The sequence below is a fragment of the Vibrio porteresiae DSM 19223 genome, from assembly GCF_024347055.1.
GTDB lineage: Bacteria > Pseudomonadota > Gammaproteobacteria > Enterobacterales > Vibrionaceae > Vibrio > Vibrio porteresiae.
The window spans coordinates 922,743-980,413 of sequence record NZ_AP024895.1; the positions used below are offsets into that span (position 1 = coordinate 922,743).

General features: G+C 46.3%; 56 protein-coding genes and 1 pseudogene (2 of these 57 cut by a window edge). 45 read left to right on the plus strand and 12 right to left on the minus strand.

Going from position 1 to position 57,671, the window contains the following annotated elements; all coding sequences use genetic code 11:
• Nucleotides 1-1,197: the 3' portion of a phosphoglucomutase (alpha-D-glucose-1,6-bisphosphate-dependent) gene (gene pgm, locus OCV11_RS04405; RefSeq protein WP_261895216.1), read on the plus strand. 450 nt of this gene lie to the left of the window's left edge; 1,197 of the gene's 1,647 nt are visible here — the last part of the coding sequence; its start codon lies beyond the left edge, outside the window; it ends in the stop codon at nucleotides 1,195-1,197.
• A gap of 87 nt (nucleotides 1,198-1,284) precedes the next feature.
• Here pgm and OCV11_RS04410 read toward each other — a convergent pair whose 3' ends face one another.
• Entirely contained in the window at nucleotides 1,285-2,040 is a 756-nt protein-coding gene (locus OCV11_RS04410; RefSeq protein ID WP_261895217.1) for a DUF1853 family protein, read from the minus strand.
• 82 nt (nucleotides 2,041-2,122) lie between these two features.
• Between OCV11_RS04410 and OCV11_RS04415 the strand changes: the two genes are divergently transcribed.
• Nucleotides 2,123-2,881, plus strand: a complete 759-nt coding sequence (locus OCV11_RS04415) for a Nif3-like dinuclear metal center hexameric protein (protein WP_261895218.1) — start codon at nucleotides 2,123-2,125, stop codon at nucleotides 2,879-2,881.
• An 86-nt stretch (nucleotides 2,882-2,967) separates the two neighbouring features.
• On the opposite strand, the gene OCV11_RS04420 is transcribed toward OCV11_RS04415, so the two are convergent.
• Nucleotides 2,968-4,254: a citrate synthase gene (locus OCV11_RS04420; RefSeq protein ID WP_261895220.1), complete on the minus strand. Its 1,287-nt coding sequence runs from the start codon at nucleotides 4,252-4,254 to the stop codon at nucleotides 2,968-2,970.
• Between the two features lie 400 nt (nucleotides 4,255-4,654).
• Between OCV11_RS04420 and sdhC the strand changes: the two genes are divergently transcribed.
• From sdhC to sucD, 8 genes are all read left to right on the plus strand, one after another.
• Nucleotides 4,655-5,047, plus strand: coding sequence for a succinate dehydrogenase cytochrome b556 subunit (gene sdhC / locus OCV11_RS04425; protein WP_261895222.1), 393 nt, complete (start codon nucleotides 4,655-4,657; stop codon nucleotides 5,045-5,047).
• A complete protein-coding gene (gene sdhD, locus OCV11_RS04430) occupies nucleotides 5,041-5,385 on the plus strand; it encodes a succinate dehydrogenase, hydrophobic membrane anchor protein (RefSeq protein ID WP_261895223.1) in 345 nt (114 codons plus the stop codon). Before sdhC ends, sdhD begins: the two co-directional genes overlap by 7 nt.
• On the plus strand, nucleotides 5,386-7,152 hold the full coding sequence (gene sdhA / locus OCV11_RS04435; protein ID WP_261895224.1) for a succinate dehydrogenase flavoprotein subunit: 1,767 nt from the start codon (nucleotides 5,386-5,388) through the stop codon (nucleotides 7,150-7,152).
• Between the two features lie 14 nt (nucleotides 7,153-7,166).
• The gene (locus OCV11_RS04440) at nucleotides 7,167-7,880 is read left to right on the plus strand and encodes a succinate dehydrogenase iron-sulfur subunit (protein ID WP_261895226.1); all 714 of its coding nucleotides are present in this window, start codon (nucleotides 7,167-7,169) and stop codon (nucleotides 7,878-7,880) included.
• A gap of 86 nt (nucleotides 7,881-7,966) precedes the next feature.
• Nucleotides 7,967-10,777 (plus strand): 2-oxoglutarate dehydrogenase E1 component, encoded by a 2,811-nt coding sequence (gene sucA / locus OCV11_RS04445; protein ID WP_261896226.1) that lies wholly within the window; start codon nucleotides 7,967-7,969, stop codon nucleotides 10,775-10,777.
• 28 nt (nucleotides 10,778-10,805) lie between these two features.
• The gene (odhB, locus tag OCV11_RS04450; RefSeq protein WP_261895227.1) at nucleotides 10,806-12,020 is read left to right on the plus strand and encodes a 2-oxoglutarate dehydrogenase complex dihydrolipoyllysine-residue succinyltransferase; all 1,215 of its coding nucleotides are present in this window, start codon (nucleotides 10,806-10,808) and stop codon (nucleotides 12,018-12,020) included.
• A 164-nt stretch (nucleotides 12,021-12,184) separates the two neighbouring features.
• Entirely contained in the window at nucleotides 12,185-13,351 is a 1,167-nt protein-coding gene (gene sucC, locus OCV11_RS04455) for an ADP-forming succinate--CoA ligase subunit beta (protein WP_261895229.1), read from the plus strand.
• Nucleotides 13,351-14,223, plus strand: a complete 873-nt coding sequence (sucD, locus tag OCV11_RS04460) for a succinate--CoA ligase subunit alpha (protein WP_261895231.1) — start codon at nucleotides 13,351-13,353, stop codon at nucleotides 14,221-14,223. The genes sucC and sucD overlap by 1 nt, the downstream gene beginning before the upstream one ends.
• Before the next feature lie 104 nt (nucleotides 14,224-14,327).
• Here sucD and znuB read toward each other — a convergent pair whose 3' ends face one another.
• Entirely contained in the window at nucleotides 14,328-15,110 is a 783-nt protein-coding gene (znuB, locus tag OCV11_RS04465; RefSeq protein WP_261896227.1) for a zinc ABC transporter permease subunit ZnuB, read from the minus strand.
• Nucleotides 15,103-15,891 (minus strand): zinc ABC transporter ATP-binding protein ZnuC, encoded by a 789-nt coding sequence (znuC, locus tag OCV11_RS04470; protein WP_261895233.1) that lies wholly within the window; start codon nucleotides 15,889-15,891, stop codon nucleotides 15,103-15,105. The genes znuB and znuC overlap by 8 nt, the downstream gene beginning before the upstream one ends.
• An 80-nt stretch (nucleotides 15,892-15,971) precedes the next feature.
• On the opposite strand from znuC, the gene znuA reads away from it, so the two are divergent.
• The 4 genes from znuA (at nucleotide 15,972) to OCV11_RS04490 (ending at nucleotide 19,864) form a co-directional block, all read left to right on the plus strand.
• On the plus strand, nucleotides 15,972-16,856 hold the full coding sequence (znuA, locus tag OCV11_RS04475; protein ID WP_261895235.1) for a zinc ABC transporter substrate-binding protein ZnuA: 885 nt from the start codon (nucleotides 15,972-15,974) through the stop codon (nucleotides 16,854-16,856).
• A 280-nt stretch (nucleotides 16,857-17,136) separates the two neighbouring features.
• Nucleotides 17,137-17,364, plus strand: coding sequence for a FeoA family protein (locus OCV11_RS04480; protein ID WP_261895236.1), 228 nt, complete (start codon nucleotides 17,137-17,139; stop codon nucleotides 17,362-17,364).
• Nucleotides 17,364-19,637: a Fe(2+) transporter permease subunit FeoB gene (gene feoB, locus OCV11_RS04485; RefSeq protein ID WP_261895237.1), complete on the plus strand. Its 2,274-nt coding sequence runs from the start codon at nucleotides 17,364-17,366 to the stop codon at nucleotides 19,635-19,637. Before OCV11_RS04480 ends, feoB begins: the two co-directional genes overlap by 1 nt.
• Nucleotides 19,634-19,864 (plus strand): FeoC-like transcriptional regulator, encoded by a 231-nt coding sequence (locus OCV11_RS04490; protein WP_261895239.1) that lies wholly within the window; start codon nucleotides 19,634-19,636, stop codon nucleotides 19,862-19,864. The genes feoB and OCV11_RS04490 overlap by 4 nt, the downstream gene beginning before the upstream one ends.
• A 106-nt stretch (nucleotides 19,865-19,970) precedes the next feature.
• Here the strand turns inward: OCV11_RS04490 and OCV11_RS04495 are convergent, their stop codons facing one another.
• On the minus strand, nucleotides 19,971-20,396 hold the full coding sequence (locus OCV11_RS04495; protein ID WP_261895240.1) for an HIT family protein: 426 nt from the start codon (nucleotides 20,394-20,396) through the stop codon (nucleotides 19,971-19,973).
• Between the two features lie 86 nt (nucleotides 20,397-20,482).
• Nucleotides 20,483-22,213, minus strand: a complete 1,731-nt coding sequence (gene argS / locus OCV11_RS04500; RefSeq protein ID WP_261895242.1) for an arginine--tRNA ligase — start codon at nucleotides 22,211-22,213, stop codon at nucleotides 20,483-20,485.
• A gap of 208 nt (nucleotides 22,214-22,421) precedes the next feature.
• On the opposite strand from argS, the gene OCV11_RS04505 reads away from it, so the two are divergent.
• Nucleotides 22,422-23,015: a VOC family protein gene (locus OCV11_RS04505; RefSeq protein WP_261895244.1), complete on the plus strand. Its 594-nt coding sequence runs from the start codon at nucleotides 22,422-22,424 to the stop codon at nucleotides 23,013-23,015.
• On the opposite strand, the gene OCV11_RS04510 is transcribed toward OCV11_RS04505, so the two are convergent.
• Nucleotides 23,012-25,801, minus strand: coding sequence for an insulinase family protein (locus tag OCV11_RS04510; protein WP_261895246.1), 2,790 nt, complete (start codon nucleotides 25,799-25,801; stop codon nucleotides 23,012-23,014). The two genes, OCV11_RS04505 and OCV11_RS04510, sit on opposite strands and share 4 nt — an antisense overlap.
• A gap of 404 nt (nucleotides 25,802-26,205) precedes the next feature.
• Between OCV11_RS04510 and sixA the strand changes: the two genes are divergently transcribed.
• The 24 genes and pseudogenes from sixA to OCV11_RS04625 all read left to right on the plus strand — a co-directional run bounded on the left by sixA (nucleotide 26,206) and on the right by OCV11_RS04625 (nucleotide 47,974).
• On the plus strand, nucleotides 26,206-26,673 hold the full coding sequence (gene sixA, locus OCV11_RS04515; protein ID WP_261895247.1) for a phosphohistidine phosphatase SixA: 468 nt from the start codon (nucleotides 26,206-26,208) through the stop codon (nucleotides 26,671-26,673).
• Between the two features lie 206 nt (nucleotides 26,674-26,879).
• A complete protein-coding gene (gene flhA / locus OCV11_RS04520; protein WP_261895249.1) occupies nucleotides 26,880-28,976 on the plus strand; it encodes a flagellar biosynthesis protein FlhA in 2,097 nt (698 codons plus the stop codon).
• 31 nt (nucleotides 28,977-29,007) lie between these two features.
• Nucleotides 29,008-29,449 (plus strand): annotated as a pseudogene (locus tag OCV11_RS25045) (flagellar biosynthesis protein FlhF); the annotation flags it as partial.
• Complete coding sequence (gene flhF, locus OCV11_RS04525) at nucleotides 29,422-30,519, plus strand: flagellar biosynthesis protein FlhF (RefSeq protein ID WP_373332818.1); 1,098 nt, start codon at nucleotides 29,422-29,424, stop codon at nucleotides 30,517-30,519. The pseudogene OCV11_RS25045 and the gene flhF, both read left to right, overlap by 28 nt.
• 12 nt (nucleotides 30,520-30,531) lie before the next feature.
• Nucleotides 30,532-31,419, plus strand: a complete 888-nt coding sequence (locus tag OCV11_RS04530; protein ID WP_261895253.1) for a MinD/ParA family protein — start codon at nucleotides 30,532-30,534, stop codon at nucleotides 31,417-31,419.
• Nucleotides 31,412-32,146: an RNA polymerase sigma factor FliA gene (locus OCV11_RS04535; protein WP_261895254.1), complete on the plus strand. Its 735-nt coding sequence runs from the start codon at nucleotides 31,412-31,414 to the stop codon at nucleotides 32,144-32,146. The genes OCV11_RS04530 and OCV11_RS04535 overlap by 8 nt, the downstream gene beginning before the upstream one ends.
• A gap of 45 nt (nucleotides 32,147-32,191) precedes the next feature.
• Nucleotides 32,192-32,560: a chemotaxis response regulator CheY gene (cheY, locus tag OCV11_RS04540; RefSeq protein WP_000697869.1), complete on the plus strand. Its 369-nt coding sequence runs from the start codon at nucleotides 32,192-32,194 to the stop codon at nucleotides 32,558-32,560.
• Between the two features lie 58 nt (nucleotides 32,561-32,618).
• A complete protein-coding gene (locus OCV11_RS04545) occupies nucleotides 32,619-33,368 on the plus strand; it encodes a protein phosphatase CheZ (RefSeq protein ID WP_261895255.1) in 750 nt (249 codons plus the stop codon).
• 9 nt (nucleotides 33,369-33,377) lie between these two features.
• On the plus strand, nucleotides 33,378-35,756 hold the full coding sequence (locus tag OCV11_RS04550) for a chemotaxis protein CheA (RefSeq protein ID WP_261895257.1): 2,379 nt from the start codon (nucleotides 33,378-33,380) through the stop codon (nucleotides 35,754-35,756).
• A 28-nt stretch (nucleotides 35,757-35,784) separates the two neighbouring features.
• Nucleotides 35,785-36,921: a protein-glutamate methylesterase/protein-glutamine glutaminase gene (locus tag OCV11_RS04555; RefSeq protein ID WP_261895258.1), complete on the plus strand. Its 1,137-nt coding sequence runs from the start codon at nucleotides 35,785-35,787 to the stop codon at nucleotides 36,919-36,921.
• Between the two features lie 9 nt (nucleotides 36,922-36,930).
• Entirely contained in the window at nucleotides 36,931-37,707 is a 777-nt protein-coding gene (locus tag OCV11_RS04560; protein WP_261895260.1) for a ParA family protein, read from the plus strand.
• Entirely contained in the window at nucleotides 37,700-38,791 is a 1,092-nt protein-coding gene (locus tag OCV11_RS04565) for a chemotaxis protein CheW (RefSeq protein ID WP_261895261.1), read from the plus strand. Before OCV11_RS04560 ends, OCV11_RS04565 begins: the two co-directional genes overlap by 8 nt.
• A gap of 36 nt (nucleotides 38,792-38,827) precedes the next feature.
• Nucleotides 38,828-39,316, plus strand: a complete 489-nt coding sequence (locus OCV11_RS04570; protein ID WP_261895263.1) for a chemotaxis protein CheW — start codon at nucleotides 38,828-38,830, stop codon at nucleotides 39,314-39,316.
• Complete coding sequence (locus OCV11_RS04575) at nucleotides 39,316-39,819, plus strand: DUF2802 domain-containing protein (protein ID WP_261895264.1); 504 nt, start codon at nucleotides 39,316-39,318, stop codon at nucleotides 39,817-39,819. The genes OCV11_RS04570 and OCV11_RS04575 overlap by 1 nt, the downstream gene beginning before the upstream one ends.
• A 225-nt stretch (nucleotides 39,820-40,044) precedes the next feature.
• Complete coding sequence (ccmA, locus tag OCV11_RS04580; protein WP_261895266.1) at nucleotides 40,045-40,668, plus strand: cytochrome c biogenesis heme-transporting ATPase CcmA; 624 nt, start codon at nucleotides 40,045-40,047, stop codon at nucleotides 40,666-40,668.
• The gene (gene ccmB / locus OCV11_RS04585) at nucleotides 40,665-41,333 is read left to right on the plus strand and encodes a heme exporter protein CcmB (protein ID WP_261895268.1); all 669 of its coding nucleotides are present in this window, start codon (nucleotides 40,665-40,667) and stop codon (nucleotides 41,331-41,333) included. The genes ccmA and ccmB overlap by 4 nt, the downstream gene beginning before the upstream one ends.
• Before the next feature lie 189 nt (nucleotides 41,334-41,522).
• Nucleotides 41,523-42,278 carry a heme ABC transporter permease gene (locus OCV11_RS04590; protein ID WP_261895269.1) on the plus strand — a complete coding sequence of 252 codons (756 nt, stop codon included), beginning with the start codon at nucleotides 41,523-41,525 and terminating at the stop codon, nucleotides 42,276-42,278.
• A 1-nt stretch (nucleotide 42,279) separates the two neighbouring features.
• Nucleotides 42,280-42,486 carry a heme exporter protein CcmD gene (gene ccmD / locus OCV11_RS04595; protein WP_261895271.1) on the plus strand — a complete coding sequence of 69 codons (207 nt, stop codon included), beginning with the start codon at nucleotides 42,280-42,282 and terminating at the stop codon, nucleotides 42,484-42,486.
• Nucleotides 42,483-42,971, plus strand: a complete 489-nt coding sequence (gene ccmE, locus OCV11_RS04600) for a cytochrome c maturation protein CcmE (protein ID WP_261895272.1) — start codon at nucleotides 42,483-42,485, stop codon at nucleotides 42,969-42,971. Before ccmD ends, ccmE begins: the two co-directional genes overlap by 4 nt.
• Nucleotides 42,968-44,923 carry a heme lyase CcmF/NrfE family subunit gene (locus OCV11_RS04605; RefSeq protein WP_261895274.1) on the plus strand — a complete coding sequence of 652 codons (1,956 nt, stop codon included), beginning with the start codon at nucleotides 42,968-42,970 and terminating at the stop codon, nucleotides 44,921-44,923. Before ccmE ends, OCV11_RS04605 begins: the two co-directional genes overlap by 4 nt.
• Nucleotides 44,920-45,474 carry a DsbE family thiol:disulfide interchange protein gene (locus tag OCV11_RS04610; protein ID WP_261895276.1) on the plus strand — a complete coding sequence of 185 codons (555 nt, stop codon included), beginning with the start codon at nucleotides 44,920-44,922 and terminating at the stop codon, nucleotides 45,472-45,474. Before OCV11_RS04605 ends, OCV11_RS04610 begins: the two co-directional genes overlap by 4 nt.
• Nucleotides 45,471-45,953, plus strand: a complete 483-nt coding sequence (locus tag OCV11_RS04615) for a cytochrome c-type biogenesis protein (protein WP_261895277.1) — start codon at nucleotides 45,471-45,473, stop codon at nucleotides 45,951-45,953. The genes OCV11_RS04610 and OCV11_RS04615 overlap by 4 nt, the downstream gene beginning before the upstream one ends.
• Nucleotides 45,950-47,161, plus strand: coding sequence for a c-type cytochrome biogenesis protein CcmI (gene ccmI / locus OCV11_RS04620; RefSeq protein WP_261895279.1), 1,212 nt, complete (start codon nucleotides 45,950-45,952; stop codon nucleotides 47,159-47,161). The genes OCV11_RS04615 and ccmI overlap by 4 nt, the downstream gene beginning before the upstream one ends.
• A 60-nt stretch (nucleotides 47,162-47,221) precedes the next feature.
• Nucleotides 47,222-47,974, plus strand: coding sequence for an MlaA family lipoprotein (locus OCV11_RS04625; protein WP_261895280.1), 753 nt, complete (start codon nucleotides 47,222-47,224; stop codon nucleotides 47,972-47,974).
• Here the strand turns inward: OCV11_RS04625 and OCV11_RS04630 are convergent, their stop codons facing one another.
• The 3 genes from OCV11_RS04630 to OCV11_RS04640 all read right to left on the minus strand — a co-directional run bounded on the left by OCV11_RS04630 (nucleotide 47,975) and on the right by OCV11_RS04640 (nucleotide 50,496).
• On the minus strand, nucleotides 47,975-48,640 hold the full coding sequence (locus OCV11_RS04630) for an SDR family oxidoreductase (RefSeq protein ID WP_261895282.1): 666 nt from the start codon (nucleotides 48,638-48,640) through the stop codon (nucleotides 47,975-47,977).
• A 176-nt stretch (nucleotides 48,641-48,816) separates the two neighbouring features.
• Nucleotides 48,817-49,320, minus strand: a complete 504-nt coding sequence (locus OCV11_RS04635; RefSeq protein WP_261895283.1) for a VC2046/SO_2500 family protein — start codon at nucleotides 49,318-49,320, stop codon at nucleotides 48,817-48,819.
• A 177-nt stretch (nucleotides 49,321-49,497) separates the two neighbouring features.
• Nucleotides 49,498-50,496, minus strand: a complete 999-nt coding sequence (locus OCV11_RS04640; protein WP_261895284.1) for a branched-chain amino acid aminotransferase — start codon at nucleotides 50,494-50,496, stop codon at nucleotides 49,498-49,500.
• Between the two features lie 505 nt (nucleotides 50,497-51,001).
• Here OCV11_RS04640 and OCV11_RS04645 point away from each other — a divergent pair.
• The 3 genes from OCV11_RS04645 to OCV11_RS04655 all read left to right on the plus strand — a co-directional run bounded on the left by OCV11_RS04645 (nucleotide 51,002) and on the right by OCV11_RS04655 (nucleotide 53,052).
• Nucleotides 51,002-51,418, plus strand: a complete 417-nt coding sequence (locus tag OCV11_RS04645) for a VOC family protein (protein ID WP_261895285.1) — start codon at nucleotides 51,002-51,004, stop codon at nucleotides 51,416-51,418.
• A 357-nt stretch (nucleotides 51,419-51,775) separates the two neighbouring features.
• A complete protein-coding gene (locus OCV11_RS04650) occupies nucleotides 51,776-52,393 on the plus strand; it encodes a YagU family protein (protein ID WP_261895287.1) in 618 nt (205 codons plus the stop codon).
• Between the two features lie 188 nt (nucleotides 52,394-52,581).
• Complete coding sequence (locus OCV11_RS04655; protein ID WP_261895288.1) at nucleotides 52,582-53,052, plus strand: GNAT family N-acetyltransferase; 471 nt, start codon at nucleotides 52,582-52,584, stop codon at nucleotides 53,050-53,052.
• 57 nt (nucleotides 53,053-53,109) lie between these two features.
• Here OCV11_RS04655 and sodB read toward each other — a convergent pair whose 3' ends face one another.
• Nucleotides 53,110-53,691, minus strand: coding sequence for a superoxide dismutase [Fe] (sodB, locus tag OCV11_RS04660; RefSeq protein ID WP_261895290.1), 582 nt, complete (start codon nucleotides 53,689-53,691; stop codon nucleotides 53,110-53,112).
• Between the two features lie 365 nt (nucleotides 53,692-54,056).
• Between sodB and OCV11_RS04665 the strand changes: the two genes are divergently transcribed.
• Together OCV11_RS04665 and OCV11_RS04670 are read left to right on the plus strand one after the other, a co-directional pair.
• Nucleotides 54,057-54,392, plus strand: a complete 336-nt coding sequence (locus OCV11_RS04665; protein ID WP_261895292.1) for a Grx4 family monothiol glutaredoxin — start codon at nucleotides 54,057-54,059, stop codon at nucleotides 54,390-54,392.
• Nucleotides 54,393-54,474: 82 nt separating this feature from the next.
• A complete protein-coding gene (locus OCV11_RS04670; RefSeq protein WP_261895293.1) occupies nucleotides 54,475-56,436 on the plus strand; it encodes a DNA topoisomerase III in 1,962 nt (653 codons plus the stop codon).
• 128 nt (nucleotides 56,437-56,564) lie between these two features.
• Here OCV11_RS04670 and OCV11_RS04675 read toward each other — a convergent pair whose 3' ends face one another.
• The gene (locus tag OCV11_RS04675; RefSeq protein ID WP_261895294.1) at nucleotides 56,565-57,251 is read right to left on the minus strand and encodes an SDR family oxidoreductase; all 687 of its coding nucleotides are present in this window, start codon (nucleotides 57,249-57,251) and stop codon (nucleotides 56,565-56,567) included.
• A gap of 175 nt (nucleotides 57,252-57,426) precedes the next feature.
• Here OCV11_RS04675 and OCV11_RS04680 point away from each other — a divergent pair, with 175 nt between their 5' ends.
• Nucleotides 57,427-57,671, plus strand: partial view of a histone deacetylase family protein gene (locus OCV11_RS04680; RefSeq protein ID WP_261895295.1) — the 5' end (the start) only. 682 nt of this gene lie beyond the right edge of the window; 245 of the gene's 927 nt are visible here — the first part of the coding sequence; it begins with the start codon at nucleotides 57,427-57,429; its stop codon lies beyond the right edge, outside the window.

Here is a 57,671-nt window from a genome sequence, read left to right on the forward strand (position 1 = left end):
CAAGATGGCGGCATCAAATATAACCCAGTGCATGGCGGTCCAGCAGAAGCTGAACTGACTCAAGCTGTTCAAGACCGCGCCAATCAATATATCGCGAACCAATTGGAAGGCGTGAAACGCATTTCGATCGTGGAAGCAAAACAGTCACCACTGTTTCGCGAAGTGGATCTTGTCCAACCTTATATCGACGATCTCGTCAATGTCGTGGATATGGAAGCGATCCAAAAAGCGGATTTGAAATTGGGTGTAGATCCACTCGGTGGTAGTGGTATCGATTACTGGCGTCGTATCGGTAAACAATACCAATTGAATTTAACTTTGGTCAGCGAAGCGATTGATCCAAGTTTCCAATTTATGTCACTAGATAAAGATGGCGTGATCCGTATGGACTGTTCATCACCTTATGCGATGGCCGGCTTACTGTCGCTAAAAGATGAATATGATCTAGCGTTTGGCAATGACCCAGATTACGACCGCCACGGTATCGTGACACCAAAAGGTTTGATGAATCCAAACCACTTCCTAGCAGTATGTATCGACTACCTATACCGTCACCGTGAGGGTTGGGCAAAAGATGTGGCTGTAGGTAAAACACTGGTTTCCAGTGCCATGATTGACAAAGTAGTCGCTGACCTTGGTCGTGAGCTGTGTGAAGTGCCTGTTGGCTTCAAATGGTTTGTTGATGGTCTTTATACTGGTCGTTTTGGTTTCGGTGGTGAAGAGAGTGCTGGGGCTTCTTTCTTACGTAAAGATGGTACACCTTGGTCGACCGACAAAGATGGCATTATCTTGTGTCTACTTGCAGCTGAAATTACTGCGGTAACCGGTAAGAATCCTCAACAATATTACGATGAGCTGGCAGCAAAACATGGTGAGTCTCACTATGCTCGTTTGCAAGCAGTTGCTAATGGCCCACAGAAAGATGTGCTGAAAAAGCTCTCCCCAGAGATGGTGTCTGCACAAACTCTAGCGGGTGATCCTATTGTGGCTCGTCTTACTCATGCACCAGGTAACGGCGCAGCAATCGGCGGCTTGAAAGTTGTGACCGATTACGGTTGGTTTGCTGCTCGTCCATCTGGTACCGAAGACATCTATAAAATTTACTGCGAAAGTTTCAAAGGTGAAGAGCACCTGAAACTGATCGAAGCGGAAGCTCAAGCTATTGTAAACCAAGTATTTAAAGACGCTGGTTTATAATATTTGACGTTTTGCTAAGCGAAGCGCAGTAAAGCAAAGTAACGAAAGGGAGACAAATGATTGGTCTCCCTTTTTTATTGTGGAAAATTAGGCCGAGGTATTGTTTGGCCAAGTGTCAGGCACAATAAACCAAAACACGCCAGAGGCGCTTTGGCAGTGGACAAACCCCGCTTCATTACCTTGATATATTGGACTTGCTGCAGATTTCCCAGTGATCCACTGCGGCTTGTCTAATAGATACAGTATTTCACCTATCAAGGCTTGTTGATGTTGGAAACACCAATGGCCGACGATGCGATCAGGATTTAAAGTGATTGCCGAACAATGGGTAGGAACCGGCTCTGGTTCAAACGGGTTGGTATAAAGTCGCCCTTGCATGAGTAAATGTTGGCTAGGGGTGCCAAATTGAGGATAGGCATCAGTAAATTCGACTGTCTGAGAAAAGGGCAGTTGCCGCTCAAGCATGTGTTTTATTTTAATATCTAGCCTGTCTTTGGCATTGGGACCATACCAGTAGCCTTGATACAAGAGATAAAACTTGATCGCCACTTCCCAGTGTTGCCATTCACCCTCCTGTGTTTCCACCACAAAATCGACCGCGCCTAAGGTTTTGCCTTGATGGTTTATCTGTAGCTCTTCTTCTATCGCGACGTAGCGATCACAGTGACGAAATAGCACCGAACAGAGATATTGATAGAGAAAACCAAGGCGTTGGTTACCGGTATACGCCGGTAAATCCTGTGGGCTTGGTTGAGAAAATGGAGAAAAAACTTCAATTGGAACTGAACCGAGCAGAAGTGACGGCGTAGTAATGATCCAATCGGATAATAAACGAAGATTCATGCTGGTTAACCTAAGGGTGTTTCGACAATCGTCCATTAAATTGTTATAACCTCACCATCAACTGGATGCAATGGAACAAACCATGAAAACATTAGAACTTGAGAGCTTGCTCAATGACACTTTGTCCCCTCATCTCATTAAAGATTACTGTCCTAATGGTCTTCAAGTAGAAGGCAAAAATGACATTCAAAAAATTGTTACTGGTGTGACGGCCTCTGCGGCATTAATTGAAAAAGCGATTGAACTGAACGCTGATGCAATCTTAGTTCATCATGGCTACTTTTGGAAAAGTGAGCCTCAAGCGATTCGTGGTATGAAAGGGCGTCGAATTCGCCAATTAATTAAACATGATATCAACTTATTGGCTTACCATTTGCCGCTCGACATTCACCCAAGCCTTGGTAATAACGCTCAATTGGCTCAGCGACTGGGCATTACCTTAGAAGGTGGGTTAGAAGGGCATCCTCAATCGGTAGCTATGTATGGGCGATTGGAAAAGCCGGTGGCAGGCGCTGAGTTTGCAGCGCGTATCGCCAGTGCTCTTAACCGCGAACCAATGCACATCGCCCCTGAAAATGAAGCCAAATTGATTGAAACCGTGGGTCTATGCACCGGTGGTGGACAAGATTTTATTGAACTGGCGGTAGAAAAAGGGCTTGATGCGTTTATATCAGGTGAGATTTCTGAGCGCACCACCTATTCAGCACGTGAGCAAGATATTCATTACTTTGCTGCAGGTCACCACGCTACGGAGCGTTACGGTGTGAAAGCACTTGGTGAGTGGCTTGCGCAAGAGCATGGTTTTGATGTCACCTTTATCGACATCAATAACCCAGTGTGATGAGCTTGCCAAGTGAGCAATAGATGAAATAGAAGAGCGAGACAATGCCTCGCTCTTTTCTTACATCGATGTAACTAAAAACAGCATTAACGTTTTTGCAGTGGTACGAAGTCACGCATGGTTTTACCCGTGTACAGCTGACGAGGACGACCGATACGGTTTCCTGGGTCACTGTGCATTTCGTTCCAGTGCGCAATCCAACCGATAGTGCGAGACATTGCAAAGATCACGGTAAACATTGAGACTGGAATACCAATCGCTTTCAAAATGATGCCTGAGTAGAAATCGACGTTTGGATAAAGTTTCTTGTCGATAAAGTAAGTGTCAGACAGAGCAATACGTTCCAATTCCATTGCCACATCCAACAGTGGATCTTTGATATCCAACTCTTGAAGTACATCGTGACAAGCTTTACGCATGACGGTAGCGCGAGGGTCATAGTTTTTGTAAACACGGTGACCAAAGCCCATCAAACGGAATGGGTCATCTTTATCTTTTGCACGAGCAACATATTCTGGAATTTTTTCAACAGAACCAATCTCTTCCAACATACGCAGACAAGCTTCGTTGGCACCACCATGCGCAGGACCCCAAAGGGAAGCGATCCCTGCGGCGATACAAGCAAATGGGTTTGCACCTGAAGAACCGGCTAAACGTACTGTTGAAGTGGAGGCGTTTTGTTCATGGTCTGCGTGCAGAGTAAAGATTTTATCCATAGCACGAGCCACAATTGGGTTGACTTCGTATTCTTCACAAGGGGTTGCAAACATCATGTGAAGGAAGTTTTCTGCGTAAGTCAGATCGTTACGAGGATAGATAAACGGTTGACCTACTGAGTATTTGTAACACATTGCTGCCAGTGTTGGCATTTTAGACAGTAGACGATACGCCGCAATTTCACGGTGTGAGTCGTTATTGATATCAAGAGAATCATGGTAGAAAGCAGCCAGAGCGCCAACCACACCACACATAATGGCCATTGGGTGAGCGTCACGACGGAAACCATGATAAAAGCTAGCGATCTGTTCGTGAACCATAGTATGACGAGCAACAGTGTATTTGAACTCTTCATATTGTTCGCGAGTAGGGGCTTCGCCGTAAAGCAAGATGAAACAGACTTCGAGGTAATCAGCGTTATTTGCTAACTGATCAATGGGATATCCACGGTGCAGCAGAACACCTTTATCGCCATCGATATAAGTGATTTGAGACTCACAAGATGCAGTGGCAAGAAAACCCGGGTCAAACGTGAAATAGCCGTTTGCACCCAATCCTCGAACATCGATTACTTGGGGACCAATGCTCCCATCCATAATCGGCAGCTCGATTGGCGCTTTTCCTTCGATATGAAGGGTCGCTTTCTTATCTGCCATAACAATCTCCTTTGTTTTTTAAATTATGTAGTCCGTCCAGGATGTTTGTGCCTGAACTATTTACGACCGATCCTAAGTAAAGTCAATTTTTCTAAACTGATGTGTGCACTCACTTTGATTTTTCATAAATAAAACGTTAAAAATCTGTTCCATGTAGCAAAAATTGTTACACCAATTGTATTAAAATGTAGCGAGCCCTATATTGGCTAAGTGAATGCGGGCAAAAGCCTTGTTCTTTCTAGCTTTAAAACGTTTCTCTCTACAATTTTTAGTTAGAAAGATGACCTTTATTGAGCGCTTTAACCAGTTAAATTTTGGGTGAAATGTTTAATAATTGTTAAAAAATATCTGCTTTGTGCCTGAATTTTCTTCAATAACTATAAATGCTCAATGGAGCTGAGTGAGCAAGCCCGTGAAAGAAAGAAAGTTAAGACCTGTAAATCTAGATCTACAGACCATACGCTTTCCTATTACTGCCATTGCATCGATTCTTCACCGTGTAACCGGGGTGATCATGTTTGTGGCGGTGGGAATCCTGTTATGGTTACTCTCCTTGTCCTTATCCTCTCCAATGGGGTTTATGGACGCCAGTGACATCGTCAACAGTTTCATCGTTAAACTCATTTTATGGGGCATTTTGACTGCTCTAGCCTATCACATCGTTGGCGGATTGCGTCATCTAATGATGGATATGGGTTACTTTGAAGAGCTCGATACTGGTGCTATGAGTGCCAAAGTTGCCTTTGGTATTACGATTGTCCTCGCTGTTCTGGCAGGAGTCCTAGTATGGTAAAAAATGTTGCTTCCCTAGGCCGTAATGGCGTGCACGATTTTCTGTTAGTTCGTGGTACCGCCATTGTTATGACCTTGTATGTCATTTACATGGTTTGTTTCTGTGCGTTTACCGACATCACCTATGTGTCATGGACTGGTTTCTTCGCTGGTACGTTCACCAAAGTGTTCACCATGCTAGCGCTCGTCTGTGTCCTGATTCACGGTTGGATCGGTTTATGGCAGGTGCTAACTGACTATGTGAAATGCGCAAAACTGCGCGGATTACTACAGCTAGTGGTGATCGCTGTGTTACTTGGCTATTTCTTCTCCGGCCTATTCGTTTTGTGGGGTGTATAAGTGTCTATTCCAGTACGTCAATTCGACGCCGTTGTGATCGGTGCCGGCGGTGCAGGTATGCGTGCCGCGTTGCAAATTTCAGAACAGGGCCTAACTTGCGCACTGTTATCAAAAGTTTTTCCTACTCGTTCCCACACTGTATCAGCACAGGGTGGTATTACCGTTGCACTCGGTAACTCCCACAAAGATAACTGGGAATGGCACATGTATGACACCGTAAAAGGGTCAGACTACATTGGCGACCAAAACGCCATTGAATACATGTGTAAAAATGGTCCTCAATCGGTGATTGAACTAGAAAAAATGGGTCTGCCATTTTCCCGTTTTGATGATGGTTCAATTTATCAACGTCCATTTGGTGGCCAATCTAAAGAGTTCGGTGGTGAACAGGCTGCTCGCACTGCTGCTGCTGCCGACCGTACTGGTCACGCTCTGCTACACACTCTCTACCAACAGAACATCAAGCACAAAACCACCATTTTCTCTGAATGGTATGCCCTTGATTTGGTGAAAAACCAAGATGGCGCCATTTTGGGGTGTACCGCTCTGTGCATGGAAACTGGTGAAATCTGTTACTTCAAAGCAAAAGCGACTGTACTAGCAACGGGCGGTGCAGGCCGTATTTATCAGTCTACCACGAACGCGCACATCAATACCGGTGACGGTGTAGGTATGGCGCTGCGTGCTGGCGTACCAATGCAAGACATGGAAATGTGGCAATTCCACCCAACCGGTATCGCTGGTGCTGGGGTATTGGTAACAGAAGGTTGTCGTGGTGAAGGTGGCTATCTTCTTAATAAAGATGGCGAACGTTTCATGGAACGTTATGCGCCTAACGCAAAAGACCTTGCTGGTCGTGACGTGGTTGCGCGTTCGATGATGATCGAAATTCGTGAAGGTCGTGGTTGTGATGGCCCATGGGGTCCACACATCAAGCTGAAATTGGATCACCTTGGCCGCGATGTGCTTGAGTCTCGTTTGCCTGGTATTTGTGAACTATCACGTACCTTCGCTCACGTTGACCCTGTTAAAGAACCGATTCCGGTTATTCCAACCTGTCACTACATGATGGGTGGCGTGCCAACCCAAGTCTCTGGTCAAGCGCTAAAACAGAATGCATCAGGCAAAGACGTTGAAATTCAAGGTCTGTTTGCTTGTGGTGAGATTGCCTCAGTGTCCGTGCATGGTGCTAACCGCTTGGGTGGTAACTCTCTGCTAGACTTAGTGGTGTTTGGTCGTGCAACCGGGTTACACCTTGGCGAAACATTGGCTGCACAAGCCGAAGCTCGCCCAGCAACAGAATCGGATATTGAAGCGTCACTAGCGCGTACCATGCGCTGGGAAAATAGCACTGGTGGTGAAGACCCTGTGCAAATTCGTAAAGATTTGCAGCAATGTATGCAGCATAGCTTCTCAGTATTCCGTGAAGGTGCGGCAATGGCTGAAGGTTTAAGCGAACTTAAAGAGATTCGTGAACGTTTGCAAAGTGCTCACTTGGCAGACAAATCAAAAGAGTTCAACACACAACGTGTGGAATGTCTTGAACTGGACAACTTGATGGAAACAGCGTTCTCAACGGCAGTTGCGGCAAACTACCGTACCGAAAGTCGTGGTGCTCACGCACGTTACGATTTCCCAGATCGCGATGACGAAAATTGGCTATGCCACTCCATTTACAACCCTGAAACAGAACAGATGAGTAAACGCGATGTGAACATGCACCCAATTTATCGTGACCCGTTCCCACCAAAAGTACGTACATACTAGGGGAGGACTGAACTATGAAACTTAACTTCTCTTTGTACAGATACAATCCAGATATAGACAACAAGCCGTATATGAAAGACTATACTCTTGATGTGGGTGAAGGTTCAGATATGATGGTACTGGATGCACTGATTCTTCTTAAAGAACAGGATCCTAGTATCGCGTTCCGACGTTCATGCCGCGAAGGAGTTTGTGGTTCAGACGGTCTGAACATGAACGGAAAAAACGGATTGGCGTGTATTACTCCTCTTTCTGCTTTGGCAGGCAGCAAGAAGATTGTAATTCGTCCCCTTCCTGGACTTCCTGTTATCCGCGATTTGATCGTGGATATGACGCAGTTCTACGATAACTACGCCAAAGTGAAACCCTTCTTGATTTCGGATGGTAATTTGCCACCGTCTCGAGAAAATCTTCAGGCTCCAGAAGATCGAGCACATTTAGATGGTTTGTACGAGTGCATTATGTGTGCATGTTGTTCAACCTCTTGCCCTTCTTTCTGGTGGAATCCAGACAAGTTTATCGGCCCTGCAGGCTTGTTAGCGGCTTATCGTTGGCTCATTGACAGTCGCGACACTGCAACTGATGAACGTTTGTCGGCACTTGATGATGCGTTCAGCGTATTCCGTTGTCACGGAATCATGAACTGTGTCAACGTTTGTCCGAAAGGGTTAAATCCGACCAAAGCGATTGGTCATATCAAGTCGATGCTGATTAATCGCTCGGTGTAAAGTGACAAAGCAGGCTTTCGGGCCTGCTCTTTGATAGCTCGGCGTAGACCGAAGTGACTGTAAAAACTACTGGTAAAGGGAAAATAATGCACAACGGCGTGATGAAGGCATGGCTCGAGTCTTCACACTTGGCTGGCGCCAATGCAACTTATGTAGAGGAACTCTACGAATCGTATCTAAGTGATCCCGACCTGGTAAGTGAGGAGTGGAAACGTGTTTTTGATGGTTTGCCTGCGCAACCAGAAACTGTGGTAGAACAACCACATTCACGTATTCGCGACTACTTCCGGCGACTCGCTCAAGAGACTAAGCATTACAGTGTCCAAGTTAGTGATCCTGAAGTCGATGCAAAACAGGTAAAAGTATTGCAGCTCATTAACGCGTACCGTTTCCGCGGTCACGAAGCTGCTCAATTGGACCCTCTCAGTTTATGGAAACGCCCACCTGTGGCGGAATTGGACCCATCATTCCATAACCTGACCGACGATGATATGGAAGAAACTTTTAACGTTGGTTCGTTCGCGATCGGCAGCGACACCATGAAGTTAAAAGATATCTATCAGGCCCTTAACAACATCTATACCGGTCCAGTGGGTGCTGAATACATGCACATCACTGATACTGAACAGAAACGTTGGATTCAACAGCACATTGAACCCGTCAATGGTCGTCCTCAATTTACCAAAGCTGAGAAAGTTACTTTCTTGGAAGAGTTGACGGCTGCAGAAGGTTTGGAACGCTATCTAGGCGCGAAATTCCCTGGTGCTAAACGTTTCTCATTGGAAGGCGGCGATGCATTAATTCCAATGACCAAAGAGCTGATCCGTTATGCGGGTTCACAAGGTATGCGTGAAGTCGTTATCGGTATGGCACACCGTGGTCGTTTGAATATGTTGGTTAACGTCTTGGGTAAAAAACCTCAAGGCCTATTCGACGAATTCGCAGGTAAGCATGACGAAACATGGGGTACTGGTGACGTTAAGTATCACCAAGGTTTCTCTGCGGACTTTGCAACCCAAGGCGGCGATGTGCATTTAGCACTGGCGTTTAACCCATCGCATCTTGAAATTGTTAACCCAGTGGTTATGGGCTCAGTTCGAGCTCGCCAAGACCGTCTTGAAGATAAAGACGGCAGTAAAGTTCTCCCTATTACTATTCATGGTGACTCTGCGATTGCAGGGCAAGGTGTTGTGGCTGAAACCTTTAACATGTCTCTGGCTCGAGGCTTCTGTGTTGGTGGTACGGTACGTATCGTTATCAACAACCAGGTTGGTTTTACCACCTCTAACCCACGCGATACGCGTTCTACCATGTACTGTACCGACATAGCCAAGATGGTACAGGCGCCGATTTTCCATGTGAATGCGGATAATCCTGAAGCAGTTGCGTTTGTCACTCGCGTTGCTTTGGACTATCGCAACACATTCAAACGCGACGTTGTGATTGATTTGGTGTGTTATCGCCGTCATGGCCATAACGAAGCGGACGAGCCAAACGCGACTCAACCATTGATGTATCAAAAGATCAAAAAGCATCCAACACCACGTAAGTTGTATGCGGATGTATTGATGGAGCGCGGTGAAGCCGATATTGAAACGGCTACTCAATTAGTCAATGAATATCGCGATGCGTTAGACCACGGTGAAGTGGTGGTGAAAGAGTGGCGTCCGATGACGATGCACTCTGTTGACTGGTCTCCATACCTAAACCATGAATGGAATATGGAATGGAAGAACCAATACGATATTGATCGCCTGCGTGAACTTGGTCATCGTATCTGCCAACACCCAGAAAGCCATAAGCTGCAAAGTCGTGTGGAAAAAATCTACGCTGATCGTGTCTCTATGATTGCGGGTGAAAAACCGCTCGACTGGGGTATGGCTGAGCTCTTAGCTTATGCAACCTTGGTAGATTACGGCAAACGCATTCGTATCTCTGGTCAGGACTCAGGTCGTGGTACATTCTTCCACCGCCATTCAGTGCTGCACAACCAAGCTGATGCCAGCGTTTATATTCCACTTAAACATATTCACGATAAACAAGGTCCATTCCAAGTGATTGACTCTGTGTTATCTGAAGAAGCAGTGTTGGCTTTTGAGTACGGTTATGCCACGGCAGAACCAGGTGGTTTAACCATTTGGGAAGCACAGTTTGGCGACTTTGCTAACGGCGCTCAAGTAGTGATCGACCAGTTCATCTCCTCTGGTGAGCAGAAGTGGGGGCGTTTATGTGGCCTGACTATGCTGTTACCTCATGGCTATGAAGGTCAAGGTCCAGAGCACTCATCAGCTCGTTTGGAACGTTATCTGCAGCTTTGTGCAGAGCAAAACATCCAAGTGATTGTGCCATCAACACCAGCACAGGTTTATCACATGCTGCGTCGTCAAGTGGTACGCCCAATGCGTCGTCCTTTGATTGTGATGTCACCTAAGTCTTTGTTACGTCACCCATTGTGTATTTCTTCGATGGAAGAGTTAGCACACGGTACGTTCCAAGCCGCCATTGGTGAAGTGGATCCACTGGATCCTGTGAAGGTAAAACGTGTCGTATTCTGTTCAGGTAAGGTCTATTACGATCTGCTAGAACAGCGTCGTGCCAATGAGCAAGACGATGTGGCGATTGTTCGTATCGAGCAGTTATACCCATTCCCAATTGATGAACTTCAAGCAATCATCGCGCCGTACACTAACGCGGTGGATTATGTTTGGTGTCAGGAAGAGCCGCAAAACCAAGGTGCTTGGTATTCAAGTCAGCACAATTTCCGGGCAGCGATTCCTGCCGGTGCCGATCTGAAATACGCCGGTCGTCCTGCATCAGCATCTCCAGCTGTGGGTTATATGTCCGTTCATTTGAAACAGCAGAAAGCGTTAGTCGAAGACGCACTGACTATTAAGTAAGAACTAGAAGTAAAAGGAAGACACAGATATGACAATTGAAATTCTGGTTCCAGATTTACCTGAGTCCGTTGCGGATGCGACGGTTGCAACTTGGCATAAGAAAGCGGGTGATTCGGTTGCTCGTGACGAAGTTATCGTTGAAATTGAAACTGACAAAGTGGTGTTGGAAGTTCCAGCTCCAGAAGAGGGCGTTCTTGAAGCCATTCTGGAAGAAGAAGGTGCGACCGTGTTATCTAAACAGCTATTAGCACGCATCAAACCGGGTGCAGTAGCGGGTGAACCAACCACAGATAAAGCGGAATCGACTGAGCCTTCTCCTGATCGTCGTCATAAAGCAACGCTGTCTGAAGAAACCAATGATTGGTTAAGTCCAGCAGTACGCCGTTTACTGGGCGAACACGGTCTTGAGCCAAGTGATGTGAAAGGCACTGGTGTGGGTGGTCGTATCACTCGCGAAGATGTTGAAGCGCATTTGGCTAGTGCGAAATCTGCTCCAGCAAAAGCTGCTCCAGCCCCAGCTGCAGTTGCGCCAGTGAACCCTGGTCGCAGTGAAAAACGCGTTCCTATGACTCGTCTGCGTAAACGTATCGCAGAACGTCTACTCGAAGCGAAAAACAGCACAGCGATGCTGACCACGTTTAACGAAGTGAACATGAAACCGATTATGGATCTGCGTAAGCAGTATCAAGATCTGTTTGAGAAAAAGCATGATATCCGTTTAGGTTTCATGTCGTTCTATGTTAAGGCGGTCACAGAAGCTTTGAAGCGTTATCCAGAAGTGAATGCCTCACTTGACGGTGATGACATTGTGTACCACAACTTCTTTGATATCAGTATTGCGGTTTCAACTCCTCGTGGGTTGGTCACTCCAGTACTGAAAGATACTGATACGCTCAGTCTGGCTCAAATCGAGAAAGGCATTAAGGATCTTGCTCTAAAAGGTCGTGATGGCAAACTTACCGTTGATGAACTCACCGGTGGTAACTTCACTATCACTAACGGTGGTGTGTTTGGGTCATTAATGTCGACACCAATCATTAACCCACCGCAAGCAGCTATTCTAGGTATGCACAAAATCCAAGACCGCGCGATGGTCGTTGACGGTAAGATTGAAATTCTGCCAATGATGTATCTCGCTCTCTCTTACGACCACCGTATTATCGATGGCCGTGAGTCAGTTGGGTTCTTAGTTACTGTGAAAGAGTTGCTAGAGGATCCTGCACGTTTAATTCTCGACGTGTAAGGTTTATATGTCTAGATTTCTAGACGTCTAAATCAAAACGGGCTAGACTAGCTCAACGTCTAGCCCGGTTAAGTCATTGAAAAGTGACGCTCATCTGAGTCTCCCTACAAGACGTAAAGCCCAGTTTGGGCTTATGGATAAAAACAAACAGACGGAACAACACAATGAATTTGCATGAATACCAAGCCAAACAGCTGTTTGCAGAGTTCGGACTGCCCGTACCCGAAGGTTATGCGTGTGACACGCCACAAGAAGCGGCGGAAGCAGCAGGTAAGATTGGCGGCACGAAATGGGTTGTGAAATGTCAGGTACACGCTGGTGGCCGCGGTAAAGCGGGCGGTGTGGAACTGCACGATACAAAAGAAGGCATCAAGGATTTTGCGCAAAAATGGTTGGGCAAGAATTTAGTCACTTATCAAACAGACGCCAATGGTCAACCTGTGACAAAAATTCTCGTCGAGGCAGCATCTAATATTGCCAACGAACTTTATCTAGGCGCAGTGGTAGACCGTTCAAGTCGTCGCGTTGTTTTTATGGCCTCTACTGAAGGCGGCGTCGAAATTGAAAAAGTCGCGCATGAGACTCCTGAGCTGATCCACAAAGCGGCTATTGATCCGCTCGTCGGTCCTCAACCTTATCAAGGCCGTGAATTAGCATTCAAACTGGGTCTTGAAGGCGAGCAAATTAAACAATTTACTAAGATTTTCCTCGGCCTTGGTAACATGTTTACCAAGTACGATTTAGCGCTGCTTGAGATTAACCCGCTAGTGATTACTGGTGAAGGTAATCTTCTTTGTCTTGACGGCAAAATCAACATCGACTCTAACGCGATGTACCGTCAACCTAAGCTGCGTGAAATGCACGATCCATCTCAAGAAGATGCCCGCGAAGCCAATGCAGCGAAATGGGAACTCAACTACGTTGCTCTGGATGGCAATATTGGCTGCATGGTCAATGGTGCAGGTCTAGCCATGGGCACTATGGATATCGTTAACCTTCATGGTGGTCACCCAGCCAACTTCCTTGATGTGGGCGGCGGTGCAACCAAAGAGCGTGTAACAGAAGCGTTTAAAATTATTCTCTCCGACAAAAATGTCAAAGCGGTACTGGTGAACATTTTCGGTGGTATTGTCCGTTGTGACCTTATTGCTGACGGTATTATTGGCGCTGTGGAAGAGGTGGGTGTAACAGTACCTGTTGTGGTTCGCTTGGAAGGTAACAACGCGGAACTGGGTGCGAAGAAACTTGCCGACAGTGGTCTCAATATTATCGCCGCGACTTCATTGACAGAAGCTGCGGAAAAAGTGGTTGCAGCAGCGGAGGGTAAATAATGTCTATTCTGATCAACAAAGACACCAAGGTTATCTGTCAAGGTTTCACTGGTGGTCAAGGTACATTCCACTCTCAGCAAGCGCTTGATTACGGCACTCAATTGGTTGGTGGTGTTTCTCCTGGCAAAGGTGGCACTAAGCACCTTGGTTTACCTGTGTTTAATACCGTGCGTGATGCGGTTGAAGCAACAGGTGCAACGGCTTCCGTTATTTATGTTCCAGCGCCGTTCTGTAAAGACGCGATTCTCGAAGCGATTGATGCCGGTATCAAGCTGATCGTCACCATCACTGAAGGTATTCCAACCCTAGATATGCTTGAAGTAAAGGTGCGTTTGGATGCCTCTGGTGTGCGCATGATTGGTCCTAACTGCCCTGGGGTAATTACTCCTGATGAATGTAAGATTGGCATCATGCCTGGTCACATTCATAAAAAAGGTAAAGTGGGTATCGTCTCTCGCTCAGGCACATTGACTTATGAAGCGGTTAAACAAACCACTGACGAAGGTTTTGGTCAATCCACATGTGTGGGTATCGGTGGTGACCCAATTCCGGGTTCTAACTTCATTGATATCTTAGCCCTGTTTGAAAAAGACCCTGAAACTGAAGCGATTGTGATGATCGGTGAAATCGGTGGTACTGCGGAAGAAGAAGCAGCAGCGTACATCAAAGCGAATGTGACCAAACCTGTGGTTTCTTACATCGCGGGTGTAACGGCTCCTCCGGGTAAACGTATGGGCCACGCTGGTGCCATCATTTCTGGAGGTAAAGGTACGGCGGATGAGAAATTCGCAGCGCTTGAATCTGCAGGCGTGAAAACCGTGAAAAGCTTGGCTCAAATCGGTAAAGCGCTACGAGAAGTCACTGGCTGGTAATTAATATCGCCAATGTACAAGCAGCAAATAGCAAAAACCCTAAGCTCATGGCTTAGGGTTTTTTGTCATTTTAATTAACTTGGTGGTATTTGGGGGGATAGAGCTTAGCGACATTTCACAATGTGGCTAAGTAGAAACAGCATGGAAGCGCTAATCACCACTGATGGCCCTGCAGGCGTATCGAAATGCCAAGACAGGGTAATTCCACACAATACGCTGATACAGCCAATTGCAGAGGCGATAAACGCCATCTGTTCAGGTGTGCGCGATAAACGACGAGCGGTAGCTGCAGGGATAATCAGCAGCGAGGTCATGATCAGTGCCCCGACAAATTTCATCCCAACCGCGATTACAGCACCCATTAACAGCATCAAAATGAGGCGCATAAAATCGACGTTAATGCCTTCAACACTGGCCAACTCTTCATTAATACTGCTCGACAGTAGTGGTTGCCAAAAATAGTAAACTAGAGCACCTACCACGATGACGCCTGACCAAATAAAGATTAAGTCTGAGGGCGTAACCGCCAGCAAATCACCAAATAGATAGCTCATCAGATCGATACGCACATCATCGAGAAAACTCACCGCAATCAATCCCAGTGAGAGGGCGCTATGAGCTAAAATCCCGAGTAAAGTATCGGTTGCGACAATCTTTTGACGTTGCATGACCACTAATAAGCTGGCTAGACCTAAACAGCACACTAATAATGCCAAGTACAGGTTCACATTCAGTAAAAAGCCTAATGCAATACCCAGTAAGGAAGCGTGAGCCAAGGTGTCGCCAAAATAGGACATTTTGCGCCAGACGACGAAAGAGCCAAGTGGACCTGCTATCAAGGCAATGCCAAGACCAGCAAAGATAGAAGGGAGAAGATAATCAATCATGCGATGGATGCCCGTGATGATGTGCATGACACTGTTCACTGTCGCCAGAAACTGGTACGCCAGACAAGTCATGATGATGGTGGTCGTGGTGGTGATGATAAAACGCTAGGCTCTCTTGAGGATGATGACCAAAGAGCGAGATGTAGCTTGGATGCTGAGTAATGTCGTGCGGCGCACCTGAGCAGCAGATATGGTGTTGTAAACAGATCACATCATCGGTTTTTGCCATCACCAAATGCAGGTCGTGTGACACCATAAATACCGCGCAGCCAAAGCGTTTACGAATATCATTAATCAGTTCGTAAAGATCAATCTGACCTTGTACATCGACGCCTTGTGCCGGTTCATCAAGTACCAAAAGTGCCGGGCGTTGCAGTAAGGCACGAGCAATTAAAATGCGCTGCGTTTCTCCACCAGAGAGCTGGTGCATGTCGTTGTCACGCAGATGTTCAGCCCCCACCAAACGCAGCGATTGTTCCAACTCGTTTTGACTAAACTTACCCGCGAGGCGCAAAAAGCGCGTTACGGTCAGCGGCAGTGTCTCATTTAATTTGAGCTTTTGGGGTACGTAACCAATTTTAAGTTGCTTGCTGCGTTTTAGCTCACCAGAAGTTGGCTTGAGCAAACCAAGCAATACCTTAACCAGAGTCGATTTCCCTGCACCGTTGGGCCCGATAAGTGTGGTAATGCGGCCTTTTTCTACCGTAAGGCTAACGTTATCCAACACGCGCCTTTGGTTAAAATCCACGCAGATATTTTGTAATTCAATGAGGGTCGACATGAAAGGAACTCATTTGCAATTTGATGATGTTATAATGTAACATTCAACCACCATTTCTGCCACAGCTTAGAACAGTGATAATGTTAGCGAGATTCACTTTAATCGCTTGGTTGGTTGCGTTTTGTACACCAACTTGGGCGAATACGATTTTAACCAGTATTAAACCGATTCAGATGATCACCAATGAACTGACATTGGGCGTGACTACGCCGGATGTGCTTTTGGGAACGAATGCGTCGCCGCACGATTATGCATTGCGTCCCTCAGATGTAAAGCGGATTCATCAGGCTGACCTTGTCATTTGGTTTGGTTCAGACCTAGAACCCTTTTTAACCAAGGTATTGGAGTCACAAAGCAACGTATTAACCTTAAGTGCGATTCCTAATCTCAAGCTGCGTGCCTTTTCAGAAGAAGAGCATCACGAAGATGATGGTCACCATCATCACGGCACCCACGATCCTCATTTTTGGTTAGGCGTTACTCAAGCGAACACAGTCGCTGATGCGATTGCACAGAAACTGATGGCGATGGATCCTGCCCATAGTGCGACTTATCAAGCTAATTTGACTCGTTTCCAACAACAGCTAACGCAAACCGATGAGCAGATTAATCAGCAACTCACGCCGATTAAACAGAAGCCTTATTACGTTTTCCATGACGGTTACGCCTATTTTGAACAGCACTACGGTTTGAACAATCAAGGCCACTTTACTGTGAGCCCAGATCGTAAACCGGGTGCTAAGACTCTGATTCATATTCGTGAATCCTTAACGGCGGGAAAAATTCAGTGTGTTTTTGCAGAACCTCAGTTCCAACCTGCGGTGATTCAAAGTGTGGTGCGTGGTACCCAAGCTAAGATTGGTGAGCTAGATCCATTGGCAACAACCATTCCACTGGCTAAAGGTAGCTATTTTGCGTTTCTTAAATCACTTGCGCAAAGCTACACGAATTGTTTAGGCAAATAAGCACTTCACAATAAAAACCGAAAAAGATGACACTAAGTCATCTTTTTTTTGTCTCAAATTCCATTCCTTGCGGCATATCACTCTATGCTCAATAAGCAAAACTGCATATTCATCCATGTTTAGCCCTGTTTTGTCTGTAAATTAATCAACTTGATGAATATCCTTGCAACTATTAGGTCTTTTTTGATGTTGCGCATATTTACTGCTATAAAGATTCATTATCATTACTATAATGAATAAAAATATTTCTCATTCACACTACTGTTAAATGGCATTGTCTATGAAGTTATCAGAACTAAAAAGTGGTGAGACCGTGACTGTTACGGCCTTAAATCAGCTCTCTACGGAAACGAGAAAGCGCCTTATGGTGATGGGTATTTTGCCGCAAACCGAGATTACCTTAGTACGCCGAGCACCGATGGGAGACCCTTTACAGGTCGAGGTTCGTGGCGTTTCTGTCGCGTTACGTGAAAGCATCGCAGCATCAATCGAAGTGGAGCGCCGCTAATGCAGTATCAAGTGTTAACAGTAGGTAACCCAAACAGTGGTAAAACCACGCTTTTCAATGGCCTAACCGGTGCTAAGCAGCAGGTAGGTAACTGGGCTGGTGTGACTGTAGAGAAAAAAACCGGGCGATATATTCACTCGGGTGATGAATTTTTATTGACCGACTTGCCGGGTATTTACGCACTAGACAGTGGTAACGATGCAAACAGTATCGATGAATCTATCGCTTCTCGCGCGGTATTAACGTTACCTGCCGATATCATCATCAACGTTGTTGACGCAACATGTTTGGAACGTAGTTTGTACATGACATTACAGCTGCGTGAACTGGGTCGTCCAATGGTGGTGATCCTAAACAAGATGGATGCGCTGAAACGCGAACGTCAAACTATCGATGAAAAAGCACTGCAGGCGATGCTGGGTTGTCCTGTGATCGCAATCTCGGCACACAACCGTCACCACGTGCGTAAATTTAAAGAGCAGCTGCACCGAGTGTTGGTGCAAGGCATTGCTCTTGAGCCATTCAAACTCAATTATGGCCCTGAGTTTGAAGCTGCCATCGGACGTATTGAACCTCTATTTACGGGCAAAGTAGCTGCAGCGCGTGCGTTAGCGATTCGTGCCCTAGAAAATGACCGCTTGGTCATCAATGAACAACCTGCCGAAAAACGTACCCAGATTGATGCAGAGCGACGTGATAGCCAGTTGGATATCGACTTACATGTGGCGGATGTGAAATACACGTTCTTGCACACTCAATGTCAAACCATTCGCCGCAGTGAAGGTAAATTGAGCCACAGCTTTACCGAGAAAGCCGATAAACTGATGCTCAATAAGTGGTTAGGTATTCCACTGTTTTTCTTCGTTATGTACCTGATGTTTATGTTCTCGATCAATATCGGCAGTGCCTTCATCGATTTCTTTGATATCGGGGTTGGTGCGCTATTGGTCGACGGTGGCCATTATCTGCTGGATGACCACTTGCCAGTATGGTTAACCACAGTGCTTGTTGATGGTATTGGCGGAGGTATTCAAACCGTTGCGACTTTTATCCCTGTGATCGCTTGTTTGTATCTATTCCTTGCAGTGCTAGAAAGCTCGGGTTACATGTCTCGCGCCGCGTTTGTACTGGATAAAGTGATGCAGAAAATCGGCTTGCCAGGTAAAGCGTTTGTGCCATTAGTGCTGGGTTTTGGTTGTAACGTGCCGGCTATCATGGCAACACGTACGTTAGATCAAGAGCGTGAGCGTAAACTCGCTGCTTCTATGGCGCCATTTATGTCTTGTGGTGCTCGTTTACCCGTGTATGCACTATTTGCAGCAGCCTTCTTCCCTGAAAGCGGACAAAACATCGTGTTTGCTCTGTACATTCTAGGCATTATTGCGGCGGTATTTACCGGGCTATTCATGAAGAAAACCTTGTACCCAGGTTCAAGTGATTCGCTCATCATGGAAATGCCAGATTATGAAATTCCAACGCTGCAAAACGTGTTGATTAAAACTTGGCAGAAGCTAAAACGCTTCGTGCTGGGGGCGGGTAAAACCATCGTACTCGTGGTGGCCGTGTTGAGTTTCTTTAACTCATTGGGTATGGATGGCAGTTTCGGTAACGAAGACAGTCAAAACTCTGTGCTATCAAAAGCGGCACAAGTAGTGACGCCAGTATTCACTCCAATGGGGGTTGAAGACGACAACTGGGCAGCAACGGTCGGTATCATTACCGGTATTTTCGCTAAAGAAGCCGTAGTAGGGACGCTAAACAGTCTGTACACCTCTGCAGACGAAGGTGGCAATGATGAATTTGACTTGATGGCGAGTTTGAAAGAAGCGGTGATGTCGATTCCGCAAAACTTGGCCGATTTGAGTTACTCAGACCCGCTAGGCATTGAAGTTGGCGATTTGAGTGATAGCCAAACAGTGGCGGAAGAGCAAGCGGTTGATAGCTCTATCTTCACTAACTTGAATAAGCACTTTACTTCGGGTTATGCGGCTTTCTCTTACTTGATTTTGGTACTGCTATACACCCCGTGTGTGGCGGCTATGGGCGCATACGTTCGTGAGTTTGGTCCTAAATTTGCCCGCTTTATTGCGCTTTGGACCTTCGGTCTTGGCTACGGTGGTGCGACTTTCTTCTATCAAGCAACGCAAATCAGCAGCCATCCTGTGCAAAGCATCAGTTGGATGGTGGTGATTGTTGCGGCGTTGATTGGGGTTTACTTCTACCTACGTCGAGTCGGGAATCGCGTACAAGCCCAGGCTTTGGAGGCGCTATGATTCTCGCCGAGCTAAAAAGCTACATTGCAGAGCATCGCGGCGTGAGTCGCCGCGAACTAGCCGAACATTTTCGTTTAAGTGAAGATGGGGTAGAGGCGATGTTGGCCGTTTGGCTAAAAAAAGGCGTCATATCCCGCCAAGAAGACACCAATTCAGCTGACAAAGTGATGCGTGTTCGTTACGTGGTCAATCAGAGTAACGGCTTAGCGGTGAATGTTACGATGTAATTGATGGTATTTTGTTGATGCCAATAAAAAGCCTCACTTCATTGAAGTGAGGCTTTTTTATGAATGTGTTTTGTAGTTGTACCTATGGCTTACTGCCGTGGTGAATTTAGGCGCTAAACAGATCGCTTTGGCTAAATGCGTCACGCAGTTCGGCCAGCATAGCTTGTTGGGCATTAGATTCACGATGCTCGCCTTTGGTATTGCCCCATACTGGACCTGGCCATGCGATATCGGTTTTAAAACGAGCGATATGATGAATGTGCAGCTGCGGAACCATGTTACCTAAAGCGCCAAGATTGATTTTGTCGGGTTGGTAAAGTGCTTCAAGCGTTTCACTCACCAATTGTGATTCCAACAAAAACTGTTGCTGCTCTGCCATAGGTAGGTGATGTAACTCTTTCAAGTTCTCTTTTTTCGGTACCAAAATGACCCAAGGCACAGCGCCATCTTTATGCAGTAAAGCAACACAAATTGGGAAATGACCAATAACGTCGGTGTCTTTTTCTAACTGAGGATGCAGAGAAAAACTCATGATGATGATCCTTAATCGAGATGGTAATAATTGTCTTACCAGATAAACAAAAGGTTGGCTTGCGCCAACCTTTTCGTTTTTGGAAATTACATACGTTCTAGCGTATTAATACCCAGTAGCGACAGACCTTGTTTGATGGTCTTCGCAGTCAGGGCTGCAAGTTTCAAACGGCTGTTCTTCACGTCTTCTTCTGCATTCAGAATTGGGCATGCTTCGTAGAAGCCAGAGAACTGGCCTGCAAGTTCGAATAGGTAGCCACAAAGAATGTGCGGTTGACCTTCACGCGCAACCGATTGAACTGCTTCTTCAAATTGCATCAATTTAGCAACCAATGCTTTTTCTTTCTCTTCTGATACTTGGATTGAACCAGATAGCTCATCCATAGAAATACCAGCTTTAGAGAAGATAGATGCTACGCGAGTGTAGGCATATTGCATGTAGGGTGCAGTGTTACCTTCGAATGCCAGCATGTTATCCCAGTCAAACACGTAGTCAGTAGTACGGTGTTTAGACAAGTCAGCGTATTTTACCGCAGCCATTGCTACTGTCGTCGCAATGTTGTTTTTCTCTTCTGCGCTTAACTCTGGGTTTTTCGCTTCGATCAATGCTGCTGCACGTTCTTCTGCTTCGTCCAGAAGAGCGGCTAGGCGCACAGTGCCACCGGCGCGAGTTTTAAATGGACGACCATCTTTACCCAGCATCATACCGAATGCGTGGTGCTCTAGGCTGACTGATTCTGGGATGTATCCTGCTTTACGCACGATAGTCCAAGCTTGCATTAGGTGTTGGTGTTGACGTGAGTCGATGAAGTACAACACGCGATCGGCACCTAGTGTTTCGTAACGGTATTTTGCACACGCGATATCTGTTGTGGTGTAGAGGTAGCCACCATCACGTTTTTGCACGATAACGCCCATAGGGTCGCCATCTTTGTTTTGGTATTCATCAAGGTACACAACTTGAGCGCCGTCATCTTCTTTTGCTAGACCTTGTGCTTTTAGGTCAGCAACGATGCCTGGTAGCATGTCGTTGTACATGCTTTCGCCCATTACGTCTTTACGAGTCAGTGATACGTTAAGACGGTCGTAGTTGCGTTGGTTTTGCTCCATGGTAATGTCAACCAATTTGGTCCACATGTCGCGGCAGTATTCATCACCACCTTGCAGTTTTACCACGTAGTTACGTGCTTTCTCAGCGAAGACTTCATCTTCGTCATACAGTTTTTTCGATTCACGGTAGAAAGCTTCTAGGTCAGAAAGCTCCATCGAGATTTCGCCGTTTTCTTGCTGTACGCGTTCTAGGTTGGCAATCAACATACCGAACTGAGTACCCCAGTCACCGATATGGTTTGCGCGGATCACTTTATGACCCAAAAATTCTAGAGTACGAACTACTGCGTCACCGATGATGGTTGAACGTAGGTGACCTACGTGCATCTCTTTAGCAACGTTTGGAGCTGAATAGTCAGCCACGATAGTTTGTGCTGCTTCTTTCGCTACGCCTAAACGGGCGTCTGCTAGAGCAGATTCGGCTGATTTGGCAAGGAATTCGTCACTCAGGAAAATGTTAATAAAACCTGGGCCAGCGATCTCTGTTTTGCTCGCGATACCTTCAAGATCCAACACATCCAAGACTTTTTGTGCGAATTCGCGAGGGTTAGTGCCGAGTTGTTTTGCAACACCCATCACGCCGTTAGCTTGGTAGTCACCAAACTGTGGTTTCGCGGATTGGCGAACGGCTGCAGGAGATCCTGCTGGCGCGCCAGCGGCTTCGAGAGCCTGAGAGACTTTGTCATTAATCAGTGCTTGGATATTCACACGCTTGTCCTTCAATTCTGGGAATTGGCTGGGTATGCATTCATAGGCACTTAGCAAAAGTGCACGCATATCTCAATCTTGTACATAAATTGGCGCACATAATACCAATTTTATTTCCGGTCTTATAGGGCGGAATTTAGTTAAATTTCTACTTTTCCCCTCTTTACTGGTAGTATCCACGAAAAAACATGGGTTTGGACCAGAGAATATGACGCACGAACTACAGCAGGCGGGGCTTGCACCAGATCAAATGCTGGATCGCCTCACGAGTTTTATCGACCAAATCGTCGCTTTTTCTGCACGCATTGGTTTGGATTTGACCGCTTATCAGATGGATCACATCGCGCTGCGAATTAATGACGAAAAATTGGCGCAGCAAGCTCACCAAGCTTGGCTAGCGTATGGTGAAGAGATCTCTTGTGCGCAGATTAATGGTCGTCCGATTATTGTCTTGGCATTTAAACCTGAACTGGATGCTGGTCGCTGGAAAATTGACTGTTTAGAGCTCCCTTACCCAGCGGTAGGAAAAACCTATCCAACTCAGGATTGGGAACACGTTGAGTGTGTCATTCCGTCTGATGCGCAAACCGCGCCTGAGTACTTAGATGACTTATTGGCTCGTTTCCCACAATTTGCTGCTCAGCACGCGCAATTTGCCACCTTGGGTATCAAGGTAAAACTGTCGAGTCCGAAAGGGGAAGGTGAACGTTTAGCTAACCCAACGGTGGCGCTAAAATGGCAGGGGATAACGATAAAACTGCATCCCCATGCCTTAAAAGATATCGTAGAATCAGAACGTTAACCGATATCGTACGCCTTAGGGCGAAGCTGAAATTCTTCAATCGAGCCAATCTCATGTCCACAGTGCAGAGGTTGGTCTTGATCTTGATGATTTTGCCCTAAAGTGTGCATGATCAAACGGTTAGCACGGCGTGGTTTAAGCTCCTTCACCACAAAACGAATCATATCGCTGCGCGACAGATTTTTAAGCTCTTCTAACACATCTTCTCGTTGATGGAAGGTCCAATCTTTATTGCCAATCCCTACCCACATGCGTTGTGCGCGCGAGCGTAAGGTCTGATCAGGGCTAGCAATTTGATTCCATAAGCCTCGTTTACTGCTGTGCCATTCATATTCGCTCAGTTCGAGCAGAACCAAATAGAGTGCATTTAAGAACTCGTCAATCGAGGTCAGAAGTTCATTAGGCGTTGCGTGCGGAGATTGCACATAGAGGACAATTCCCGGGTGGCGATTGAGCGGCATGTTGCCGGTACCAACCATGTATCCCAGCTGCTGTTTGGTGCGAATTTCATTAAAGAAGGCAGCCGACATCAAATGATTGGCCAACGAGTAGAGGGCAATGCTTCGAGGGTCCATCGTGGCTGATTGGTAATAGACCACGATCGCCGAATCTTCTTGTTGGCAATCTACCGAATATTGGAACGTGCCACTGTTGCCAAGCATGACCAATGGACGTAACGATTCTTCATAAGTTTGCCCCTGCACACGCAGCGCATCTTTAAGCTGATCGCCCATGCGTAAGGCATCTTCACGTTGCCAATCACCAAACACAAACATCTCAATGTGTAATTGAGCGAGGATTTTCTCCACGAAGTCTGCTAATTCCGTCACCTCAATATCTTCCAGTGCTTCAAGCAGTGTTGCATAGGGTGGGTTATTGGGTTGCAAAAGCCCGGTTAACGCATTGAACAGCTGTGAAATAGGTCGATCATGAGCTGCATTACGCCAATTGCGTTGCAGTTGGTTTTTGATAGTGTCAAAACGTTGCTCACCAAAACTGCGAGTGGCAAATTTATCCAAAATCATTTTCATTAGTTCAGGTTGTTTCTGGCTAAAACCGGAGATGGAAAGTGTGACTCCGCCTTGGTGAGCATAGAGGTTATATCCCATCCCTGCGATTTCTGCTTGATAGGTCTCTTTGGTGAGCGAGTCCAAGAACATCTCGACACACAAGCGTGTCATGACGATGTTGCGCGGATTCGCCACTGAATGCGGGCTATCAATGGCAATGTAAATCACACCTTTAGGCACTGGGAACATTTGATCTTGCATGTGCCATAAGCGAAACCCTTCTTGCTCTTCAATGATCTCAGGAATGCTTTGTTCATTGAGCACCGGTTTGGAGGCTAGGTCGTAACAGATAAACGGGTTGGGCGTTGGGAGCGTGATGGGTAAATCGGCCAACGGTTCGTGCCATAACTGCTGCTGTTCTTGAGTAAAAGGAACCACGTTATAAGGGGTAAAATACCATTTCGCCTTGTGAGCGTAGCTCTTCTGTTTGCCTTTCTTGGTGATTAACGTCGCACGCAAGTTTTCAGGGGTGAAGTAGGTGAGCAGTGAACGCAGTAAAGTTTCATCATACTCCTGCATGATGTAATCGCCGTAAATGATGTCCTCACTGTCGTAGTGCTGCATGTTAATTACGAGATGACTAACAAGATCCATGGAGCGAGCTGTTTCTTGGAATTGAAATGCCGATTCCAATACAGCGCGTTTCTCAAGATAACGCCACTCAGCCAGCCCTTGCTCTGCCACTAACCGTATGGTTTGAAACAAGGATTGAATGATCTCATCAACGTGCTTTAGCCCAGCGTTGGTCAGTGAGCAGCCAACAGAAAATTCACGATAATTGCTGCCACTGGTGCCGCCACCTGCAGACAAAGAGGTAATCCAACCTTTTTCTTTCAGCGCTAGCATCAAACTGCCTTCACCTTCATAACCGAGCAGGTGAGCAAAATAGGAGAGCGGTTTCTTACGGTAGTGAGTTTCTGTTCCCGGCAGCGGAAAACTGAGAATCAGTTTGCGAATCTCTTTGAGTGGTTCGACCCGAATCATCAAGCCTGTATGCTGCGGTGTGACAAAAGGTTCGGTAATGGTTTTGCCACGGCGATGATGATTAGCGATATCTGAAAAACCGTCTCTGACCCAAGTTTCCAGTTGATCAAGGGAATCTGGCCCAAGCACCGCTAGAGTCATTAAATCTGCCGAATATTCACGGGAGTGAAACGCCATAATTTCGTCGCGAATTTGACTTCCCGGGCGATCACTTAAGGTTTGCAGATTACCGACGGAAAACTTAGCAAACGGATGGTGAGGATTAATGGTCTCTTTTTGTACTTGATACAAACGGCGAGCATCTTCATTAATCTTCATCTTGTACTCAGAGTCAACCGCTTGACGCTCTTTGTCTAACGCTTCTGCGTTAAAGAGTGGCGCTGTAAAAAACTGACTGAAACGGTCGAGGGCTTTATCAAAGACATTTGGGCTGACATCGAAAAAGAAACAGGTGTGCTCAGTGCCGGTCCAAGCGTTATTGGTCCCGCCGTGTTGGTTGATGAAGTTTTGAAATTCACCCACTTTAGGGTATTTCTCAGTACCCAAAAACAGCATGTGTTCAAGATAATGCGCTAACCCTTCACGATCGATTGGGTCGTCAAAGTGCCCCACATTAACTGCAACAGCCGCTGCTGATTTTTGCGCATTCTCATCATGAATAAGGAGCACTCTTAGCTCGTTGGCTAGAGTCAGATAGCGATAAGAATGATGATCATTAGGACTAATGTGCACGAGAGTTCTCCGAAGCGACATTTGGGTTAAGTATGGCGTTGCTGCCTTGAGGCGCAAATTTAGAAGACAGATTTTGCGGACTGCGGAGCTATTTTAGCCACATACCATGATTTTTAACAGAGTGTTACGGGAGTCGACTTCTTGTCAAACAGTCTTGTTATAATCTCGGACTCGTTTTTTCTAAGGGATAGGCTTTAGTCACGGAGTTTATTGCGCACTAAAGCAGGTTAATTGCCTGATTTTACAGTTCTGTATCTAAAATGATACCGTTCATCATCTGGCATCCATTGCCAATTGATCATGAAAAAATGTACCATGCAGCGCGATGTAACTGGCGTATTGCTCAGTACATGCTTAATCCTGAATCCGACAGTGGCTTAGGAAAGTTGAAATAGGTAAACATAATGAAAATCTTTATTATGCGTCATGGGGAAGCGGAATCACTTGCCGAAAGTGATGACCAGCGCGCCCTAACCGAACGAGGCCAAAATGATTCAGTGGCAGTCGCACAAGCGTGTGTTAGCCAATATGGTCCGGTGGTATTTGACAAAGTATTAGTTAGTCCTTACTTACGTGCACAACAGACTTGGGATGTCATTTCCGCTCATTTCTCTGCTCATTCTGTTGAAAGCTGCGATGACATCACTCCTTACGGTCAAGCAGAACAAGTACACGACTATTTATTGGCGATTGCGGAACATGAATCGCTGGAAAACATTTTAATTGTTTCTCATCTGCCTTTAGTTGGGTATTTAGTCTCTGAGTTTGTCGCGGATCTCCCTGCGCCAATGTTCACGACATCCAGCTTGTATTGCGTTGATTACCATATTGATGCTCAGTCAGGCGAAGTGCTCTGGTCATTACGCCCTTAGCCAAAAGTCAGTTGATGCGAAAAGGCTTTCCCTCACCGGAAAGCCTTTTTGTTGGTTTTTTGACCCTGTTATCGTCCCTTTTAGCGAGCGGGTGTCGGTATAAAACTGACGTAAAATTGACATTCATCGCTGGACTAAAAATTGCATAAAACGCCTATCTGGCGCCATGGCGCGACTGCTAAATGACCATTTGAAGCTGAAAGCCTATGAAGTTTACACTGCCTTTTGCGGATAAGTTCCCATCCATTCCTAAGCGTTCTATGCCTGCGATCGGTGCTCCGATCATGGTGTTGGCGTCTTTAGCCATGGTGGTTTTGCCGATGCCGGCATTCCTGCTCGACTTATTCTTTACCTTTAACATCGCCTTAGCCTTAGTTGTGCTGTTAGTGACGGTGTATACCCGGCGTCCACTTGATTTCGCGGCATTTCCTACCGTACTTCTGATCGCAACATTACTGCGCTTGGCGTTGAACGTCGCATCTACCCGTGTGGTATTGCTCAAAGGTCATGAGGGGAGCGGAGCTGCGGGTAACGTGATTGAAGCGTTTGGTAACGTGGTGATCGGTGGTAACTACGCGGTTGGTTTGGTGGTGTTCCTGATTTTGATGATCATTAACTTTGTGGTGGTCACCAAAGGTGCGGGTCGTATTTCCGAAGTAAGTGCCCGCTTTACCTTGGATGCATTGCCAGGTAAGCAAATGGCCATTGATGCCGACTTAAATGCTGGGCTGATTGACCAAGAGCAGGCACGTACTCGTCGTGGTGAAGTGACCAAAGAAGCGGACTTCTATGGTTCGATGGATGGTGCGTCAAAATTCGTGAAAGGCGATGCTATCGCCGGGATCTTAATCCTGTTTATCAACATCTTGGGTGGCTTGACCATCGGGATGATTCAATATGGTCTGGGCTTTAGCGAAGCGATTCAAATTTATACCCTGTTAACCATCGGTGACGGCTTGGTGGCTCAGATTCCATCGCTGTTACTCTCTATTGGCGCGGCAATCATGGTAACGCGTCAAAATACCGATGAAGACATGGGACAACAGGTTATCTTCCAACTGTTTGATAACCCTAAAGCGTTGACCATTACTGCCGCGATCATGGGCACCATGGGGATTGTCCCTGGAATGCCACACTTTGCCTTTTTGCTATTAGCCTTGCTAGCGGGTGGCGGTGCGTATTACATGCAGAAAAAACAGCAACAGGCAAAAGACGATGTCAATAAATTGCCAGCGGTTTCTGATCAAGATGCGCCAACCCAAAAAGAGCTGTCTTGGGATGATGTCCAACCCGTTGATATGATTGGTTTAGAGGTGGGTTATCGCCTCATTCCTTTAGTCGATAAAGACCAAGGCGGCGAGCTGCTAGAAAGGGTCAAAGGGGTGCGTAAAAAATTATCGCAGGACTTTGGTTTCTTGATTCCGCCAGTTCACATTCGCGATAACCTAGAATTAACCCCCAACAGTTACCGTATCACCTTAATGGGGGTTGCAGTTGGGGAAGCGGAAATCCGTCCCGACCAAGAATTGGCGATCAACCCAGGTCAAGTGTACGGCATGGTGGATGGTGAACATACTTATGACCCTGCGTTTGGCTTGGAAGCGGTGTGGATTCGTGAGGAGCAGCGCGAACATGCTCAGGCGTTAGGTTACACGGTGGTGGATGCTTCAACGGTATTGGCTACTCACTTAAGCCAACTGCTGACCAATAACGCGTCGCAACTGATTGGCCACGAAGAGGTGACCAACCTATTGGATATGTTGGGTCGCTCAGCGCCTAAGCTGGTGGAAGGGTTTGTACCAGATCAATTGCCATTGGGTGTGGTGGTGAAAGTGCTGCAGAATCTACTTAATGAAGCGATTCCAATTCGCGATATTCGTACCATTATCCAGACCCTTGCTGAGTACGCAAGTAAGAGTCAAGAACCTGACATCCTTACTGCGGCGGTTAGGATTGCGTTGAAACGTCTAATCGTTCAAGAAATCAATGGAATAGAGCCTGAACTGCCCGTTATTACCTTGATTCCAGAGCTGGAACAAATATTGCATCAGACTATGCAAGCGTCAGGCGGAGAATCAGCGGGTATTGAACCTGGTCTAGCAGAGCGTTTACAAGCTTCGCTAGCCCAAGCAACTCAAGAGCAAGAGTTGAAAGGCGAGCCAGCTGTGCTTCTGACCTCTGGAGTTCTACGTTCAACGTTAGCGAAATTCGTCAAAAATACGATTCCTAACCTGCGGGTTCTCTCCTATCAAGAGATCCCTGACGAGAAACAAATTCGCATAGTCCAGGCTGTGGGTAACTAAGTTAGCCCCACCTTAGATACGGATATTTGCTTTGAAGATTAAACGATTTTTTGCCAGAGATATGAAAACAGCTCTGCTTCAAGTGAAAGAAGAACTTGGGGCGGATGCGGTGATCATGTCGAATAAAAAAGTAGCTGGCGGTGTAGAGATCGTGGCTGCTGTAGATGGCGATACCCCCGCACCTAAGGGGGCGTCAAACCGTTATGCCGCGCAACCTGCTAGAGAGCCTGTATCACGTCCAGCTGCCAAACCGGCACCCGCTCCGGCACGTGCAAGTTCGCGTGAGCTGGAAGACGATCGCGTGAGTCTTAAAGGCGGTGCTGAGCAAGGTCGCTCAATGACGCAGCGTTTCGCCAACATGCTCAAGCAATACAGTAATACCCAAGTGAATCATGGTGACGATGATGATCGTGGCCAAAACGAAGAAACCGACTCACTTACGGCATTGCTGAGACGTCAAGCAGAGCAGCGTCAAGGAAATGGTCCTATTTCTCGTTACTCAGAGTCTCCCGCTTTATCTCGAAGTGGTGATAGCAGTGATGATACGCGCGGACGTCAAACACCAAAATTGGATCCAACTCGTTTTGAGCGTTCGCGTCGTGACCAAGAAGCGACGATTGCTGCAGAAGAATTGGAAAGCATGCGTGAAGAGATGGAGTCGATTCGTCGTCTTCTCGAACATCAAGTTTCAGGATTGATGTGGCAAGAGGTTGAGCGCCGTGAGCCGCTTCGTGCCATGTTAATTCGTCGTTTAGAACGTATGGGCGTATCGTTGGATTTAGCCGATCAATTGGCTTGTTATATCCCAGAAGAGACACCTCCACCAAAAGCATGGAAAGCATTATTGCGTTTGGTTGCTGATCAAGTCCCTGTTTCTAAACAAGATATTCTTAAACGCGGCGGTGTTGTGGCTCTTCTTGGCCCAACAGGCGTAGGTAAAACCACCACGGTCGCAAAATTGGCAGCTCGTGCTGCGATGGAATACGGTTCAGACAACGTCGCACTGGTGACAACGGATACTTATCGTATCGGTGCGCACGAACAATTATCCATCTACGGACGAATTATGGGTTGTCCTGTAAAAGTTGCTAAAGATTCCAAAGAGTTAGCCGATGTAATATCTCAGTTGCGAAATCGTCGTCTAATTCTGGTCGATACAGCAGGTATGGGGCAGCGTGACGTAAGGCTTTCTGAGCAATTGGATACGCTGATGCAAGAGAGCGGTGAAGTGATTCATAGCTACCTTGTGCTACCTGCGACAGCGCAACGCAAAGTGCTGCAGGAAACGATTGAACATTTCAGAAGGATACCTCTTTCTGGATGCATTATGACCAAGCTAGATGAGTGCTTGAGTTTAGGGGAATTTGTCAGTGTTGTGGTACAGAACGCTTTGCCAGTGGCCTACATCGCCAATGGTCAGCGTGTGCCCGAAGATATCGTGATTGCCCAGCCAAAATACATGGTATCTAAAGCTAACGAGTTACTGGAAAAGTCGACAGAAAATGAACCTCACTATTGGGCTAGTGACGTAGAGAAATTCTAGGCGGCGATGATTATGACGAATAAAATGATATATGACCAAGCTAGCGGATTACGCCGCTTAACCCAACCCTCTCTTACTAAAGTGATTGCTGTCACTGGTGGTAAAGGTGGTGTAGGGAAAACCAACGTGACTCTCGGTATGGCGATCTGTATGGCTCGCCAAGGGAAAAAAGTCATGGTGCTTGATGCTGACTTAGGCTTAGCCAACGTCGATGTCATGCTTGGAATTCGCCCTAAACGCAACCTCGGACATGTTTTGGCTGGTGAATGCGAGCTAAAAGACGCGATTGTGGAAGGTCCATTTGGGATTAGAATTATCCCAGCGACCTCAGGTACACAGTCGATGACAGAGTTATCACACGCGCAACATGTTGGTTTAATTCGTGCTTTTGGTAGTCTAGAAGACGAAATGGATGTGTTGTTAGTCGATACAGCTGCCGGGATTTCTGATATGGTAGTAAGCTTTTCACGTGCAGCTCAAGATGTAGTTGTGGTGGTATGTGATGAGCCGACCTCGATCACAGATGCTTATGCGCTGATCAAATTGCTCAGCAGAGAGCACCAAGTGCAACGTTTTAAAATCGTTGCCAATATGGTCAGAAGTTATCGAGAAGGTCGAGAATTGTTTGCAAAATTGACATTAGTCACAGAGCGGTTCTTGAATGTTAGCTTAGAGCTCGTTGCGTGCATACCTTTAGATGATAATGTGCGCCAAGCCGTGAAAAAACAAAAAATTGTGGTCGATGCTTTCCCTCGCTCACCAGCGGCACTTGCAATTAGCTCATTAGCGACCAAAGCTTTAACATGGCCAATTCCGAGAACTCCAAGTGGACATTTAGAGTTCTTTGTCGAACGGCTACTTAATCGTACGGAAATAGTAGGGGAACCTTTTGGTGAATAAAGCGCTAACTTATGATCAACACGGAAATGTGAACGGCCAACAGCTGTTCCTGGAGAAATATTCCGTATTGGTTAAGCGTATTGCTCATCACTTAATTGGGCGATTACCTCCAAGCGTCCTTATTGAAGATTTAATCCAAGCAGGCATGGTTGGCCTGCTGGAAGCACAGCGTAACTACGACGGGACTAAAGGCGCCAGCTTTGAAACCTACGCAGGAATTCGAATTCGTGGAGCTATGCTCGACGATATTCGACGTGGTGACTGGGTACCACGCTCGGTTCATCGGGTGAATCGAGAAATTAGCCAGGCTATCTCAACATTAGAAGGCGAGCTCAACAGGGATCCTTCTGATTCTGAAATAGCAAAGTATTTGGGGATGTCGCTAGAACAGTACCACGGTGCACTCAACGATATTAACTGTTCGCGAATAGTTGGTATGGAAGATTTGGGTGTCGCTGATGACGCTATCTCACCCATTGACGATGATGAAGATAATTCACCATTCAAGGGTGTTGCCGATGAATCGTTTCGAAAAGCATTAGTTGAATCAATAAAATCACTTCCAGAGCGTGAAGCTTTGGTACTTTCGCTCTATTATGATGAAGAACTAAACTTGAAAGAAATTGGTGAAGTCATCGGTGTTAGTGAATCTCGCGTCAGCCAGATACTCAGCCAATCAATGCAGCGTCTACGAACAAAGTTGAGTTCTTGGACAGAAAATGACTAAATATCACTGAATTTGAACTCAGTGGAGGCAATTTTGAATAAAAACATGAAGATCCTTATTGTTGATGACTTCTCAACAATGCGCCGTATTGTAAAGAACCTTCTTCGTGATCTTGGCTTCAACAACACCCAAGAAGCTGATGACGGTTTAACGGCATTGCCAATGCTTAAGAAAGGGGATTTTGACTTTGTAGTGACTGACTGGAACATGCCAGGCATGCAAGGTATCGACCTGCTTAAAAATATTCGTGCTGATGAAGAGCTTAAGCATCTTCCTGTTCTTATGATCACTGCTGAAGCAAAACGCGAACAGATCATTGAAGCAGCTCAAGCAGGTGTTAACGGCTATATTGTGAAACCATTCACAGCAGCAACGCTGAAAGAAAAACTAGACAAAATCTTTGAGCGTCTATAAGCGCCTTTGTTCGTCGCAAAAGGTGATCTATTCATTAAGCTTATAGAGGCTACTCAGAATGATTTCATTAGAACAAGCCAAAGAACTCGTTCAACTCGTTGAAAACGGTTTACAAGATGAAGCAACAGCTTTAGTCGCGCAAATGAACCTTGCTCAGCACAGTGAGGATTTGCAAGAGGTCGTTAAGCGAGATCCAATGCTCCAGGAAATCGGGACGCTGACCCGTGAATTACATGATTCACTTAAGCATTTTCATATTGATGATCGCATGACTGAAATCGCTAACGATGAAATTCCTGATGCACGTGATCGACTAAACTATGTGATTGAAAAAACGGAAGTCGCTGCGAACAAAACCATGGACGCAGTTGATTGTTGTATGCCTATCGCTGATCGTATGCACGAGAGTTTGCTGCAGGTTCGCCCACAGTGGAATCAACTGATGCACGGTAAGATTGATTTGGTCGAATTCAAAACACTATGTCACCGGATCGATGACTTACTTTCTCTAGTGGAAGGTGACAGTAGTGAATTGCGTGGCCAATTAACCGAGATCTTGATGGCTCAAGATTTCCAAGACTTAACCGGGCAGATCATTCGACGCGTCATAACATTAGTCAGCGAAGTGGAAAAACGCTTGGTTGATATTCTTACAGTGTTTGGGACAACTCAAACCGACAATAAAGCGGATAATAAGGATAAATCAGCAACTGAAGCTGAGGGTCCAATTATGAATCCTCATGAGCGAGAAGATGCTGTGGCATCGCAAGACGAAGTAGACGATTTGTTATCGAGTCTTGGTTTTTAGGGGTAACGTATGAGCTACGAATTAGACGAGGACATTCTTCAAGACTTTCTGGTAGAAGCGGGTGAAATACTCGAATTGCTGTCAGAGCAATTGGTTGAACTAGAAAACAATCCTGAAGATAAAGATCTTTTAAACGCGATTTTCCGCGGCTTTCATACCGTTAAAGGCGGAGCCGGGTTCTTGTCATTGACCGAATTGGTTGAGACTTGCCACGGTGCTGAAAACGTGTTCGATACATTACGTAACGGGCAACGTAGCGTTTCTCCTAATTTAATGGATACCATGCTTCGTGCACTTGATACCGTTAACGAACAGTTTAGTGCCGTGCAAGAACGTGAACCTCTCCAAGCTGCCGATCCTAGTTTGCTTGATGAACTGCATCACTTGAGTCGCCCTCAATCAGAAGATGAGGATGACACAGCTGACGTCGTAGAAGACGTAGCAATGGAAGATGAAGCAGTCGAAGAATTTGAAGAAGAAGTGTTGATTGAAGAAGAACCTGTGGTTGAAGAGCCAGTGGTTGAAGCACCTGCAGCGGCGCAAAAGCCCGCAAAAGCAGTGGATGCCAACTCAATTGACGAAATTACTCAAGACGAATTCGAAAAACTCCTTGATGAATTGCACGGTAAAGGTTCTGCACCAGGTCATAAGGCTGAAGCAAAACCTGCCGCTCCTGCGGCTGCGCCAGCAAAACCAGCGGCAGCTTCCACTGCAAGCGGTGACATCACGGATGACGAGTTTGAAAAATTGCTTGATGAGTTGCATGGAACTGGAAAAGGCCCTGCTAACTCGGACAAACCTCATGAACCTGTAGCAGCGGCTCCTGCGGCTCCGGCTGCACCAAAACAACCAGCAAAACCGGCAGCAAAAGCACCTTCTTCAATGGACGGTGACTTGATGACGGATGATGAGTTTGAAAAGCTGCTGGATGAATTGCACGGTACTGGGAAAGGTCCATCTGTTGATGAACTAGAAGCAGCAACTAAACCTGTTTCACAAAATCCAAAACCAGCCGCGGCTGCCAAACCAGCTCCCGCAGCTAAGCCAGCTGAAAAGCCTGCAGCGAAACCCGCAGCTCCTGTAGCGAAAGCGGCACCAAAACCTGCGCCTGCAGAAAAGAGTGCTCCTCCTGCGAAAGTAGCTGCCTCTTCATCTGACGCAGAAGATAAGCAAGCTGTCGCGAAGAAAGGGTCAGCTCAACAAGCTGATACCACTGTTCGTGTTGATACCTCAACACTCGACATCATTATGAACATGGTGGGTGAGTTGGTGCTAGTGCGTAACCGCTTACTTAGCCTTGGTTTGAACAGCAACGACGAAGAAATGTCGAAAGCAGTGGCTAACTTAGACGTAGTAACTGCAGACCTGCAGGGCGCGGTAATGAAAACCCGCATGCAGCCAATTAAGAAAGTATTTGGCCGTTTCCCTCGCGTGGTTCGTGACTTGGCGCGTAGCCTAGAAAAAGACATTGCTTTGGAATTACGTGGCGAAGAGACCGATTTGGATAAAAACTTGGTGGAAGCTCTGGCTGACCCATTGATCCACTTGGTGCGTAACTCGGTTGACCACGGGATTGAGATGCCAGATGTTCGTGAGCAATCTGGTAAACCTCGTACCGGTAAAGTGATTCTGTCTGCGTCACAAGAAGGCGACCATATTGAACTGGCCATCATCGATGATGGTGCTGGTATGGATCCGCAGAAGTTACGTAGTATCGCGGTGAAACGCGGCATGATGGATGAAGACGCTGCATCTCGTTTGTCAGATAAAGAATGTTTCAACTTGATTTTCATGCCTGGCTTCTCAAGTAAAGAGAAGATTTCCGATATCTCTGGTCGTGGTGTAGGGATGGACGTAGTAAAAACTGCGATTAATACCCTAAACGGTTCGATTGATATCGATTCAGAAATGGGCAAGGGAACCAAGATTACGATTAAAGTTCCGCTAACGTTGGCGATTCTTCCAACCTTGATGGTTGGTGTCGGTGGTCATCCATTTGCCCTACCGCTAGCAAGCGTGAATGAAATTTTCCATTTAGATTTGGGTCGTACTAACGTGGTTGACGGACAATTGACGATTATTGTTCGTGATAAATCTATCCCACTGTTCTACTTACAAAACTGGTTGGCACCACAGAAAGGTCGTAAGGCTGCTCGCAAAGGCCAAGGCTTAGGTCACGTCGTGATTGTCCAAATTGGCAGCCAACGTGTTGGTTTTGTTGTAGATACCTTGATTGGTCAAGAAGAAGTGGTGATTAAGCCTCTGGATAAATTGCTGCAAGGTACTCCAGGTATGGCGGGTGCGACGATTACTAGTGACGGTCACATTGCGTTAATTCTCGATGTGCCGGATCTGCTTAAGCAGTACGCGGCTGCTTCACGAATCTAAGTGACCATATAAAACTATAAGGATAACTATGGCGATTAGAGTGCTAGTTGTTGATGACTCAAGCTTTTTCCGACGTCGAGTAAGCGAGATCATCAACTCTGAACCGCGGTTAGAAGTCATTGATGTGGCGGTTAACGGCAAAGAAGCAGTGGATAAAGCACTGAGTCTTAAGCCGGATGTGATCACCATGGATGTGGAGATGCCAGTGATGGATGGGATCACTGCTGTGCGTGAAATCATGGCAAAAGGTCCTATTCCAATCCTAATGTTCTCTTCACTGACCCATGAGGGCGCAAAAGCAACATTAGATGCTTTAGATGCAGGTGCTTTGGATTTCTTACCAAAGAAATTTGAAGACATTGCACGTAACCGTGATGAGGCTGTCAGTGTCCTGCAACAGCGGGTGCTTGAGATTGCGTCGAAGAAAGGGCTAATGCGTCGTGCGTCTATCAGTCGCCCGACACCGACGATGTCGTCATTATCAACGACAACAAGCCCATTCGATCGTACTCAACGTCCAAGTGTGACGCCGACGGCTCCAGCAAGACCAAGCAGTGCATCGCTTGGTCGCTTTAAAGCCACAGGGAAAAAATATCAACTGACCGCGATTGGAACATCAACCGGTGGTCCAGTCGCTTTGCAGAAAATATTGACTAAGCTTCCGGGTAACTATCCACACCCTATCGTGCTTGTGCAGCACATGCCTGCAACATTTACGGCAGCGTTTGCCAGCCGTCTTAATTCACTGTGTCAAATTGAAGTGAAAGAAGCGGAAGACGGTGATGTGCTGCGTCCTGGCGTTGCCTATTTAGCACCAGGTGGCAAACAGATGATGTTGGAAGGTCGTCCTGGTGCGGCTAAGCTGCGCATTCTTGATGGTGGCGATCGCATGAACTACAAACCTTGCGTTGACGTCACCTTTGGTTCGGCAGCAAAAGTGTTTGGCGACAAAGTGCTTTCTATGATCCTGACTGGGATGGGCGCTGATGGTCGTGATGGCGCGCGGATGCTAAAAGAAGCGGGTTCGACGATTTGGGCTCAAGATGAAGAAAGCTGTGTGGTGTATGGCATGCCACAAGCGGTCGCTAAAGCGGGTATTTCATCGGAAGACTTGCCTCTAGATCGAATCTCTGAACGTATGTTAGTGGAAGTCGGTCTAGGATAAGGGTACTGCATGATTGTTTGGAGTGTCGCGAACCAGAAAGGTGGGGTGGGTAAAACCACAACCACCATTACATTAGCTGGTTTGTTGAGTAAACAGGGTAAGCGCGTGTTGCTGGTGGATACCGATCCCCATGCATCCTTAACCACCTATTTGGGGTTTGATTCTGATGCCGTGCCTGCCAGTTTGTTTGACTTGTTTCAACTGACAGATTTTACTGAGCAAGCGGTTGGTCCGCTGATTTTACGCACTGATATTCAGGGTATTGATATTATTCCCGCACACATGTCGTTAGCAACACTCGATCGTGTGATGGGGAACCGTAGTGGTATGGGCTTGATTTTAAAGCGTGCTTTGCTCGCGCTGCGTAAGCGATACGACTACGTGCTCATCGATTGTCCGCCGATTCTCGGCGTAATGATGGTCAATGCACTAGCTGCCAGTGATCGTATTTTGATTCCGGTGCAAACGGAATTTTTGGCGATGAAAGGGCTAGAACGCATGGTGCGCACCTTAGCTATCATGCAGAAGTCGCGTAATAAAGAGTTTAAAGTGACGATCGTGCCAACCATGTACGATAAACGTACCAGAGCATCATTGCAGACTTTGACTCAATTGAAACGTGATTACCCTGACAAAGTTTGGACATCAGCGGTTCCGATCGATACTAAGTTTCGTGACGCGAGTCTAAAGCGCTTACCTGCATCGCATTTTGCAGAGGGCAGCCGTGGCGTTTTTGCTTATAAGCAACTATTACTGCATTTAGAGAGGCTAGCGATCGATGAGTAGTGCGCCGCACCTGTCGAGTGAACAGGCGTTAGATGACTATTTTACAGCACTGCTTTCTGAAGAGTGGGGAGATGAAGATTTCTCTGCTCCGAAAAAAAACGAAGCGGCACCTGAACTTGCTCGTAAGGCTGCGCCAGTAGAAGAACCGTATTCATCTTCGATGCTGTTTGTTGATGATGAAGACATTGAAGAGTTACCAGGCGCGAATCTGGAAGAAGTTCAGAGACTGCTTAATCAGTTAGAACAGAGTAACCCTGTAGCAGAGCTTCATCTCGATGAGATGATGGAGCAAAACACGGTTGAGATTGCTCAAGAGCCTGTACAAACCGAACCTGTTATTGATGAGATTCAGGAATGGGATGTTGAGACGCTAACTGAAGATGACGAGGGTGAACCTCATCATCACACGGTTGAAGTGATCGTAGAACCTCAAGAAGAGATTGCAGAAACTGTAATTGAAGAGACTTGGGTTGCACAAACCGAAGTTGAAACAGAAACCGAATTGGAATCACAATGGCAAGAAACTGTTGTTGAAACCAGCGCGGTGGAACCGGAAATTGTTGTTGAAGAACAGGTTAAACCTCAAACTCAAACCGGTGGTTTGGATTTGGAAAACTGGCAAAATCCGGTACGCCATAATGCCTTTCAGGTGCTTTATTTTGACGTCAACGGTGTGACGTTTGCGGTTCCTCTTGATGAGCTCGGGGGCATACATCGCAAAACAAGTCTTAACCATTTGATTGGTCGACCTGCTTGGTATCTTGGTCTTCAAACTCAACGTGATGCTCAATTGGATGTGGTTGATACCGCCAAATGGGTAATGGCTGAGAAGCTGCACGATGAGAGCTATAAAGAGGCATACCAGTATATTGTTATGCTCGGTGAAAGTATGTGGGGGCTGGCTTGTTCACAATTGATGGGCACAGAGCTTCTTAAAAGTGAACAGGTGCGCTGGCGAGAGCAAGTGGGTAAACGGCCTTGGCTAGCGGGCATGGTAAAAGAAAAAATGTGTGCTTTGATCCATGTTGATGCATTGATAGCTATGCTTAATGCAGGGCTCGATGTGAAAGCGCTCGATAAATAGTTTTTTTGGTCGGAGACGACGTAGAGAGGAAAAGGTATGTCTCAAAACGTAGAAGTGAGAAAAGAGAACTCCAATGACGAAGTGCTTCAGTGGGTAACATTCCAACTAGAAGAAGAGACTTACGGCATTAACGTAATGCAAGTACGTGAAGTACTGCGTTACACTGAGATCGCTCCTGTACCTGGTGCGCCAGATTATGTTTTAGGTATCATCAACCTTCGTGGTAACGTTGTCACCGTTATTGATACCCGTGCTCGTTTCGGCTTGATGCAGGGCGAGATTACCGATAACACCCGTATTATCGTGATTGAATCTGAACGTCAAGTTATCGGTATCCTAGTTGATAGCGTGGCTGAAGTGGTTTATCTGCGTTCTTCTGAAATTGATACTACACCAAGCGTGGGTACCGATGAGAGTGCTAAATTCATTCAAGGGGTTAGCAACCGCGATGGTAAGTTGTTGATTCTTGTTGACTTGAATAAACTACTGACCGACGAAGAATGGGATGAAATGGCTCACATGTAATGAATATGTGGTCATGGATGAATCCTCCTGTCATTGCAGGGGGATTTGTATTAATTCTAGTTTTGCTGATTATGATCTTGCTTCAAGTCCGCCGCGAGTTGACTAAGCAGGGTGATGGTTTACGTCAGCAGAATCGGGCGTTAGATAAAGAATTGGCGAAAGCAAATAAACAGTTGCTTGAAGTCCGTTCTGTGGTTGTGGGTTTAGGACAGCGTGTCTCCGAGCAACAAGACATCATTTCTCATTTAAATGAGCGCATTATGGCCTTGGAAAACGAAGATAACGATGCTCGCTTATATAGCCGTGCGACCAAAATGGTGAAATTGGGTGCTGACGTTGATGAGCTTATCTCTGAATGCGAATTGCCAAAAGCGGAAGCGGAATTGATGATGTCGCTGCAAAACAAACTTGCAGGGCGTGAAGCGGTTCCACCATTAACCAGTAATCCAGATGGGCAGCACGACGATTCTCCAACGCGCCGACCTATTCGAAGAAAGCCTTAATCTCTGAGCCGCTGTTGATAAGCCTACATGGGCTAGGTTTATCAACAGCGGTTTTCTTTTTATCCTCCTCGTTTGTTTGCTGAATACTTTTGTTAATAAAAATCGATTTTGTGAATTTTTAGTAAAATAAAATGATGTAAATCGATGATTTGACGGGGTTAAGAGCTGTCTCGGTAGCTTCTCATTGTGGTAACATGGCGTGATATTTCATCCTAAGAGATCTCTATGCTCACTGTTAATAATCTGAGTGTCATACGTGATGACCTTCCTTTATTTCAATCGCTCTCCTTCACATTAGAAGCGGGGGATATTTTGCAAATTGAAGGGGAGAACGGTGCAGGGAAAACCACACTGTTGCGGATTATTGCTGGCCTAGGGAAAAGCCATTCAGGAGAGGTGTTGTGGCATGGCGAACCTATTGCTTCACAACGCGATACCTATCACCAAGCGATGCTTTTTATTGGTCATTTACCCGGAATTAAGCGTGAACTGACCGCATTAGAAAACTTACGGTTTTACCAAAAGATGGTCGGAAAAGTGACATCCGAAGAGACGCTACTGACGGTGCTGGCCAAAGTGGGTTTAGTGGGACGTGAAGATTTGGCTGTGTCTCAATTATCAGCAGGACAGCAGCGTCGCGTTGCCTTAGCCCGATTATGGTTAAGCGACCATCCGTTGTGGATTTTGGATGAGCCATTAGCCGCCATTGATAAACAAGGGGTAAAAGTACTGGAAGCTCTGTTTGTCCAACACGCACAGCAAGGTGGCATGGTGCTTTTAACCACTCACCAAGCTCTGATCAATGATCATCGATTACTGAAAACGCTGCGCTTGGAGAAGCACTCATGATGCAAGCTCTGCTGGCGCTTTTATCTCGTGAACTTCTCATCGCTTATCGCCGCTTAGCCGAAGTGTTTAACCCATTATGGTTTTTCGTTTTGGTGATCACCTTATTTCCTCTCAGTGTGGGGCCAGATCCGCAAATGCTCCAACGAATTGCGCCGGGTATCATTTGGGTCGCCGCGTTATTGTCGGCTCTGCTCTCTTTAGAGCGACTGTTTCGTGACGATTTCACTGATGGCTCGCTTGAACAATTAATGCTGACGCCGGTTTCGTTACCGCTGATTGTGATCACCAAAATCGTAGCGCACTGGATTTTAACCGGATTACCCCTGTTACTCATCAGCCCTTTGCTTGCTGTATTGCTATCCTTAGATGTCAGGACCTGGTGTGCTGTTGCATTAACCTTGTTGCTGGGAACGCCTGCATTAAGTTTTATTGGTGCTATTGGGGTTGGTTTAACGGTTGGTTTACGTAAAGGGGGAGTGCTACTGAGTTTGTTAGTGCTGCCACTGTTTATTCCCGTATTGATCTTTGCTACCTCGGCGGTCGATGCGGCTGCCATGGGGATGGCGTATTTAGGTCAGCTCGCCATTTTGGCAGCAATTTTAGTATTGGCGATTGTATTGGCACCTTTTGCGATTAGTGCTGCCTTACGTATTAGTGTGCGATAGATGTGCGATAGAGCTTGGTGGTCACGTGCAGGTGATGCCACCAGCCACTGCAGATGAAAGCCATAGAGATAACTATCTTTACGGCCGTCAAAAAAACAAAGATAAAACAATAACTCCAAGTATGGAGAGCTCGGATGGCCTTTATCAAAATGAGGCGTATCGAGGAAGCAATGAAAGTGAGATTCAACTATGTGGAAATGGCTTCACCCTTATGCCAAGCCAGAGACTGCTTATCGTCTGTGTGGCTGGTGGTTACCTTGGTTTAGTATCGCAGCGGCAATATTTCTCTGTGTCGGTACGGTATGGGGCCTAGCGTTTGCGCCCGCCGATTATCAGCAGGGCAACAGTTTTCGAATTATCTATCTGCATGTGCCAGCGGCAATGTGGTCGATGGGGATCTATGTTGCAATGGCGATTGCCGCACTGATTACCATTGTGTGGCAGATAAAAATGGCTAATTATGTGGCGATAGCCATTGCGCCGATTGGCGCGGTGATGACGTTTATTGCGCTAGTGACGGGTTCCATTTGGGGTAAACCTATGTGGGGCACTTGGTGGGTGTGGGACGCACGCCTCACTTCAGAACTGATTCTGCTGTTTCTCTATTTGGGGGTTATCGCCCTCTATCATGCCTTTGATAATACCGATACCGGCTCGGATGCAGCCAATATTCTAGCGCTCGTTGGGGTGATTAATATCCCAATCATTCACTACTCGGTACAGTGGTGGAATACTTTACATCAGGGCGCGACCATTACTCGTTTTGCTAAGCCTGCCATGGCGTTAGATATGTTGTGGCCATTACTCATTAATATCCTCGGTTTTGCTTTTTTCATTGGCGCAGTGGCATTGCTCAGAGTGCGTAATGAAATACTGAGCCAAGAACGCCATCGTCCTTGGGTGGTCGCTATGGCAACCAAAAGCATCGCAAAGGAGGGCGCATAACATGTTTTTTGCCTCTATGAATGACTTTTGGTTAATGGGGGGCTATGCCGCCTATGTATGGAGTGCGGTGGGGATTACTCTTTGCTCCATGCTGATACTGGTTTGGAATAGCCTGCGTCGTCGGCGCAAAATTTTGCGTGATGTGACAGAGAGATTGGCCCGTCAAGCGCGGGTAGCCCAAGCGAAAAACATGGAAAACACGTTATGAATCCAAGACGTAAAAAGCGCCTGATTGTGGTGACCAGCATTGTGGTTGCCGTGGCGATAGCCTTGAGTCTGGTGATGTATGCTTTGAACCAGAATATGAATCTATTTTATACGCCAAGCCAAATTGTTTACGGTCGTGATGGGCATGTTCCCCAAGTCGGTGAACGTTTACGTATCGGTGGCATGGTGGTCGTTGGTTCAGTACATCGTGATCCAAACTCGCTTAAAGTCACTTTTCAGCTCCACGATATCGGCCCTTCAGTGACAGTGGAATACGAAGGAATTTTGCCAGATTTGTTTCGTGAGGGACAAGGTATTGTGGCGCAAGGGGTATTGACGAGCAGTGATACTGTAAAAGCGGTAGAAGTGTTGGCAAAACACGATGAAAACTATATGCCGCCAGATGTTCAAGAAGTGATGAAGAATAATCATGCCTTTATCCAAGCTCAGAAAAATTCAGCCAGTGCGGCGGCGGTGCAACCATGATTGCCGAGCTAGGACATATCGCCCTTATCTTGGGTTGGGGTATCGCGCTACTGCTGAGCGTTTTACCTTTAGTGGGGGCCAAATATCAAAGCGCTAGCTTGATGGCCTGTGCAAGACCATTAGCTACAGCACTGTTTACCTTTATTGCACTCTCCTTTATCGCCTTAGCTTGGGCGTTTTACAGTAACGATTTTACGCTGCAATACGTGGCGCAAAACTCGAACAGTCAATTGCCTTGGTATTATCGCGTGACGGCCGTATGGGGCGCTCATGAAGGTTCTTTATTGCTCTGGGTGTTTATCCAAAGCGCGTGGACGTTAGCGGTTGCTCGTGGCAGCCGTGCTCTACCGATAGATGCGGTGGCGCGTGTTTTGGCGATTATGGGGATGATCAGTGTTGGATTTTTGACGTTTATCCTCCTGACGTCTAACCCATTTACTCGCACCTTACCTTACTTCCCAGTGGATGGACGCGACCTTAATCCACTGTTGCAAGATCCTGGACTGATTATTCACCCTCCGATGTTGTATACCGGCTACGTAGGTTTTTCGGTGGCTTTTGCCTTCGCTATCACGGCGTTGATGACAGGAAAATTGGATACGGTTTGGGCGCGTTGGTCTCGACCTTGGACAACGGCAGCGTGGATGTTTCTCACCGTGGGGATCTGTTTGGGGTCATGGTGGGCCTATTACGAACTTGGCTGGGGCGGCTGGTGGTTTTGGGACCCGGTGGAAAACGCATCATTAATGCCTTGGCTTGCTGGAACCGCGTTGCTCCATTCTCTTGCGGTCAGTGAAAAACGCGGCACGTTTAAAGCGTGGACCGTATTACTGGCAATTTGCGCTTTCTCCCTCAGTCTACTCGGGACATTTTTGGTGCGTTCCGGCATTTTGGTTTCAGTGCATGCCTTTGCTTCAGATCCTTCCCGCGGGTTATTTATTTTGAGTTTACTGGTGATTGTCATTGGTGGCTCACTGCTCCTGTTCGCTTTAAAAGGCGGGGCAATTCGCGTGCAAACTCAGTTTGCGCTGTTATCGCGGGAAAACGCATTGTTACTGAATAACATCCTGCTGATGTGTGCTTTGGTGATTGTGTTATTGGGCACCTTGCTGCCGTTAGTGCATAAGCAGCTAGGTTTAGGCTCGGTTTCCATTGGTGCTCCTTTCTTTAATGTGATGTTTGCTTGGTTAATGCTGCCATTTGCGCTGATTTTGGGTATTAGCCCGCTGATCCGTTGGAAGCGCGAGCAGGGAGCGCAATTGATCAAGCCTATGATTATCTCAGGTGTTTTGGCCTTGATCTTAGGCGGTTTGATGCTGACGCTTTTTGCCGACCATCTTCGCCCGATGGCGATGATGGGCTGGGTACTCGCATGGTGGATAGTGTTGCTTCATTGCTATGAGATCTATCTTCGTGCGACCCATCGCCACAGTTTTAGGCAAGGTGTGACTAAGCTACCGCGCAGTCACTGGGCGATGTGGTTTGCTCACTTAGGGTTGGCGGTAACCATCATCGGTGTGGCCATGATTGAAAACTATGGCGTGGAGAAAGATCTGCGTTTAGCGCCTGGGCAGCAGGTCACTGTCGCTGGTTATCAGTTCGAATTTGAAGGACTGCAAAATATCCAAGGACCAAACTACAGCGGCTACGAAGGCAAATTTACGATTCGAGTTGATAGCAAGTGGGTCAACACGTTATATGCGCAAAAACGTTTTTATCCGGTGGCGCGGTCGATGATGACGGAAGCTGCGATTGATCGTGGTGTGACTCGTGATCTTTACCTAGCGCTAGGAGAGTCATTGGGCTCTGAAGGCGCTTGGGCGGTGCGGATTTATTACAAACCCTTTATTCGTTGGATTTGGGGTGGTGCACTGCTTATGGCGTTTGGCGGATTATTGGCGATAACTGATCGACGTTATCGATTTAAATTACGTAAGGAGGCGAAAGCATGAATAAGAAACTTCTTTTTATTCCTCTCGTACTATTTGTTGGCTTAGTGGTGATGTTTACCACCCAACTTATGGATAACGCACAAGGTGATGATCCAACGAAACTGGAATCAGTATTGGTGGGCAAACCGGTACCAGAGTTTCAGCTGCCGAATTTGTTTGACGACAATAAACAGTATGATCAAAGCCTGTTTCAAGGTAAGCCACTTTTACTGAACGTTTGGGCGACATGGTGTCCCACCTGCCATGCTGAGCATCAATTCTTAAATCAGCTAGCGAACCAAGGGGTCAATATCGTTGGTCTGAATTACAAAGATGATCGTGCCAAGGCAATTACTTGGCTCAATCAGGCGGGTGACCCTTATGCGGTGAACTTGTTTGATGGCGATGGTATGTTCGGCTTAGATCTCGGTGTTTATGGCGCTCCAGAAACATTTCTTATCGACGCCAACGGTGTGATTCGCTATCGCCATGTGGGTGATGTGAATGCCCAAAATTGGCATAACAAGCTTGAGCCGCTTTATCAAAAATTACTGCAGGAGAATCACTCATGATGTGGCGCACTGCATTTGTTGCTTTTCTCCTGTTTTGGGCGGGCAGTTCCTTAGCGGCGATTGACGTTTACCATTTTGATTCTGCGCAGCAGGAGCAACAGTTTCAGGAATTGAGTTCCACGCTCCGTTGCCCTAAATGTCAAAACAACACCATTGCTGATTCCAACGCCGCATTGGCTCAGGACCTGCGCCATAAAGTGTATGAAATGACCATTCAAGGCAAAAGTCGCCAAGAAATTATCGATTATATGGTTGCGCGTTACGGTGATTTTATTACTTATAACCCGCCCTTAACCCTTGGGACATTAATCTTGTGGGTCGGACCACTGTTGGTGCTGATGCTAGGGGGCGTATTTATATGGCGGCGTCATCGTCTTGCAGCCCCGGATCTTGGCGCAACGCAGGGGTGGGACAGTGATAAAGAGGCTCGCTTACAATCGTTGCTCGCTTCCTCTGATAAGCATGAGGAGCACAAATGATTGAATTTTGGATAGGCGTTCTCGTGCTGGTACTGTTCGCTCTAACGGTAGTTTGTTTGCCTTGGTATCGTTCTCGACATCAGTCAGTGTCGGGTGAGGTACGCGAGCAACTGAGTAAAACCTTTTATCAAGAGCGTTTAGCGGAGTTAACTCTCGAAGCGGATCAAGGATTAGCCTCTGACGAGCAAGCGTTAGTGACGGAACTTAAGCAATCGCTACTTGATGATATTCCTGCTGCGAGCAGTGGAAACCAAACCGCATTACCTTTGTCTGAAAAGCGGTTAGTGCTGTTGGCCTCGATTGTGATGCTAGGTCTTTGCGGAGCCATGTACGCGTGGGTGGGTGGATATCAACAAGTAAGCCATTGGCAGCAAGTTCAGCACTCCTCTGAGCAGTTAACGGAAAAACTAATTACGTCGCAAGGGGCTTTAAGCACCAGCGATATGCAAGATCTGATTTTGGCGTTACGAACTCGTTTGGCGCAAAATCCGAATGATGCGACTGGCTGGACTATGTTAGGGAGAGTGGCTACGGCGGCGCAAGCAAGCGCTATTGCTATCCCCGCTTTTGGTAAAGCACATGAGTTAGCCAAACAAGATGCCAACATCACGCTGGCTTATGGGCAGAGTTTGATTTTGACGTCCGATGAAGGATTGCAGCAACAAGGGCGTGATCTGCTGTTGCCGCTGTTAGATATGCCATCAGTGGCGTTTCAAGCGCAGTCCTTATTGGCATATGACGCGTTTTCGCAGCAAAAATATGGGGACGCTATCTCGTATTGGCAAAAGATGCAAAGTGCGATTCCTGCGAATGATCAACGGTATGCTATGCTAGCTGACAGCATTGCTAAAGCCCGTCAATTGCAGGGTGACAACATGAGTCATGGGGTGGCGGTGTCGATTGCGATCGACAAAACGATAGTCATCCCTAAAAACGCCATTTTGATTGTTTCGGTTCAAGATAGTTCTGGTCAAGGAATGCCAGTGGCCGCGGCTCGTTTTTCTACCCAGCCGTTTCCGCATCATGTGGTACTGACCGATCAGAACAATTTAACACCGCAGCGCCGTTTATCGGATTTGAAACAGCTAGTGGTGAAAGCACGTATCGATTTGGACGGAAATGTTTCCACACAAAATGGCGATTGGATTGGCGTTAGCGGGCCAGTAACCTTAGGGGACCCAGTAGAGGTACTCATTCATTCGCACTAAAAAGTGCAATCAGTCAGTTGAGTTAACACGGGCCATTGTGCCATTTTTACGGATTACAGTATGAATAACCGCCTTTTTCGCGCCTTTTTCTTAGGGGTCATTGTTGCCCTAGCGGGCTGTAGCTCTGCGCCAGATCAGCAGGGAGCCCAAGAAACCAATAATGATGACCCGTTAGAGGGCTTCAACCGTACCATGTGGACGGTGAATTACGATTACCTCGACCCATATGTTCTCCGTCCGGTTTCCTTAGCCTATGTCGATTATGTACCGACACCTGTGCGCTCCGGGATCTCGAACTTTTTTGGTAACTTAGATGAACCAGCAAGCATGGTGAACAACATCATCATGGGTAATGGGCGTAAAGCACTAAACCACTTCAACCGTTTTTGGATTAACTCTACTTTCGGTATTTTAGGTCTATTTGATATCGCTTCGGCGGCGGGAATCAATAAACAAGATCAAAAGGAATTTGGTGATGCGATTGGTCACTATGGGGTCGGTAAAGGACCATATGTGATGGTTCCAGGGGCAGGGCCTTATGCTTTGCGTGATGGGGCTGATTTAGTTGACTCCACCTACTTGCCGCTCTCTTATCTCAATATTTGGGCTAGCATCGGTAAATTTGTTTTCCAAGGTTTAGAAACCCGTGCCGCACTGGTTCAACAAGAACCTATGCTCAAAAACTCTCCCGATCCTTACGCCTTCACGCGTGATGCTTATCTGCAACATCTCGACTTTAAAGCGGAAGTTACCAAAGATGACTACAACGCAGAAGAAGAAGATAAGCTAGACGATTATCTCGATCAGTACTGATTAAGCGCTCATCACCCGACCGCTAAAATACTCATTCGCCACGATGTATTCCGTGTGGCGAGTGAGCTCATCATAATGCAACGATTCACTGTGATGTGGCTCATTAGAGAGCTGCGGGACGACACCTCCGACACGAATGTTGAAAGGGGTTAGCTCTTGAGCCCAGCTTTGGGTAAAACCAGACACCATCGAGCTTGCACTGACTAACCCGTTCAATTCCATGGCTCCACTGTACGAGATGACGTTAACGATCACACCTTTGTTTTGCGCTTGCCGCATACGTTCCGCACAGCCATAGCCAAATAAGAAGAAGTGTGCCGTTAAGGTGCTCCATTGTTGCACGAATTGATCGGAAGCCGCTTCGTCGACGAAAGAGGGCAGTACCACATTAGGCCAGTGGTTGATTAGTACATCTGGTGCCTGATGGTAAGTTTCCTGCACAAAATCGAGAATCGCTTCGACTGCTTTAGGTTGGCAAGAGGTCAGCACACAGGAGTGTACTTGATCATTGACATCTCGGCACAGCTGCACCGTTTTCATTAAGTTGGTTTCATCGTGATCACAAAGGATCAAGCGTGCGCCTAAGCGAGCATAGTGAATGGCGAGTGATCTGCCGAGTAAAGAACTCGCGGAAGTGATTAAAATAACAGCACTTTCTATTTTCATCCCACTCTCCCACCTAATTTATTGAACGGCTCCCTTTCTTAGAGGGTTTTGACAGCATGGTTGATGAGATCAATTCACAGTGTGAATAAGATCAAAGATCACTGCTTGGGGAACAAATAGGGTGGGTTTCTTTGCTGCGATTCACACAAACGAGTGTATAGCACTAAGCGTTACACTTAAGCCTGTGCTCGGATCTGATCGTGGCGGTTAGCGTAGACTAATTGTTGATATAAATCAGCAGGTAACAACTTCTTAGGTGCTTTATCTGCCAAATGGCGACGCTCATGTCCTGAGAGGTTGAAGTAGACATCTTCAGGGAAACCTTGGGTATCTTCAGGGAGATAGGTGAGCGCATCTGGAATCAGATAGTGACTGAGTTTTGCGCTTGCCAAACCACCATCATGAAACTGTTTGGCTTGCTCAGCAGAAATCGCATAAGAGCTTTGATCGTTTTGCAGTGCTTGTGGCTCTTGCAATTGAAAACGCTGACGTAGCAGTTTATCCGTAGTAATGGTCTCATCAATCTGATCGACCGGGGTGTTGTCCCGTACGTCATTGGAGAACATCGCGAGCATCAGGGCAAAATCAGCACGACGGGCTTGGTGGACGGCTTGGTTAATCCCAGTACCGACCTTAAGCTCGTTAATTATCGCTGCTTTGTCTAAAGTATGAACTTGCATTGTGCTCTCCGTAAGTTATTCACCTTAACGGCGCGTCAGGCGAAAACTTGAGGCTTTTTATTGGATTAATTACCAAGCAAGCCAAGAGAGTCGTCAATGGGGTTAACCGTTGGAGGGCAAATAAAAAGCCAGCGACTGGGCGCTGGCTTGATTCGGTAGCATCAAATGCACTAAGACTTAAGCAATCTTAGTTAACCAGTTGTGTGTATCTGGTGCTTTACCCCATTGAATGTCATTCAATGCTTGGCGTAGTTTGGTCGCCATTGGGCCGATATCACCATTACCGACTGGGTAATCTTTACCGTTGTAAATGAAAGTACCTACTGAAGTTAGCACTGCAGCTGTACCAGAAAGCATCGCTTCAACGCCAGGTTTCGCTGCACGTTCTAGAAGCTCTTCTACTGACACTTCACGTTCACTTACTGTCATACCAAGGTCTTTAGCAATAGTCAGGATACTTGAGCGAGTAACACCATGTAGGAAGCTTGAATCCAATGCTTTAGTAATGATTTCATTACCATCAACCAATAGGAAGTTTGCTGCGCCAGTTTCAGTGATGTAACCATTTGGGCAGAAAAGGATTTGGTCTGCTTGGTATTTTTGTTTCGCTTCGATGGTTGGACGCAACGCGCTAGCGTAGTTACCGCCGCTCTTGATCATCCCCATGTGTGACGCACAGCGTTGACCGGTTTCATCCAGCATTAGACGCAGTGCGTGAGCACCGCCAGCGAAGTAGTCGCCCACTGGAGAAAGAAGAATGTACGCCATAGAGCTGTTTGTTGCAGATGCAGCTTTACCAATCTGAGCTTCTGTACCAATGTGTGTTGGACGAATGTACATAGATCCTGGTGCTTCTGGAACATCTGCTGCGAATTCAGCCACGATGGTTTTAATCATGTCGCTGATCTGCTCTTTGTTTAGCTCTGGTAGTGCAAGTAAGTGACTGCTTTGAGCAAAACGTTCAATGTTTTGGTCCATTCGAAAGACGTGCACACTGCCGTCTTCGTGACGGAACGCTTTCAAGCCTTCAAAACAAGTACTTGAGTAGTGTAGAACGTGTGCACCTGGATGAAGAGAGATGCTGTTTGAATCAACGATTTTAGTTTCAGACCATTGATTATTTTCGAAGGTTGCCATTGCCATTTTCGGCATGAACACGCTACCAAAAGCCGCCATTATGATTTCCCTAATGAATAAATATAATTGAAAAGATGTTGTGCGATTAAGTTTGGGCAGGCGATAAGATGAGTCGTCCAAGACCTAATCTCAGAATACTAAAACAGATCGAGTTTGTAAGAAAGAGCGAAGCGGTGATTGGGATGAATTAGTTTTGCTGATTCAAAAGGTTTATTCTTTTTCCCACGTTTTAGCGCTGCTTTTATCACTCACACTAATTGATTTCTCTCCTATCGATGAGATTGATGGGCTATGCGACGCTTCACTCAACGGAACCTGTGAGTCTTTGATTGCGTGAGTATGTGCATAAGATAAACAAGGTGTGAGACTTCATTGAGCAAAGTGATGACTTTATTCACAATAGATGTGTCGATGATCCCTCGTTTATAGAGAAGGAGAACTCTCGATGCTTGAGCGCTGACGGCCAGATTTATTCATGTTAATGTCGTCGCCTTGCGGGAAGATAATGTGCCACTTAACCGTGCGCCGAGGATAAGGGAAATAGATGAAACAGAATATCGTGCATATTGCTTTGGTTGTTCGTGATTACGATGAAGCGATCGACTTTTACGTCAATAAACTGCAATTTGAATTAATTGAAGATACGTATCAGCCGGAGCAAGATAAGCGCTGGGTTGTGGTTGCACCGCCCAATTCCCATGGTGTGACTTTGCTGCTAGCTAAAGCATCAAAGCCAGAGCAAGTTGATTTTATTGGTAATCAAGCTGGTGGGCGGGTATTTCTTTTTTTGAATACCGATGATTTTTGGCGCGACTACCAACGCATGGTATCGCTTGGCATTCATTTTGTTCGTGAGCCAAAAGAGCAAGATTATGGCACGGTAGCGGTTTTTGCTGACCTTTATGGCAACCTCTGGGATCTGCTCCAACTCAATCCTGACCATCCGATGGCTTTAAGATAACCCACTCTATGACCAGAGGATGTGGTTATTTTACATCCTCTCCCTATTTTACCTTTTTCTTGGGTATGTCTATTTCTCTCTTAATTTGGACTCAAGTTTGCCATATCCAACGGCGTTAATAGGCAAACGTTTTCGTCTATATCCACACTAAATGTGCATCTATCTATATAAAATTAATGGAAAATTTTCAGATCAAATTTTGCGATGTGATTTGCCTTCCATTAGTTTGCGATAGATCAATATCACCACCACTAAATGATAACTACTCACATTTAAATTGATCTAGATCCGTATTTTTCGTGCTTCACGGTGTTATTTTCTTTCACAACGAATTTATACAAGGTTATGGGTAATCATATGAATCTATTTGAACAAACCCCTCGTGCTCGTCGCCGTTACGGTTTAGCTGCTTTCATCGGTTTGATTGCAGGTGTGGTATCTGCTTTTGTGAAATGGGGCGGTGAAGTACCACTTCCTCCACGTAGTCCAGTCGACATGTTTAATGCCGCTTGTGGTCCAGAATCTTTGATTCGTGCTGCTAGCCAAATTGACTGTTCTCGTAACTTTTTGAATCCTCCATACGTATTCCTACGCGATTACCTACACGTAACCGATCCGAACTCTGCTGTTTACACTTTTGCTGGTCACGTATTTAACTGGGTTGGCGTGACACACATCGTGTTCTCTATCATCTTCGCTGTCGGTTACTGTGTTGTCGCTGAAGTGTTCCCTAAAGTGAAATTGTGGCAAGGTCTGCTAGCGGGTTTCCTAGCAACAGTAGGCGTACACTGGATCTCTTTCACTCTTATGGGTCTAACTCCTCCACTATTTGACCTACCATGGTACGAAAACGTATCTGAAATCTTTGGTCACCTAGTTTGGTTCTGGTCAATTGAAATCATCCGTCGTGACCTACGTAACCGCATTACTAAAGAACCTGATGCAGAAATTCCGCTAGCTGCAGAAGTTCGCTAAATCTCCAAGCTTTAATCAGAATAGTTAATCAATCAGAATAGTTTTTAGGCCGCGCAAGCGGCCTTTTTTTGCTTTGGATTTTGCCAATAGTAAGATTGACCACCGACGAGGAATCTTAGAGTATGTGATTGATTTAGTAAGAAGATGATTAATACCGAGGAGCGGATATGTCCAGAGGAGAGAATCACATGAAGATAAGAACCTATCAAAAGGGTGATGCCCCAGAATTATGGCGGCTTTTCTATAATACGATTCACCATGTGAACTGCCGTGATTACTCCCCAGAGTTACTTGATGCTTGGGCTCCGCTTGAGTTTGATTTTGCGATTTGGCAGAGAAAGATGGATACGATCAACCCTGTTATCGCTGAGATGGATGGCAAAATCGTTGGTTATACTGATTTACAAGCCGATGGATTAATTGACCATTTCTTTTGTCATGCGCAGTACCAAGGGCAAGGTGTGGGACGGTTTCTTATGGAGCATGTGTTGCGCTTAGGAGCAACAAGGGGAATCACGCATTTTCGTTCTGAAGTGAGTATTACTGCTCGGCCATTTTACGAACGGTTTGGCTTTTCTGTGGTAACTGAGCAAAACGTGCCGATTCGGGGGCAAATTCTCAATAATTTTATTATGGAGAAAATTGTTCTAACCAATTGAAAATCAACAAAAAAGGCCTGCGAAGGCAGACCTTTTAGCTTACAGTGAACCTAAAGCTTATTTAGCAAGGTTAGCTGCAACGAATTCCCAGTTTACTAGGTTCCAGAATGCAGTCATGTAGTTAGGACGAGCATTGCGGTAGTCGATGTAGTAAGCGTGTTCCCAAACGTCAACAGTTAGCAGTGGAGTGACACCGTCAGTTAGCGGAGTCGCTGCGTTTGAAGTGTTAACGATAGCTAGAGAACCGTCAGCTTTTTTAACAAGCCAAGTCCAACCTGAACCGAAGTTTGCTACAGCTGAATCAGTGAATTTAGTTTTGAACTCTTCAAAAGAACCAAACGCTTTGTTGATTGCTTCTGCAACTGCGCCAGTTGGTTCGCCGCCTGCTTTAGGAGCTAGACAGTGCCAGTAGAAAGTGTGGTTCCACACTTGAGCTGCGTTGTTGAAGATGCCGCCAGTAGAAGATTGGATGATCTCTTCTAGTGATTTGTTTTCGAACTCAGTACCAGGGATAAGACCATTTAGCTTAACAACGTAAGTGTTGTGGTGTTTACCGTAGTGGTATTCAAGAGTTTCTTTAGAGATGTGTGGTTCTAGCGCGTCTTGTGCGTAAGGAAGAGCCGGTAGTTCAAATGCCATTGCTCAATTCTCCATTGATATGAAAGAGTTACCTCTTTCGTTGATTGCTTCCAGTGTTATTGTTTTTTGTCCCTAGATGACTTTTTGTCACCTTAGGTTCGTCGATACGACTGACTTGAGTTCTATTTTAGCAACTTTTTACTTTATTAAAACCCCAATCTGAATAAAAATAAGCAAGTGGTTGAAGAATGCCCACTCACTGCCTTGGCACCATAACGCGTTTAGATGAAAAGAAAATGACCTCATCCCGCACTTTGGCGACTTGAGCAGTGTGCAAATCATATCCATACTCAATATGGGCTTTTTATTCTCCATTAATGATTTAGAATACCGTCAATCAACAAAACGTCTCCAATGAGGAAGCAATGGAAACCATCGACAAAATCAAACAGCAAATCGCAGAGAACTCAATCCTTCTCTATATGAAAGGTTCACCAAAGCTACCAAGCTGCGGTTTCTCTTCTCAAGCGTCGCAAGCGCTTATGGCGTGTGGCGAAAAATTTGCTTACGTTGATATTCTGCAAAACCCTGATATCCGCGCTGAATTGCCAATCTATGCACAATGGCCAACGTTCCCTCAACTTTGGGTTGAAGGCGAGCTTATTGGCGGTTGTGACATCATTCTGGAAATGTTCCAGAAAGGTGAACTACAGCCTCTTATCAAAGAAGCTGCGGCACGTGCCGCAAAAGATGCAGAATAACACTGTATAAAATCACAGTTTACTTGCTATGATAAGGCCACATTTATGTGGCCTTTGCTTTTTCTGGGGATGTTGTTTGTCTATGAGCCGCTTGTTTATTGCTGAAAAACCGAGTCTGGCGCGTGCGATTGCCGATGCGCTACCAAAACCACACAAAAAAGATCAGGGATTTATCCAATGTGGTAATGGTGACATTGTGACTTGGTGTATTGGTCACTTGTTAGAGCAGGTAGAACCGGATGCTTACGATGAGCGTTACAAGAAATGGAACATGGCAGATCTGCCTATCATTCCCGAACAATGGCAATTGCGGCCGAAGAAAAACGTCAGTAAGCAATTGACTGTCATTAAAAAATTAGTCAAACAAGCTACTCATATTGTCCATGCAGGTGACCCAGATAGGGAAGGGCAACTTCTGGTTGATGAGGTTTTGGATCACTGTAAGCTCAATGCTAGTCAAAAGAGTACCGTCGAGCGTTTACTGATCAGTGACTTGAACTTACCTGCGGTACAAAAAGCGTTAAAAAGTCTTCGTTCTAATCGAGATTTTATTCCACTCTCTGTTTCAGCGTTAGCGCGCTCGCGCGCCGATTGGCTGTATGGAATGAACATGTCTCGTGCCTATACTTTGCTTGGGCAGAAAGCGGGTTATCAAGGCGTACTATCGGTTGGGCGTGTTCAGACTCCAGTTCTGGGGCTGGTGGTTCGACGTGATGAAGAGATAGAACAATTTGTGCCCAAAGATTATTTCATTGTGGATGCGTTGATTCCCTACCAAGACAGTGTGGCAAGTTTTGATATTCGAGCACGCTGGAAACCAAGTGAAGCATGTCAGCCTTGGCAAGATGAAGAAGGGCGCGTGCTCAACCGTAAGCTGGCGGATAATGTTGCTCAGCGTATTAAAGGCCAGCCAGCGCGAGTGACAGAATCGGAACAAAAGCAGACTAAACAAGCCGCTCCTTTACCCTATTCACTCTCTGCCTTACAAATTGATGCAGCGAAACGTTTTAATTTAAGTGCGCAGCAAGTGTTAGATATCTGTCAGGCACTGTATGAAAAGCACAAGTTGATTACCTACCCGCGTTCAGATAGTCGCTATTTGCCTAAAGCGCACTTTAGCGAAGCACCGAAAGTAGTGGACGCGATTGCCAACAATGCCAAAGAGCTGGATGGTGCGGTACGCGGTGCTGATCTATCACTTAAATCGAAAGCGTGGAATGACAGCAAAGTCGATGCGCACCACGCCATCATTCCTACTCCGAAAAAAGCCAGTGTCAATGCGTTGTCGGGACAAGAAATGAAGGTGTATCAGCTGATTGCACGCCAATACTTGATGCAGTTTTATCCTGCGGCGATTTATGCAGAAGCTAAATTGGTGTTTGAGATTGCTGGCGGGGTATTTATTGCTAAAGGTCGTCAATTAACCTTTGCTGGTTGGAAAACCCTACTTGGTCAACAAGAAGAGGAAAACGAGGGCATTGATACTGTGCCACCGCTCAGTGAGGGAACGGTTTTGACCTGTCGTGAAGGGGAAGTCCAAGCGAAGAAGACCGAGCCGCCACGTCATTTTACCGAAGCGACTTTGCTACAAGCGATGACAGGCATTGCGCGTTTTGTGGAAGATAAAGAGTTAAAGAAAATTCTGCGCGATACCGATGGGTTAGGTACAGAGGCTACTCGCGCTGGCATCCTTGATACGCTGTTTAAACGCCAACTATTATCTAGACAAGGTAAAACGATTTTAAGTACTCCGGCTGGTCGCGGGCTTATACACGCCTTACCAAGTGAAGCCACATACCCAGATATGACAGCGCATTGGGAACACCAACTGCAGGCGATGGCAGAAAAAGGGCAGGCATATCAACCATTCATGACGTCGCTAGAGCAGCGTATGAATGAGTTAATGAGTCAAGTGAAGCAAGGGCCAGTTCCTGATTCGTTGCGTTCATTACCTAAAGTAGAGCGTCCAGCCTTTCGTCGTAAAGGGAAAACCTTTCGCAAAAGCACTGGACGTAGTAAAGGCACTACCAAATCGGCAAGCTAAAGAGCCATTATGAGGTGTGGTTGCCCAAATTGCCTAAGTCGTTTTGATATTCAGAAACTCAGAAACTCAGAAACTCAGAAACTCAGCAATTGAGCTATGAATGTATGAGCTACCCAACGGTGAATGGTTTACCAAACCAATCGGCTGCCGTCGTAGTTAAAAAACTGACCGCTTTTTTTGAGGTTGGTTTTGTCAATCACATCAAAGATGCCGTGAGCCGAGGTTAAGGGATCGATCTGCGCTTGCGCACCGCCCATGGTGGTTTTTACCCAACCAGGATGTATGGCGATAACGCTGATTCCCCACGGCTCGCAATCGATACTCAAACTTTTCACCACTGCATTCAGTGCTGCTTTTGAGGAGCGATATTCATAAGCGCCGCCAGTTTGATTGTCATTGATGCTGCCCATTTTCGACGAGAGGCAGGCAATTTTTTTCTCTTTGCCTTGTTTGAGAACCTGATAGAAACTTTCGACCCATTTTAATGGGGCGATGGTGTTGACTTCAAAGGTATAACGCCAGTCATCAACGTCGGTATGACCAAGCCCGTTTCCTTTTGCGCCATAGTATCCGGCATTGCTGATGAAGATATCGAGTGAGGAAAATTGACTCGCTAGCTTATTAACGGCTGGATAATCAGTAACATCCAATCCATGGCATTGTAAGCGATGATTATGACGCGCCAAATCGAGTAACTCTTTTGCGTGAGCACTATCGCGATAGGTGGCATGGACATCATAGCCATTAGCCAAATAGGTTTTGGTTAAGCCTAATCCAATGCCACGATTGGCGCCGGTAATCAGAACTTTGCTCATTTATCACCCTCCGACTCTGATACCCATCATCGTCGCTAAAGCTCATGACGCTGGTTGGTATGAGGTAATGTTATGCCGTGTCTATAGTGTGGTTGGTGTTGGCAATAGTTGCAATTTTCTCAAACCGTAGCACACTGTTCACTCATTTTTCTTTGTTACTTGATTTGGTATCCCTATGATTCCTCTGGTTTATCACCCGATTTACTCGCAACTCATTTTGCCAAAGGGGCATCGATATCCAATCAATAAATATCGTTTGTTATACGATGCGTTGCAGCAAAAAGCGCAGCAAGAGAGTTCATGGCAAACTGAGTTTGAGTATTTCACACCATCCCCTTTGACCATTGATGAGGTCAAAGAAATTCACCAAGCGGACTATGTCGATTTGCTGGTGCATGGAAGCCTACCTGCGGCAAAAAT

Bases quoted from the DNA above. Each gene is read 5' to 3' on its own strand.
- OCV11_RS04410 (WP_261895217.1), bottom strand. From the start codon at position 2,040: ATGAATCTTCGTTTATTATCCGATTGGATCATTACTACGCCGTCACTT.
- OCV11_RS04415 (WP_261895218.1), top strand. From the start codon at position 2,123: ATGAAAACATTAGAACTTGAGAGCTTGCTCAATGACACTTTGTCCCCT.
- OCV11_RS04420 (WP_261895220.1), bottom strand. From the start codon at position 4,254: ATGGCAGATAAGAAAGCGACCCTTCATATCGAAGGAAAAGCGCCAATC.
- sdhD (WP_261895223.1), top strand. From the start codon at position 5,041: ATGGTAAAAAATGTTGCTTCCCTAGGCCGTAATGGCGTGCACGATTTT.
- OCV11_RS04440 (WP_261895226.1), top strand. From the start codon at position 7,167: ATGAAACTTAACTTCTCTTTGTACAGATACAATCCAGATATAGACAAC.
- sucA (WP_261896226.1), top strand. From the start codon at position 7,967: ATGCACAACGGCGTGATGAAGGCATGGCTCGAGTCTTCACACTTGGCT.
- odhB (WP_261895227.1), top strand. From the start codon at position 10,806: ATGACAATTGAAATTCTGGTTCCAGATTTACCTGAGTCCGTTGCGGAT.
- sucC (WP_261895229.1), top strand. From the start codon at position 12,185: ATGAATTTGCATGAATACCAAGCCAAACAGCTGTTTGCAGAGTTCGGA.
- sucD (WP_261895231.1), top strand. From the start codon at position 13,351: ATGTCTATTCTGATCAACAAAGACACCAAGGTTATCTGTCAAGGTTTC.
- znuB (WP_261896227.1), bottom strand. From the start codon at position 15,110: ATGATTGATTATCTTCTCCCTTCTATCTTTGCTGGTCTTGGCATTGCC.
- znuC (WP_261895233.1), bottom strand. From the start codon at position 15,891: ATGTCGACCCTCATTGAATTACAAAATATCTGCGTGGATTTTAACCAA.
- znuA (WP_261895235.1), top strand. From the start codon at position 15,972: ATGTTAGCGAGATTCACTTTAATCGCTTGGTTGGTTGCGTTTTGTACA.
- OCV11_RS04480 (WP_261895236.1), top strand. From the start codon at position 17,137: ATGAAGTTATCAGAACTAAAAAGTGGTGAGACCGTGACTGTTACGGCC.
- feoB (WP_261895237.1), top strand. From the start codon at position 17,364: ATGCAGTATCAAGTGTTAACAGTAGGTAACCCAAACAGTGGTAAAACC.
- OCV11_RS04490 (WP_261895239.1), top strand. From the start codon at position 19,634: ATGATTCTCGCCGAGCTAAAAAGCTACATTGCAGAGCATCGCGGCGTG.
- OCV11_RS04495 (WP_261895240.1), bottom strand. From the start codon at position 20,396: ATGAGTTTTTCTCTGCATCCTCAGTTAGAAAAAGACACCGACGTTATT.
- OCV11_RS04505 (WP_261895244.1), top strand. From the start codon at position 22,422: ATGACGCACGAACTACAGCAGGCGGGGCTTGCACCAGATCAAATGCTG.
- sixA (WP_261895247.1), top strand. From the start codon at position 26,206: ATGAAAATCTTTATTATGCGTCATGGGGAAGCGGAATCACTTGCCGAA.
- flhA (WP_261895249.1), top strand. From the start codon at position 26,880: ATGAAGTTTACACTGCCTTTTGCGGATAAGTTCCCATCCATTCCTAAG.
- OCV11_RS04530 (WP_261895253.1), top strand. From the start codon at position 30,532: ATGACGAATAAAATGATATATGACCAAGCTAGCGGATTACGCCGCTTA.
- cheY (WP_000697869.1), top strand. From the start codon at position 32,192: ATGAAGATCCTTATTGTTGATGACTTCTCAACAATGCGCCGTATTGTA.
- OCV11_RS04545 (WP_261895255.1), top strand. From the start codon at position 32,619: ATGATTTCATTAGAACAAGCCAAAGAACTCGTTCAACTCGTTGAAAAC.
- OCV11_RS04550 (WP_261895257.1), top strand. From the start codon at position 33,378: ATGAGCTACGAATTAGACGAGGACATTCTTCAAGACTTTCTGGTAGAA.
- OCV11_RS04555 (WP_261895258.1), top strand. From the start codon at position 35,785: ATGGCGATTAGAGTGCTAGTTGTTGATGACTCAAGCTTTTTCCGACGT.
- OCV11_RS04560 (WP_261895260.1), top strand. From the start codon at position 36,931: ATGATTGTTTGGAGTGTCGCGAACCAGAAAGGTGGGGTGGGTAAAACC.
- OCV11_RS04565 (WP_261895261.1), top strand. From the start codon at position 37,700: ATGAGTAGTGCGCCGCACCTGTCGAGTGAACAGGCGTTAGATGACTAT.
- OCV11_RS04570 (WP_261895263.1), top strand. From the start codon at position 38,828: ATGTCTCAAAACGTAGAAGTGAGAAAAGAGAACTCCAATGACGAAGTG.
- OCV11_RS04575 (WP_261895264.1), top strand. From the start codon at position 39,316: ATGAATATGTGGTCATGGATGAATCCTCCTGTCATTGCAGGGGGATTT.
- ccmA (WP_261895266.1), top strand. From the start codon at position 40,045: ATGCTCACTGTTAATAATCTGAGTGTCATACGTGATGACCTTCCTTTA.
- ccmB (WP_261895268.1), top strand. From the start codon at position 40,665: ATGATGCAAGCTCTGCTGGCGCTTTTATCTCGTGAACTTCTCATCGCT.
- OCV11_RS04590 (WP_261895269.1), top strand. From the start codon at position 41,523: ATGTGGAAATGGCTTCACCCTTATGCCAAGCCAGAGACTGCTTATCGT.
- ccmD (WP_261895271.1), top strand. From the start codon at position 42,280: ATGTTTTTTGCCTCTATGAATGACTTTTGGTTAATGGGGGGCTATGCC.
- ccmE (WP_261895272.1), top strand. From the start codon at position 42,483: ATGAATCCAAGACGTAAAAAGCGCCTGATTGTGGTGACCAGCATTGTG.
- OCV11_RS04605 (WP_261895274.1), top strand. From the start codon at position 42,968: ATGATTGCCGAGCTAGGACATATCGCCCTTATCTTGGGTTGGGGTATC.
- OCV11_RS04610 (WP_261895276.1), top strand. From the start codon at position 44,920: ATGAATAAGAAACTTCTTTTTATTCCTCTCGTACTATTTGTTGGCTTA.
- OCV11_RS04615 (WP_261895277.1), top strand. From the start codon at position 45,471: ATGATGTGGCGCACTGCATTTGTTGCTTTTCTCCTGTTTTGGGCGGGC.
- ccmI (WP_261895279.1), top strand. From the start codon at position 45,950: ATGATTGAATTTTGGATAGGCGTTCTCGTGCTGGTACTGTTCGCTCTA.
- OCV11_RS04625 (WP_261895280.1), top strand. From the start codon at position 47,222: ATGAATAACCGCCTTTTTCGCGCCTTTTTCTTAGGGGTCATTGTTGCC.
- OCV11_RS04630 (WP_261895282.1), bottom strand. From the start codon at position 48,640: ATGAAAATAGAAAGTGCTGTTATTTTAATCACTTCCGCGAGTTCTTTA.
- OCV11_RS04635 (WP_261895283.1), bottom strand. From the start codon at position 49,320: ATGCAAGTTCATACTTTAGACAAAGCAGCGATAATTAACGAGCTTAAG.
- OCV11_RS04640 (WP_261895284.1), bottom strand. From the start codon at position 50,496: ATGGCGGCTTTTGGTAGCGTGTTCATGCCGAAAATGGCAATGGCAACC.
- OCV11_RS04645 (WP_261895285.1), top strand. From the start codon at position 51,002: ATGAAACAGAATATCGTGCATATTGCTTTGGTTGTTCGTGATTACGAT.
- OCV11_RS04650 (WP_261895287.1), top strand. From the start codon at position 51,776: ATGAATCTATTTGAACAAACCCCTCGTGCTCGTCGCCGTTACGGTTTA.
- OCV11_RS04655 (WP_261895288.1), top strand. From the start codon at position 52,582: ATGAAGATAAGAACCTATCAAAAGGGTGATGCCCCAGAATTATGGCGG.
- sodB (WP_261895290.1), bottom strand. From the start codon at position 53,691: ATGGCATTTGAACTACCGGCTCTTCCTTACGCACAAGACGCGCTAGAA.
- OCV11_RS04665 (WP_261895292.1), top strand. From the start codon at position 54,057: ATGGAAACCATCGACAAAATCAAACAGCAAATCGCAGAGAACTCAATC.
- OCV11_RS04670 (WP_261895293.1), top strand. From the start codon at position 54,475: ATGAGCCGCTTGTTTATTGCTGAAAAACCGAGTCTGGCGCGTGCGATT.
- OCV11_RS04675 (WP_261895294.1), bottom strand. From the start codon at position 57,251: ATGAGCAAAGTTCTGATTACCGGCGCCAATCGTGGCATTGGATTAGGC.